Here is a 55,794-nt window from a genome sequence, read left to right as displayed (position 1 = left end):
ATCTCTGACGTCAAAAACTGCCATGTTGTCATGCTTGCTTGCCATATCTACTATGCGGTTAGCGATGATTGGATGTGCTTCAGTCGTATTTGAACCGAAAATTATCATAAACTCGCAGTTATAGATGTCATTGTATGGATTGGTTGCGGCGCCCTCACCGATGGTGGTACGCATCCCTTTTAGGCTTGGAGAGTGGCAGACTCTCGCGCAGTTGTCAACATGCGGGGAGTTTAGCGTGTGGCGTGTAAATTTTTGGAAGAGATAAGCACTCTCGCATGAGGTTCTAGCCCCTCCGATAGAAGCTATGCTTTTACGCCCATATTTAGCCTGAATCTCTTTAAGTTTCATGGCAGCCGCAGTAGTAGCGCCGTCCAAATCACTCTCGTGCCAGACGTTGTCAAACTCTCTTAGAGATGATGCTACAGCCTCTTTTATAAGAGGATTTTTCTCCAAAAAACTCTTCTTTATTCTTGGAGTTCTAAGTCGCTCTTTTGAGTCAAGAAAATCAAATCCGTACTTCCCTTTTATACAGAGTTTTCCCTGTGAGACGACGCCATCTTTGTGTGCAAAAATCTTCTGAATCTTGTTCTCTTTTACATGTGCCGCTATATCGCACCCCACGCCGCAATAAGTGCAGACGCTATCTATTGTTTGAGTATTTTCCATATATAACTTTCACATTTTATTTCTATGCAAAATTTTATCTATTTAATATTAATGAAAGAGGGTTTTAATAACTTTTTGTTTTAAAAACGGCGGAAGTGTTTTAAAGAAGCTAATCAAAAAGTAGAACCTTGTAGGAAACGCATAGAATTTTCTATCTCTGTCTATCGCTTTTTTGATGGCTCTAGCACCGCTTATGGTGTCTAGCAAAAAGGGCATATAAAACTCATTTTTATCCGTCAGTTCACTTTTGATAAAACCTGGAAGGATATTTATAACTTTTATGCCGTGCGGTCCATATTTATATCTTAGCCCCTCAGCATAGGCATTGAGAGCTCTTTTGGATGAGCTGTATACCTTTGAGCTGGGCATTGAGAAGAGAGATGCCAAAGAGGAGATAAAGACGATTCTACCGCTCTTTTTTTCTAAAAACCTAGGAAGAAGTATTTCAAGTATGGCATGGTTTGAGAGAACATTTACATCATAAAGTCTTTTGAACTCCGCAAACGGAGTGATTTCTAGTGAGTGTCCGAGCGAGATTCCGGCATTTAAGATAACCATATCTACATCTTGAAGCTCTCTCATCTTCTGCTGTAAAGTCTCAAAATCGGTTACGTCGCAGACTATAATATCTACTTTTTTTGTAAGCGAAGAGAGCTCTTTTTGGAGTTTTTGAAGTCTCTCTTGCCTTCTGGCAAGCAGATATAGTTCGTTATCTTGGGTAGCATATAGTTTTGCAAGAGCTTCGCCTATGCCGCTGCTGGCTCCAGTTATTAGGATTTTCAACTCTCTTGCCTTTTTTGAAACTTTTTAACCAAAATGCTGTACCCCAAAACTGTTATCATCGGAAAAACGGAAGCAAACGCAATAAGCCCAAAGCCGTCCATAAGAGGGTCTCTCCCCTCAATATTCATTGCCAAATAGAGCCCGAATGCCGTAACTATAGGCACGGTAATCTCGGAAGTTGTAACACCTCCCAAATCAAACGCAAAAGCTACGATCTCTTTAGGAGCAAAAAAAGCGAGCACAATTACTAACATGTACAAAATTGTAATAAATAGCCAGATATCATGACCGTTCACCATCTTGTATGAACCGGTTAGAATTCCAATACCGACACCAAGAGCAACCAACAGCCTGATAATTTTAACATTCATCTGCTTTTCCGACATTTTGTCAGCCTGCTTTATGACTGCCACCAAAGCAGGTTCAGCCATGGTTGTGCCAAAACCTATTAAAAATGCAAACAGATATATAAAAAACACATTGTTCATAATGACCAAATTTTTCGCGATTGATTCTCCTATTGGAAAAAGTCCGAGTTTAATTCCCACGATAAATCCGTAAAGACCTAAAACCAAAAATACAAACCCAAATACCACTCTGCCAATATTTGGCAACGGCTTTTTGATAACAAAATATTGAAAAAGAACAATAGTGGCGATGATTGGCAAAATATTTGTAAAAGTGTCAAATAGGTCGAAAAGAACCTTTGCTATGCTAAAACCGCCGATATAATGAGCCTTATCCTCTACTTCATTTGCAATATACTGGATTTGCGATGAGAAGCCATCATCAAGGGCAAATATTCCGTAAAGCTGGATGCTAATCATCGGCGTAATGGCTGCAAGCGCCACAAACCCAAAACCATCCCTTACAACACTTCTCTCTTTAATTGCCGAAGCTACTCCTATACCCAGCGCAACAATAAGAGGAACTGTCGCAACATTTGTTGCAACGCCGCCTGAATCATAGGCAAGTCCCACAATCTCGCGAGGAGTAAAGTATGTAATAAGCAGAACTATGACATAACCAATGATTATAATCTTTGAAATCGACCAACCGTAGATAGTTCTGATAATGCCAAAAGCGGTGATTGCACCGACACTTGTCGCAATTATAAGCCTAAGCGTCCAAGCGTTAAGAGCGCCATTAGTGATAGTCTCCGCCTGAGAAGCAACGGCAATAATTGCAGGTTCGGCGACAGAGGCGCTAAAACCTAAAGCAAAACCAAAGAGTGCAAACCAAAATAGCGATTTTTTCTCCAAAAATTCGCTAGAAAGACTATTTCCAAGAGGAAACACTCCAATCTCAAGCCCCATTAAAAAAAATGTCACCCCAATAGTAACTATAAAAAAGCCAAAAATTATGGAATCCAAACCATCCGGAACGCTCTGAAAAACAAAGATCTGAAATCCTGCAACAATAAGCAGAATCGGAATAAGATTTAAAAATGATTCTATAAAAGTTTTTTTGAACTCTTTTATCAATTCGGGCATTAATCTACCAAACTCATCAGATAATCAGTCAAATCTGTAATAGAGAGCACCCCTTTTAACTCATTATTATCTGTCACTACAACTCTTTTGATATTATGTTCTATCATCGTTTTTGCGGCATACTTTACATCTATTTTTGAAGAGACACTAAAGGCCGGTTTATTGTAGACATCATAAACATTCAATAGCTCTATATCGCCATCTTCCGCCAATATCGCCTTTAATATCTGCGTATTTGTAATTATCCCATAAGCATCACTTAGAGAGTTTTTATCGACTACCAGTGATTTCAACTTCTTCTCTTTCATAAGCGCAAGCGCCTCTTTTAGCGTTGCATATGGCATAATTGTCGTTACGCTTTTTTTCATTACATTCTCTACTATCATCCATCTCTCCTATTATTAAATCTCATATAATTTGAACAAAGTCCAAATTATACTCAGTCACTAAAGCTTTGTCTTGCGGCAAGAGGGAGCCATTTTGGCTCCTTAAAGATTATCTTCTTGTTTAATCGACTCTTCAAACTTTTTAATCAACTCCCTGTCCAAGCCTACAATATGTGAAATCGCAACAGTAAAAGCCATGCACTCAGCCTGAGTTTTTTCTACCTCCGCGTTTATAGACTTTAATACTGCCCTTGAGAGTTTTTCTTCTAATATATAAATTATCACGGATTGATTCCCCTCAAAAGTCAGGGCAAAAAAACTCTTTTTTTCTCCCAAACTGCTTCCTCTTCCTTGTAAAATTGTTCCGCCGTTCGCTCCTGCTTCTTTGGCGACATCTTTTAGCCTATCCTCATATTGCGCAGATGTTATAACTACTAAAGCAACAAATTTCATAGATGCGCTCCTTTGATTTTGATAAATTCTAACATATTTTTTTACAATAAAAAGATAAAATGTCTCTAATGCAAAAAGATGGAGAGAAGTTATGAAAAAATTCAAAACATTAGTCGCAATAGATTTCTCAGATGATAGTCTTGTAGTCTTGCAAAAAGCTATAGATTTTACAAAAAAACGAGATGGCATCGTTGATGTTGTTCATGTTGTCGAGAACTCATTTTTTTCACCAAAAAAAGATCTCTCCTACATCAGAGAACATAGTCTGAAAAAACTTAATGAAAAATTTCCTGATATAAACGATGAAAATTTCCACTGTTTAGGCGGAAAGATAAAAAACGATGTAGCAAAGACGGCGCAGATTTTAAACAGCGATTTGATTATTATGGGAAAAAGCGGGGAGACTTTCTTTTTGGGTGATGCCTATATGGGGTCACACACAAAAGATATTATACGCTCATCCGGTATTCCCGTTATAGTCGTAAAAAGTGAGCATGAACTAAAATACAAAAATATTTTGATGCTTAGCGATTTTTCAGCAGAGTCCAAAGAGGCAATAAAAAAAATGGTAAATCTGTTTCCGGATTCAAACATTAAACTCTTAAACTTTTATCTAATCCCTTTTGAAAACAGATTAAACAATTATGGATTTGATTCTGCCGACCTTCACGATTATCAACTCCATCTTATAGAGGAGTCCAAACAAAAACTAGACGCTTTTTTAAACTCTTTGGAGCTGCCAAAAGAGATAAATATCTCTGCAACGGCTCGTAAAAGTTCACTAAATCCAAAACTGTTTGAGAGCGAGGTTCAAGATATCAGTTTTGACCTTGTAGCAGTTCATACGACGGGAAATATAAGCTTTTATGCGCTTGATATCTTGGAAAACTCAAAAAAAGATGTAATTATCCTCAAACTGTAAAAAGAGAAGAACCCTTAAACTATCCTAATCATTACAGGTTTGAGGTTTACAAACTCAAGCTTCTCGATAGATGAGATAAGATTTTGTATGTCATGCTCGTAAGCCTTATGCGTAGAGATTAGAAGGTTTGCGCTGTCGTTGAGGGATTGTCTTTGAAGAATTGCCTCAATGGATATGTTGTTCTCTTCAAATATCTTGGTAATTTTTGCTAAAACGCCTATCTTGTCTGAGACATTGATGCGAAGATAGTACTTTGACTCTATGTTTCTGGCAGCCTTAAGGGTAAGTTTTCCCTCCATCGGTCTGTCAAAACCAAGCATCGGTTTGCTTTTTCCGCTTCTTGCAATATCTATGATGTTTGCAACTACTGCACTAGCCGTAGCATCTCCGCCGGCACCTGCTCCGTAGTAGAGAGTTTCGCCGACTTTATCGCCGACTACGCTGATACCGTTCATAACACCGTCAATCTTTGCTATCATCTCATTTTTATTGATTAAACTTGCATGAACTCTCAGTTCAACCTCGGTTTTATCTTTTTTAGCAATTCCCAGAAGTTTGATAACATACCCAAACTCTTTTGCGAAAGCGATATCGTCTTTGGAGATGTTTTCTATCCCCTCTATTAAAATATCTTCCGGTTTTGCATCAATTCCATAAGCGATGCTTGCAAGGATAAGGAGCTTATGAGCAGCGTCATATCCGCCGACGTCAAAAGTAGGATCAGCCTCTGCATAGCCAAGCTCCTGAGCCTCTTTAAGAATATCCTCATACGCGATACCCTCGTTTGTCATCTTAGTTAACATGTAGTTACATGTGCCGTTCATAATTCCCTTGATAGACTCTATATGATTTGCCGAGAGTCCATCACGAAGAGCATTTATGATAGGAATACCGCCGGCGACACTTGCTTCATACTCAAAAGCGATATCTTGCGCAATCTCCTGAAGTTCATAACGGTGATATGCCAAGAGCGCTTTATTGGCGGTAACAACTGCCTTAGAGTTTCTAAGAGCTTTTTTAACAACCTCAAACGGCTCTTCAACGCCTCCCATCAGCTCTACCACAATATCTATCTCTTTATCGTCTAGTATATCATCAACGTTGTCCGTTATTTTAATCCCTAAAGAACTTCTATCTTTTTTCAGATTTTTAACGACACCGCTTTTTACTACTATATCAACACCCGCGCGCGCTGAGATAACATCGGCGTTCTCTCTTAAGATATTTATAACACTCGTTCCAACGGTGCCTACGCCGATTATTCCTACTTTTATCATATTATTTTATTTTCATCTTGAAATTGTTTTAAAAACTCTTTTATATTACGCGCTGCTTGACGGATACGGTTATCGTTTTCAATAAGAGCTATACGAACATATTCATCGCCATATACACCAAAACCGATTCCCGGAGCAACTGCAACGCCTGCATCTTTAAGAAGTCTTTTTGAGAACTCTAACGAACCTAAGTGCAGACAGTAGTCAGGAATTTTTGCCCAAACGAACATACTTGCCTGATTCTTTTTGATGTGCCATCCCGCTCTGTCGAATGCGTCAAGCAGAACCTCTTGGCGGTGGTTATATTTTTCAGTTATATCTTTTACGCACTGCTGGTCACCGTTAAGAGCGATTGTAGCTGCAACTTGAATAGGCGTAAACATACCGTAATCCAACCAAGACTTTATCTTTTGAAGCGCTCCGATGAGCTTTTTGTTTCCAACAAAGAAACCTACACGCCAGCCTGCCATATTGTAGCTTTTAGAGAGAGTAAAGCTCTCAACGGCAACATCTTTTGCACCGGGAACACTCATAATCGAGGGCGTCACATAGCCGTCAAAAGTGATATCACCGTAAGCTATATCGCTGATAACATAAAATCTCTTCTCTTTTGCCATAGCAACAAGGCGGACATAAAAATCCTGTGTTACAGTTGCTGTTGTAGGATTGTGTGGGAAGTTAACCAAAACAAATTTTGGCTTTGGTGAACTCTCTTTAAAAACTCTATCCAAATCTTCAAAAAATTTATCTTCATTTAGTTTGTAATCTTCATCAAACTCAATTCCAAATTTCGCAACGTTTCCGCCTGCTAAAATAAAAGAGTACTCATGAATAGGATAAGTAGGGTCAGGAACGATAGCAACGTCACCAGGATTTATTACAGCATAAGTCAAATGCGCATAACCCTCTTTTGACCCCATCGTAGCGACGCACTCTGTTTCTGGGTCTAAGTCACACCCGTATCTTCTTTTGTACCAGTCCGAGATTGCCAAAAGAAGCTTTGGGATGCCTTTTGAGACTGAGTATCCGTGCGTTTTTGTCTTTTGTGCAGATTCGATAAGCTTTTGTCTGATATGTTCAGGAGTATCTCCATCAGGATTTCCCATAGAAAAATCAATAACGTCAACACCGACTCTGCGTTCAGCCATTTTAAGCTCATTCACCTCAGTAAAAACGTACTTCGGCAACCGTTTCATTCTATCAAACTGTATCTCATCAAACATAAATTTTCCTACTCAAATAGTTAACGATATTCTATCGAAAATTTTTGATAATTTAGTTTATGGCGTGCTTAATTTTTTTTTGGCTGTCGGTTTTAAAACCAAATCATCTTTAATATTTTTTAACGTATATATGTCAGAAATTTTAATATAGTGGGTATCTTCTTTCATATCAAGAAATATATTTGATTTTTTTGTATCTATCTTCATAACTCTTAGAAGTTTTAGAGTTTTATCGTAGAACGCAATATATGGGTACCAGTCGTTTCTAGCAGAACTGAGTATCTTGAGTGTCTGCACTTTTGAGACGTCAAGCCAGTAAGCGTACAAAGACCTCTTAAGCCTAAATTCCACTCCGCCCTCTAATTCGCTGACGCTTAGCTTGGCATTTTTCATATCTATGACATAGGTCCAATCCGTTTCGTTTTCTCTTGTAACATCTACAATCTCACAATTACTCTTTTCAAGCTCCTGTGCGAGTATTATCGGGTCTGCGGCATACTCTGAGGTAAGATTTATTTTCCACACAAACTCATCGCCATTAAAGTTTGACTCTTTTGTCACATATCTGTAATAACCTATATTTTGAAGAGAATCCCCCATGATTTTTATAAAAAAGAGAGGTTCTCCCTTAGTCTTAAAACTTATATCTATGTCACGGGGTTTTTTAAAAAAAAGATTTAAAATACCGTTGTCTTTAAGCGTTTTGATAACCTTTATGGCATCAACTCTTCCCTCTTTTGTGTAAAAATCTTTTCTTGGAGAGAAGATAACATCTATGTAGGCTCTGTCTTTGGCAAATGTCTTTGGATTTATAAGAGTTCTGATTTTTTCAATTACCAAATCCTGGGCATTTAAAAAAGATGCAAAAAAGATAGAGAGAAGGAGTGCTTTTACCATATATTACCGTTGTTTAAACTCTTAAACTCTTCAAAACTTATCTCTTTCAGCTCCGAGTTTTTATATGAAAATCTTATATTTCTTGGGGTTGCAAATTTTGTAGTCACTCCGTTAACCTCAATCATTATATCTCCATGACCAAAAGCAAGCAGCCACTCTTTTGTCGGGTCAAGCGAGAGTTCGTCTGAGAATGTCGTCTGATATCTTTTCTGTTCTGCTACATCGATGTAGCCAAGCCACACTTTTGTATTTGGCATAATTTTAAAAGAGAGAGATTTAGCCGAAGTGTCCGGCACTGTAGCCTCTGAAGGCGTTAGTCCTTCTTGCATTAAAGTAGTATTCTCATTTTCAACTCTCTCGTTTTGTTCAACATCAAGCATAGGAAGTGCACTCTTTGCACTCTCTATAGCGATATCATCAACCTTTGAAGCCTCATCTTGCGATGGGGTTGCCGTAAAAATGAAAAATAGAACAATCAGAGCAACGCCCAAAATCATATAGATGGTTGTCAATTTTTTCTTTTTTTTGTGCGCAAGAAAAACATTGGCAGATTTCTCTTTTTTTATAGATGAAGCATTATTTGCAAAATGCTCTTTAGCTTTCTCTCTTAAGTTGCCCAAATCAACCGAATACTCTCTCTCAAGTATAGATATAAATCCTGTGAGCTGAACACTGTTCATCTCTTCAAAATTTTCTTCTAGTATCGATTTCACATGTGCTCTTGCTATATGAGTTACCTCGTGAATTTTTTGAGCGCCGATACTTTTTAACTTATCAAAACCAATACTCATATTCTCATCCTATCCATCAAAATTGCTCCTGCTGCGCCGACATTTAAAGAATCAAACTCGTGTGACATTTTTATACTTACTATTTCATCGAGTTTTGAGCTGACTCTCGGAGTAAGTCCCTCACCCTCGCTGCCTAAAAACAGAGCTCTTTTTTGTTTCACCTTTACTTCGCGTATATCTTTTCCGCCCATGTCAGCGCCGTATGTCGTAAATCCAGACATCTTAAAGTCGTTCATTACATCGTGGATATTTGTCTCTATAGCAAAAGGCATATCAAAAAGAGCGCCGGTACTTGTTCTTGTGATAGCTTCAAGAGGAAGAGATTTGACTCCGCAGGCAATAACTCCATCAACTCCAAACGCATAGGCGGTTCTAATAATAGCGCCGATATTTCCTACATCCGTCAGACCTGAGAGCACAAGAACAAACTCATAATTTAAAAATGTTTTATAATCACTGAGGCTGTACTCTTCAACTTCTGCCAAAATCCCCTGATGAGAGGCATTTTTGCACATTTTTCCTGCTGCATCCGAGGGGATTCTTTTTATCTCAAAACCCATTTTCATAAGATGAGAGTACTCTTTTTTATCCATCTCTTTTGCAAGATAGAGAGTCCTTATCTTTTGCGGATAATTTTTAATAATATAATTGATTGGTTGTTTTGCATAAATTAACATTTGAGCATTTTATCCTAAAAAATTAAAAAGTAGTATATCTAGAGCTTTAGCAGTCTCTCATAACAGGCTTTTGTATTTTCGCCTGTTATTTTGGAGATAAGCTTTGCCTGAGTTTTTTTTGGCAAGTCAAGCTCTAAGATATCATTTTGGCTTATCGCAGAGCTGTTTTGCGCCTCGGATGCGCTAATAACCACAACCCACTCGCCCCTAATATTGGCATCTATTTTCTTCTTAATCTCATCGGCAGTTCCAAAATAGTAGTTTTGGTAGCGTTTGGTAAGCTCTTTTGCCAAAAATATTTTGCGTGATGGCTCTTCATGTATGAGTTCATCTAAAAGCTTATCAAGTCTGTGCGGAGATTCATACAAAATAGTCGTATATCCGCTCCCAAGAGCTCCTTGTAGCGAAGCTGCCCTATCTTTGCCTTTATGTGGCAAAAATCCCCAAAAAAGCATCTTTGTCTCAACAAATCCGCTTGCCACAAACGCGGTAAGAAGCGCATTTGCCCCCGGTAAGACGTCATACTTAATGCCATTATCCTGAGCATATCTAACAAGCGCTTGTCCAGGGTCGCTGATTCCAGGCATTCCGGCATCGCTTACATAGATAATATTTTGTTCGAAAAATGCAGGAGTTAGATTTTGGATAAACTCTTTTTCATTATGAGAATGAAGTGGGATGAAATTTTGTTCTGGCTTAAAAGCTGAATTGTAACGCTCTTTAAGTATCTGGATAAGTTTTTTTGTAACGCGGGTGTCTTCACAAAGAAGCGTATCGGCTTCGCTAAGAGCTTCAATAGCTCTTAGCGATATGTCGCCTATGTTCCCAATTGGAGTCGGGACAAGAGTAAGCAAAAAGTCTCTTGCCTATTTTTTAGCGTAACGTTTGTTGAATTTGTCAATTCTTCCTGCAGTATCTACCATTCTCTCAGAACCTGTGAAGAACGGATGGCACTCATTACAGATGTCGATTCTCATCTCATCTTTTTCGCTCTCTGTTACAAAGCTGTTTCCGCATGAACATGTTACTGTACAAGCTACTAATTTTGGGTGGATATCTTTTCTCATTTTTTTGCCTTTTGATACTCGGTAGTGTGCGAATATCTATATATTTTTTAAATCCGTATGGGGGCGGATTTTTTACGAAACGAATTTTACCAAAAATTATCTTAAAGAGACTACTTCACAATAGAGAATTTTGTTCAAGTTCGAGGCAAAATTTAGTTAAAGCAGTATTTTACTAGCTATGGCAAGCACGGCACTCTCTGAACGCAGCACCATCGGCGTACCCAGTCTAAATCTCTCTAAAGAAGAGAGCAACTCCCTCTCTTTTGGAGAGAAACCGCCCTCACAGCCGACTAAAATAGTCTCTACGCTTCCATAATCGCTCAAAGTTTCATCGCAAAAATCAAACACTTTGCTCTCTGGATTTCTCTCTATAAACTCTTTTATATTTTTACATGTATCAAATTCGATGTAGCTGCTTCTTCCGCACTGTTGCATTGAAGCTTCCATGATTCTCTCAAATCTCTTAAAATCGAGTTTAAAATTTTTCTGGCTTCGCTCACAAGAGATAAAAGATATCTTTTTCACGCCGACTTCGCAAAGTGACGGAAGCACCTTCTCTATGGAGTTTGCATCTACAATACACCAACCTACATGTAGATTTTTTTCACTCTTTACCTCCTCTGGCTTAGAGGATATCAAAGAGAGTTTAGCGCTTCTTGGCTCAACGACATCAACTCTATACCTATGCAGAATTTCTATATTTTTTCTTGCTCTAAAACTCAGTTCATCGCCCTTGCGATGGCGGCGTACTTTTATAAGATATTTGTGTAAATCACCTCTTGCATGTAAAGTTTGCGAGCCTGCTTCATCATCGAATATATATATCAAAACCACATCCAAAAAGAGATACTAAGTGTGACTAAAATCTCTAAAAAAAAGATTTTTAGCGCGTAAGATTTATAGCTCTCAAATGCGCCCTGCTCTTTTTTATTTAGTTTTTTCACTCCCAAAGAACGTTTGACTTCCAAATAGATAAATATTATCGCAAAGATTATCATGGCGATATTCTCTATGGTAAAATCAAGATGCTTTGCCGCCATCATAATTACGCCCGTAAATATAACCATGCCTATCGCGCTCGCCCCGATTGGGTTAAACAGCGTAACAGCCCTTGTGTATTTTGCCAAATTTTTTATCCAAAAAAGCATAAAAATATTTACAAATATCACGCCCAAAACCAACATAACACCCCAGCTGTGTGTTATAATACTCATATCATACATTTCATTCATGGTGGAATATTACTATAAATTTAACAAAAGAAGAAATATGTCTGTTACGGTAGAAGAAGCACTCAAATACATCTACGGAAATGCTGCACCAAAATCACTTAAAATAGTGCCTCTCGAGGAAGCTTTGGGGTATGTTATAGCAGAGGATATCGTAGCAACTCATAATCTGCCGCCCTTTGACAACTCTGCCATGGACGGATATGCAGTAAAGATGAAAGATGTGGGCAAAGAGGTAAGAGTTAAGCATACTATTTTTGCGGGAGACGACTCAAACGAAGAGTTAAAAAATGGATTTGCTATAAAAATAATGACCGGAGCAAGAGTGCCAAAAGGGTGCGAGTGCATCGTCCCCATTGAAGATGTTACGGCACGCCATGGGTGGGTAAAACTTCCACAAGATTTAAAACTATCCAAACATATCCGCCTTTGCGGAGAGGACATTAAAAGCGGCTCAGCATTGCTAAAAAAAGGACAAAGACTCGACGCTCACAAGATTACTCTTCTAGCTTCACAGGGAAGAAGCCATATTAAGGTTTATAAAAAACCTCGTGTTGCTATCTTTGCCTCAGGAGATGAGCTAAAGATGCACTTTGAGAGCGTAAGTGCGTATCAGCTATACAATACAAACAGCCCTACTTTTTATGCCAGAGCTAAAGAGCTTGGCTGCGAGGTCGATTTTATCGGAACTTCCGGAGATTCGCTTGAGGACATACAAAAGCATATAAAAAGCGCTCTCGAGAGTGATTTGATAATAACATCCGGCGGAGTAAGTGTCGGCGATGCAGACTTTACAAAAGAGGCGTTTGGAGCTTTTGGCTGTGAGATATTTTTTGACCATGTGGAGATTAAACCTGGAAAACCTACGACGTTTGGGCGCATAAAAGATACTTTAGTTCTAAATCTTCCGGGAAATCCGCTTGCCGCAGCACTTAACTTTGAACTTTTTGCCCAAAGTATCATTCTCTCTCTTAGCGGAAATGAGGCAAAGTATATAGCGCCGATAGAGACGAAAATGGCAAGTGAGTATGTTATAAAAGGTGGCAGAAGAGCGCTAATCCCAGGATTTTTTGACGGCATTTCATTCGCACCACACTCAAAATTTTCTCCCGGAATGATATCGCCGCTGGCTGTATCAAACTCCTACATTATAGTCGATGAGGGTTGCGAGGTGCTAAAAAAAGGGAGCAGCATTAAGATAATAGCAACAAGATTTAGTTTTAACTCAACAGAGCAAAAAGAGCTTTTAAACACTTCTGGGGTTTAAAAACTTCTCTCCTCTTTTCATCTTCTCAAACAAATCACTGTCAATCCAGCTCTTTTTTATCTCATCGCTGAAGATTATCTCATTAAGATTTATAACTCCCATATTACTGGAGTATGCATCCTCTTTAAAAGCTTGTGCATACCCTGTATCCGTCTCATGAACTATTATACTGTGAAGTTTTACCTCTTTTTCTCCGTTTATGGTTGTAGTCAGAGATAGAAGCTTGTCAATAAGGACAAAAAATATACGTGAAAACTGCTCTGCAGAGGGAGAAAGTGGAAGAAGCACCCATCTTGATGAGTGTTTTTTCATATCATCTATATACTCTTTCTCATCACCGCTCCAGATAGCAATAGCATGGTCAAAGCTGTCAATAAGAGCTTTCATATTCTGCTTCATTAACCCAAAATCATAGACCATCTGACCGTTATCCAAAAAATTGGACTCAAAAAGAAGCTCTACTTTATAAGAGTGTCCGTGCAGAGAACTTCTGCATCGCACAGTTGAGCATCCTCTTACAACATGTGCATTTTCAAATTTAAAAAGTTTTCTTATTACCATCAGACACCTCTGTTTTGATCCCATATTCGTATATGGAGTCTGTCACTGAAATTGTACCCTTTTGCTTTGCAAAACTCTATAAGCGGCTCAGTATTTGCCTCTATTTCCTCCTTTGTCCCGCCAAGAGGCATACAGTAAACCTTGGTTTTTGGCGCATATGAGATTATCTCTAAAATCTCATCTTCAAGCCCTGCCGTTATGGAATCAGCATCTATTGAGAACTTAAAAAAAGCCTCTTTTGCATTTAGTGCTATTGAGCTTATTATCTCACCCTTTACTCTCTTGCTAAAAGGCTCGTTTGAGTTTGAGAGCTTTACCGAGAGGGCAAAAATGCACTCTTTATATATAGGGTAGCGCTCAAAATCTACGCATAAAGAGCCGTTTGTCTCAAAAGTAATCCTATGTCCATCAGCGTGTAGTGCCTCTAAAAACTCTATAAAAACAGGCTCCGAAGCATATATAAGAGGTTCTCCGCCGGTAAGAACCATATCAACACCAAGGGGCAGGTCATAAAGATTTAAAACATTAAGAAGTTCTTGTGCACTTTTTATCGGTATCCAGTTTTGCAAAAAGTGCTCTCTGTTTACCGCATATACCGTATCGCATCCCAATACTTTTGTGCCATTTGGCGCACTCTCAAGGCAGCCAAAACCCTCGCACTTCATGTTGCAACCACCAAAGCGAAAAAATAGTGACGGCGTGCCGGCGTAACGCCCCTCACCCTGAATAGAGTAAAAATGTTCTACCAAATATACCATCAACCGCCCGTTTCATAAAAAGCGCGGGATGAAACTTCGCTATCTTCTCCGCCCCAGCGGTTTTTTTCAGGTTTATTTTTAACGACTTCTCTAAGCACTTCAGCAGCACCTGCAATATCGCCCTCTTTTATGGCCCTGCCTATACTTAGCGCCTCATCAAAGTAGAGACATGGAATAAGCTGTCCTTCAGCGGTTAGACGGATACGATTGCACTGCTTACAAAAGTCATCCCCGTAAGGCTCGATAATTCCAAATCTGTAACCGTCTCTCATTTTATAGTATCTTGACGGCGAAGCTCCGTCATACCCCTCGTCAATAAATTCGTAGTGCTCTCTCAGTATTGAGAGCAGTTCATCTGATTTTAGTCCGCTTATCTCTTTTGAGGCAAAACTGTTCTCCATGTACTCTATAAATCTTATCGACATGTCACGCTCTTTGCAGTACTCTAAAACATCTATTATCTCGTCAACGTTCATATTTTTCATAGGAACCATATTTACTTTTACTTTTAGTCCGACCGCTCTTGCTTCCTCGACACCCTCTAAAACATTTGCCAAAACATCTTTGCCTGCAATCTTTTGCGCTGCTTCCGGCTTTAAGGTGTCAATGCTTACATTTAGACGTTTAAGTCCTGCATCTTTAAGCTTTTGTGCGGTAGATTTTAGCAGATAAGCGTTTGTAGTCATAGCAAGGTCGATTTGCGGAGCATAATCATAAATCATCTTTATAAATTTATCAAGGTCTTCGCGCAGAAGCGGCTCTCCGCCTGTTATGCGAATCTTTTTTATCCCCTCGTCAATCGCCACCTTTACAAATAAATAGAGCTCCTCAAATGTTAAAAGATTCTCTTTTGGCACCCACGAGAATGGCTTTTCGGGCATGCAGTACTGACATCTGAAGTTGCAGCGCTCAGTCACCGAGATGCGAAGATAATCGACTACTCTATGGTATCTGTCTATGAGCATAATTGCTTTTCCTGACACTCCAATTAAGATTGGAATTCTAATAATATATATAAGTTTAGTTGTATTATATCTTTTGGAGGTAAAAAGCAGGTTAAATATTTTTGAGTCTATATGATAAAGAAGGCTTCAAGCCACAAAGAGCGGCTTGAGAGCTAGAAACTATTTGCTAGCAAATTTGTAAGTTAGCATTAACCAAAACTTATCTACATCAATTTGATACGCACTAGTACCTTTTTTAGCATCAAATGAAGCATATTTTACCATACCGCTAAGGTTGTTAACACCTGGGATTGCTCTGCTATAAACAGCATCAATCTCTGTGCCATAACTATCGTCTTCACCAGCTTGTGCTTCATCAGCTTGGAAATTATGATAAATTACTTGTAATTTACCGAAATCTTTTGAAGCATATCCAACATAAGCACTTATGTCTTCAATACCGCCAGCTAGTGTAGTCAAGAACATATCAGCCCATCCATTTTGTCCATGTAGCGTTGCTAAAGGAGTTTGGAACGGTGTGCTGTCAGCTGAACCATCTTTGCCGCTAAGCACTTCGTATCTAGCACCAACCAAGAAACCATTTACATTTGCGCCAAGCTCAAAGTTCATGTAATCAGCATCAGCTTTTACTTCTGCCCCGTTATAACCAGAATTTTCTAAAGACGGATCTGTCTGTGTTGCGTACTCTGCACGGTAGTTCAGTTTAACGCCATCAGAAACAGCTACATCACCGGTAAGTGCCAAACCGTAAGTATCATGACTTCCGCCAGCAGTACCTTCTCCAATCATATAAGCATATGCCGTAGCTTTTAGTTCAGGCATAACCTTATATGAAGCATTTAAAAGCAGGGTTCTAGTGTCTCTTTGACCAGAAGTTGTCTCTTGATCAAAAACTCTGTTGACTTGAGTTACATAAGAAGCAAATACGCTTAAATTCTCAATACTATTACAAGTCAATGTATAAGCATCGAAAGTCTGAAACATCTGTCTCCAGCCTACCGCACCTACAAATCTTTGATTGTCAAGATTGATCATTTGACGACCAACTCTCAAAGTCGGTTTACCAAGCTTAATATCTACATACGCCTGTGTGAGGCGAGTCTGCTCAGGATCTGCAACTACTGCATGTGTTGTTTGCCCGTTTGTTGTACTATTATAGTTTTCATTTAGTGCACGTACATCAGTCATCTCAGCATATGCTTTGAGCCAGTCTGTACCGAACAGATCAGCGCCTACACCGACAGTCAAACGGTTAGTAAATGCGTTTGCATTATCCTTTGCATCCTGTTCTACCATCTCGTAACGAGCTCTAATTTCCCCTTTTGTCTTAATGTTGCTTAAGATATCTGTCCCCTCAGCTTGTACAGAAACTGAACCTACCCCCATCATCATGACCGCAGCCAATGACATTTTTACCATTTTTCTCATTTTATTCTCCCTTTTTGCCTTTTGATCACATCCAACAAGTGATATATCACTTCTAGTTATGCAATTTATTAGGACTCGACATATTCTACATCCGCAATTTTTAAATTTAGTTTAAATCACCATTTTTATCTCTTATTTGTTTACTTTTTGTTATTAATTGTATAAATTAAGCAATATTTTATATTTTAGAGATTTTAAAATATTTTTTAAATCTGTTATAATGGCGCCATGAGATTTAGAAACATAAAAAAAAACACCAAACACTTTGAAGCGAAAGTTCGTCCAAAGTATATCTATGCAAACTATGCTCCAAGAGTAAAAGCTTTTATAACTGATATCTTTATGATATATGCTCCGATACTTTACGTCATCGCCTATGTTCTTATGAGCGGCAAAGATGATTTTCAATCCTCTCAAGCAGCTCCTCTTGCTGGCGTAATGCTTTATGGGCTTATTTATGCAATACTTTTAAGTAAGTTTGGACAAACCCCTGGGAAAAAAGCTTATGAGATTAAAGTTGTAGATGATAAAAGTGGTGAGCTTATTGGCTTTTTTAGAGCCTATCTTAGATTTTTTGCATTTTTATTTACTGCAACAACGCTTTTTGGGCTTTTTCTTCCATTTTACAGAAAAGATAAAAAGGGTTTACACGATTTAATATGCTCAACTCTAGTTGTGGCTGTTAAAAAGTAATAGCCTATTCTTAATATATCTCTTTCAATTAGCATACTTTTTATGCTTACCATTTAAACATCATCTATATACTTATGGATATCCAATTGTATATACAAATCTGCTGTTTGTCGAGTTGTTTGAGCTTAGCTTGAAATATAGATGAATCTATTTTAATGAATTTAGAATAATTGAGGATAGAGAAACCTGCCTCAAAAGAGGCAGATTGTATTGGAATGTTAGTGTAAATCTCTCCACACCTGTTTTTTCCACAGAAGAGCGAAGATAGCAAAAATAACAATATAAATCATTACCATTTTACCAACTGATTCTCTCTCAGCTCTTTTTGTGTCGCCTGCATCAGCCATATGTTCAATTACTTTATGAGCAGCATCAGCAGTAACACCTGTTCTTGGCATTGCAGTACCAGCTAACTGGCTTTGAGGATTCTCAATAAAAGTACTTAGGAAGTGCTCATTACGAGAACGGAAATACATACTTAAATCAGGAGGCAATTTACCCATGTATTTAGCAAGTGCTTCTTGATACTCTAGTACTTGAATATCGTATGCCAAAGACTCTTTTTCAAACTTAAACTCAGGCTTAGTTCCAAGCTGTGTCCAGTTCTCATACTTCATCGAGTGACATCTTCCGCAAGCCTCTTCAAACGCCATTTTAGGAGTAAGCTCGTCAGCTTTTACAGCTATTGACTGCAGGTATGCAACCATATCTGCAACTTCTTGCTCCATATCTCCGCCTGCTCCAAAGAAAGGAACCATTGGGTGCATTTGACCTTTAGCCGCATCAAATTTATGCTCAACCTTTAGCGCATGAGCAGGGTTTTTAATTAGTTCTGCTAAGAATTTAGCATCATAAACGGCACCGGCATTGCTTAAATCCGGCGGATTTACACCGTAGCTTTGTGCAGCCGATACAGCGTCCATTCCAGCAGCAACACCATCTTTTGTGATAGCGTGACAGCCCGTACAAGCTCCAGCACCCATTACTAATGCTTTACCGTTTGCAGCGTCACCTGTTTTTGTAACAGGCGCTAAGTCTGCATAGGCAAAGTTTTGGCTCTCTACATGTTTGTGCATGACTGAGTGCGCATATGGCTCAACTAACCAGTATGTTAGGAGAGTAAAAGCAACAACAACAACCAGAATCAAAGGTTCTTTATTTTTCATCCTATTCTCCTTATACTTTTTTTTCGTTCATAGTTATAAACGGAAGTGCTATCCACAAGATTATAAATCCAAGTGCAGCAACTAGACCGATTGTGCTAAATACACCCTCTGGAGGCAGTTTACCCATAGCAGTAAGGACAATCATATCAATCAAAAGCAACCAGTACCAAAATTTAAATGCTCCGCGGCGAGATGCAGGAACAGCATTTGGGCTTCTGTCTAGCCATGGCAGCAGCATAAAGATAACCTGTGCAAAACCGAATGCCATTAGACCGATATTAACAGAGAACGGACGAAGAATCTCATAAGACCACAAGAAATACCACTCAGGGTAGATGTGTGCAGGAGTTTTAAGTCCATCCGCAGGGTCAAAGTTTACAGGGTCAAGCGCAAAACCGTAGTTAAAGAATACAAGATAGAAGAAGAATACCAAATAGATACCTACTACCATTAAATCTTTAGACAAAAAGTCGTTACCGAAACGCATAACTTTTGAGCCTACTTTGTCGCCAGCTAAATATTTTTTGCTCTCTGCTTCAAAATCAATCTCTTCACCGTCTTGGTTGTTAACATGAGGAATACGAAGAGCCGCAAAGTGAAGCCCGATTAGTCCTAAAATTGCTAACGGCAGCAAGAGTATATGTAGCATAAAGAAACGAGTCAAGAATGCCTGCGCAGGAACATAATCCCCTCTAATCCACTCAACTAAACCATCAAAATGCAATCCGCCAAGACTGAAGATATTTGTAATAACCATACCAGCCCAGTAGCTCATTTGCCCCCATGGAAGCATATATCCGCTAAACGCTTCAGCAGAAAACGTAACAAACAGAAGCATGCCCGATATCCAAATCATCTCACGACCCTTTTTGTAAGAACCGTAGTAGATACCCGTAAACATGTGAATATAGATAATCAAGAAAACAACAGATGCAGCTACACCGTGAATATTTCTCCATAACCATCCAAAATCAACGTCTCTCATAATAGTGTAGTTTACGCTGTAAAATGCGTCCTTAACATCCGGTTGATAATACATCAACAAGAAGATTCCTGAAACTAATAGCAGTGCGAATGTGATTGCAAGAATCATACCCATCGCCCACAAGAAGTTAATGTTTTTCGGAATCCAATACTCAGATGCCATAACTTTTTCAACTTTTTCAACTGCTAAACGTTGGTTTAACCAATCTTTAACACTTGTTGCTTTTGTAAAATGTGCCATATTTTCCCCTCCTTAAAGCGTTATGCCGCTATCTTTCATAGCTGTGTATTCTGGACCTGCTTCGCCAAGAACGAGTTTAGTACCCTCAATTTTAAACGGAGGAATGTCAAATGCGCGTGGAGGCGGAACTTTTGTTACTTCGCCAGCCCAGTTGAACATACCGCCGTGACATGCACAAAGAAATGACTCTTCAGCAGCGTTATAGCTTGGGATACATCCTAGATGAGTACATAAACCGATAGCAAGCATAAAGTGAGAATCCCCAACGACAACATCTCTTGCTTTTTGACTCTCAGTCTGCTTTGCTATCATTGCCGCAGTTTTTTTCAAAACAAAAATCGGCTTTCCTCTCCACTTTTCTGTTATTAGCTCACCCTCTGGATATATTGTCATATCTAGAGTAGTAAAACCCGCAGCTTTAACACTAGGAAGCGGGTCCCAAGTCTTCTTCATTGCAACTAATGACCCAACCACACCGACACCTGCTACGGCACCAAATGCTTTGCCCATAAAACCTCTACGGCTACTGTTATGCATGTTTGCTCTCTTTCTTATAAAATTAAAGGTTGATTATATACTAAAAAATATTTAAGCTATCATAAAGTTAAGTTTTCTTTTATGAAATTTGCTATTTTTTTGACAGAGTGTTCCATTTCGGAATAGTTTCTATTATTTATTAAACTTATAATACCGACGAGACACTCTTTCTCATAATTTTTAATAACAGGTACTTTCAAGCTCTCAAAAAGCTCTAAAAAATCCTCTCTACAGCCATCTCTTTGCAGATATATAGGCTTTCCGCCTGATGCAAGATTTTCAAAAACTGTTTGAGGCGATGCTGTTATAAGAATTTGAGATTTTTTTATCACCTCATCATACTCTTCAAACTCATGATGATTTTCAAACTTATTTCTTAAGAAATCTTCGTAATCTAAAAAATAGTAAAAGCCAAGCAGTAAGTCAGGGTTCAACTCTTCAACAAAACCTAAATTTTTCTCCAAATCTTTTTCATAATCATCATCGCCGAAAAAGTATGCAAGCTTGATTGTTTTTTCCTCTTTGACAAAGTATTTATCATCCACTGCAACGGCGTTGCATATGCCCTCACCGCTAAGATAGGGTGAGATTAGAAACTCGCCCTCAGCTTTGGAGTCATTTTTGTCATCGCTTACACGTATAAAAGTTGAGAAAAAATTTCTCATGTCATCAAGCATTATCGGATTTGCCTCATCCGAATCAAAGATAAGCTTATCACCATGATTTGCGATTTTTGGGATATTTCTAACTACGTCTATGCCGACAGCCTTCTCGACTCCGAAGTTTTTTGCCTCGTTTGCGATACGAAAATCTGAACAAAGAAGCGTGATGTCAACATCTCCCAGAGCGCGGATTATCGTACATGCGCGTCGAAATCTGTCAAGTCCGACACGGTGTCCGGTGTGTACGTAATAGTATGTTTTCATAAGGCGCCTTAAAATTTATCTTTTTCTCTGGTCTATTTTTATATATATATGCAAAATCTCTATCGCGGCAGGTGTTATACCTGAAATCTGCGAAGCTGCTTGGAGCGTAGGGGGATTAAAGCTCTCCAGTTTTTCAACTATCTCTCTGCTTAGACCGCTTACTTTTCTAAAGTCAAAACTCTCAGGTATCTCGATTTTAAGATACTTTTTCATCTTCTGTATCTCTTCGCTCTGTTTTAAAACATAGCGTGCGTATTTCCCCTCTACCAAAATCTCTTCAAGTATATAAGGGTCATATTTGGCCAATTGGGGAACAATTTTTACCATCTTCTCCGCGTCAAAGCTTTTTCTTGCAACAAGTTGTTGAGCGGTTATAGTGTCGCTTATTTTATCTTCGCCGATAGACTCTAAAAATGCTATAAACTCTTTGTTTGGGGTAAAAATAGTCTCGTTTAAAAGCCTAGCCCCCTCTTGAATCTGCTCATCTTTTAGTTTTACACGCTCATACAACTCATCGCTAATAAGCCCTATTTCATGTCCGTAACGGCTAAGTCTAGTGTCGGCCGACTCTTCACGCAGAAGAAGTCTGTACTCTGCACGTGAAGTAAACATACGGTATGGCTCTTTAGTCCCTTTTGTAACCAAATCATCTATCAAAACACCGATGTAAGCCTCATCACGGCGAAGAACCAACGGCTCTCTGTTTTGAAAACTGAGTGTTGCGTTTATGCCTGCCATAAGCCCTTGCGCTGCTGCCTCTTCATAGCCGGTTGTTCCGTTAATCTGTCCTGCAAGGTAAAGACCTTTGATTTTTTTAGTCTCAAGCGAGTGTTTCAGCTCTCTTGGGTCCACAAAATCATACTCAATAGCATATCCGTAACGGACTATTTTCGCGTTTTCCATCCCTTTTACAGAGTGAATCATATCCTGCTGAACGTCAGGCGGCAGCGATGTACTCATGCCGTTTATGTAGTACTCTGTTGCCTCCATGGTTTGCGGCTCTAAAAAAAGATGATGTCTATCTTTGTCGCGAAAACGGTTTATCTTATCCTCTATGCTTGGGCAGTATCTCGGTCCCGTTCCCTCGATTTGTCCCGTAAAAAGCGGCGCACGGTAGAAGTTGCTCTCTATAATATCGTGAGTATTTTGGTTTGTGTATGCTATAAAACATGGAATCTGTTTTTTAGTTTCTCCAAACTCTTTACGCGCTGTTCTAAAGCTAAAAGGGCTTGGAGTCTTATCGCCGTTTTGTATCTCCATGACGGAAATATCAACAGAAGAGGCGTCTATCCTTGCACATGTTCCTGTCTTTAGCCTGCCCATCTCTAAGCCACACTCTCTGAGTGAGTGGCTAAGCCCCTCGCTACTCTGTTCGCCGAATCTTCCGCCGACTTGCTTTATCTCTCCCACATGCATAACGCCTCGCAAAAACGTACCACTTGTAATGACAACTTTTTTAGCTTTGTACTCATTCAGGAGGTTGGTTTTTACACCTTTCACCTCGCCATCTTCAACAATAATCGACTCTGCCATCTCTTGAACCAAATCAAGGTTTGGAGTAGTTAGAACTTTGTTTCTGGCAATAACGCGGTATCTGTCCATATCTATCTGCGCACGGCTTCCGCGCACGGCAGGACCTTTTGTCTCGTTTAGTATGCGAAACTGAATCCCTGCTTCATCCGTTATAAGAGCCATCTCTCCGCCGAGAGCGTCTATCTCGCGAACAAGATGCCCTTTTGCCAAACCGCCTATTGCAGGATTACAGCTGGTTGCTCCGACATTTTCGGCAAGCATAGATATAAGGAGGGTTTTAGCTCCCATTCTGGCACACGAGAGTGAGGCTTCAACTCCGGCATGTCCGCCGCCGACTACTATTACATCATATTTCATATATTTTCCATTATTTTCTTTAGCCGAATTTTATCATTTTTGAGTATCATTTGCATAATATATTTTAATACGGTTTAAGCAAATGATAAAAAAAGCGCACGAGGCATACAACAGCAAAGATTTTAAAACTGCACTTGAACTATATTCCAAGTTGGCTTCTGAGGGTGATGCAGATGCAATGACCTCCCTTGGTTTTATGTATCAAAATGGACAAGGATGCGAGAAAAACGAGGCAAAAGCGCTGAAACTTTATGAGAGGGCAGCAGAGCTTAAACAGCCATACGCACTCTTTAATCTAGCAATTTTATATATGAACGGGCTTAACGGTGCGGCTCACGACCAATTTAAGGCGCACGAACTTTTTATGGAAGCCGCTGTTAGAGAAGTTCCGCCCGCAATGTACGAAGCAGCTCTTATGCTTGAGCGCGGTTTAGGCTGTCTGCAAAACTACTCAGAGGCAGCATTTTGGTATGAAGAGGGTGCAAAGCGCGGGCATCTTGAATCTTTTAACAATCTAGGCGTTCTTTACAAAGATGGTCACGGCGTGAGCGTGGACGAGGCTAGATGTTTTATCTGTTTTTCTAAAGCAGCCGAGGGCGGGCTTGCCGAGGGACTTTACAACCTCGGGATGCTCTATGACCAAGGAGTTGGGTGCGAACAGAACCACGACAAAGCTCTTGAGTTGTGCAGAAAAGCAGCCTACAAAGGGCATGCCAAAGCAAAAGAGATTATAAAAGGTCTTCAAGAAGAAGGTAAGATTGTTTTTTAATTATTTTACGCCAATCGGAACAAGTCCCGCTTGGCTACGCTAGCCGCTAAGGCACTAAAGCTTGCCATAAAATGGTAGAGAAGGAGATGAGTTGTTCACAGGATTAATAAGAGAAATCGGACATGTTAAAAGTCTAGCAGGAAGCACACTGAGCATCCGAGCAAAACACAAAGCAAAGCTTGGCGACTCTATTGCAATAAACGGTGCCTGTCTTACGGTCATAAAAGTAGAGCATGACGGCTTTAGCGTCGAACTCTCTCCCGAGAGCCAAAGAGTTTTGGCGATGGATAACTTTAGGGGCGAAGTTCACATCGAGCCTGCCATGATGATGGGAGACAGATTTGAGGGACACATTGTTCAAGGACATGTAGATGCAATAGGCGAAATAAAAGAGATAAAAAACAGCGGTAACTCTTTTGATGTTTTTATAAAAGTCGAGAAAAAATTTATCCCATTTATCATACCAAAAGGCTCCATTACGGTTGATGGTGTGAGCTTGACTGTTAATGATGTATTTGATGATAGTTTCAGACTTACAATAATCCCGCACACCATGAAAGAGACACTTTTTAAAAACTATAAAAAAGGCTCACATGTCAATATTGAAACCGATATGTTTGCGAGATATGTCTCCCATATCATCTCGCACAAAAAAAAGAGCCTCTCTTGGGACGAGATAGACTCTATATCTGCAAGATACTAAGAGTTTGACAAGTTTAAGAGCTAATCCCTGAGCGCTCTTGCATCTGGGTTGCATAATATCTTGTGTTTCATATCTACATGTAGAAATTTATCAAGCTCTCCTAAAGATGCTACGGTGGCATCTCTAAAGCCCTCTCCGCTGTTTATGTAGATGTTAAAACCGTTCTCATAAAGTGCTAATCTCGTGGCAAGCGCTATTGAGTAGCTCGTCAAAACCCCATCCTCTTTTATAACGTTTTTCATCTCGCCAAAGTACTCTTTTGTCCATAACAAAGGATTTGAAGAGGGCGAGAAAGCATCTTGATATACTATGTCAAACTTTTTTGGCGCAAACCCTCTCACGTACTCTCTTGCATCTCCCAAAAATATCTCTACATGTAGATTTTCATCACTGTAAATTCCCTCTTCTGAGAGACTCATGATAATATGCCTAAACTCGTCAAACTCTTTTGGATAAGTGAAATTTTTCAACGATTTAACCAAAGATGAGTCAAGTTCCGGAGAGAAGATATTCAGCTTTGAAGCAAGGGCATTTTTTTTATGATAGTAAATCGTTGCCAAAGTGTTAAAACCAAGACCGAAACAGATATCTAAAACAGTTATCTCACTCTGATGCGCTTTTAGGGCAAATGCAGGCTCCACATGTTTGACAAGCGATTCAAAAAGCGCGCCGTCTCTTGTTGAGTGGTAGTGCTCGCCATACTCTTTTGAGTAGGCGGTATAACTTCCGTCTTCGCTTAAAACCATTGAGTGGAGGGAGTCGTTAAACACTAAAGTCCCGCGCCCCACATATGCATCTTTTTTGCCACAACCAAATCATACCCGTCTATGATATCTATCTCATTTGGGGCACGGAATTCATGCTCTTCTAACATGGCTTTTAGCGCCTCAATATCCACAACACCTTTTTTCTCAATGATTACTATATTTGCGCTATTTGCAAGCGTAGTGTATGCGAGCTTTAAAATCATTTTGGGGTTTTGGTGAGCATGGAGCGTATCTTTGATTACGACTATATCATGCTCTCTTGGAAGTGCGCGAAAAGGGTGATTAAAGTCTTGGATATGCTGTATGTTCGCGTTTGTTGGTTTTTCTACATGTAGAATATTTTTAGAGTATATCGCGAGGTTGAACTTACCTCCGACTGCCTGCATCATCTCATCAAGCAAGAACGATATCTCATCCACTTCGGTTGTTACATGCAGATAGTGGTTGCCTGGGAGCGGGTTGAAAAGTTTTCTAAGTTTTATCAATATGCCAAATCGTGAAGCTCTTTAAAGAGATACGCCTCTACGATATCCTCTATACTTCTTTGAGTATGCGCAACCAGAACCATCATGCTCTGCTCAATAAAAGGCCATACATATTCGTTGTCATCAATCACTATTGCTGCCTGAGAGTAGTTTTCAAACGCATCCTTGTCTACATTATGGTTTATCTCTATAACTTTGCCCTCTTCTATAAGCAACTGCGCCCATACTTTTACATCGTTTATCTTAACGAGTGACGCTTCCTCTGCGTCATCGCTATCCATCGGAATCAAAATGTACATGTTACTTTTCCAGTATTGACTCATCAAGTGCTAAGGCATCGTTATCCATTACGCCTATTCCGCGCTCTAAAACTGTTTTTGATATCTCTTTTGCATCACTAAGCGAGTGCATTTTATATGTTCCACACTGATAAACATTAAGCTCAGGAATATCTTTTTGCTCTTTAACTCCGAGAATATCCTCCATAGAAGCTCTCCACGCATCTGCAACACTTCTCTCATCGGGCGTGCCTATTAGACTCATGTAAAAACCTGTTCTACAACCCATCGGAGAGATGTCGATAATCTCTACATCTTTAGAATTCAAGTGATCTCTCATAAATCCTGCGAAAAGGTGCTCTAATGTGTGAATCCCCTCAGATGACAAAATCTCTTTGTTAGGCTGAACAAAACGCAAATCAAATACCGTAATATCATCACCCTTTGGCGTCTTCATACCTTTTGCGCGACGAACTGCAGGGGCCGGCATAATCGTGTGGTCAACTTTAAAACTGTCTAATAGTGGCATGTATAATTCCTCTTTTTAAAAATTGTTGCCATTCTAACATCTTTTATTTTACTAAAGGTAACAGGCAGGCAATTTCATGCGACAAATTATCATAAATTGTTATGTGTCAACGAAAACACAAATCCACCGTGTTAACATCCGTTTTTATATTAACAAAGGGGAAAGTAATGAACAAAATAAGCATAAAAGCTAGGCTGCTCTTTTTAACGACAATTCCATTGGTGGCAGTCTGTATACTCTCAATGATAATACTAACCAAGACATTTGACCAAAAGAGTTCCCTTGAAACAACACAAGAGAGAATCTTAGAGGTTGAGTCTTTAGCAAAAGCTATACACTACATGCAGATAGAGAGGGGGCTGAGCGTAGGGTATGCGGCAAGCGGAGGCAAAAATAACAGAGATGCAATTCCTCCTATAAGAGAGAAGGTTAACAGCGCGATTGCAGAGATTAAAGAGGTGTTTAAAAAAACGGGTGGAGACAGCTCTGTTTTAGAGAATATAAGCGATCTGAACCAAAAGAGAAGCTCTATTGATGCGCTAACTCTAAGCGCTCCCGAGATAGGAGCATACTTTTCAAAAAGCATTGTTGCTATAATCGACACTGCAACTACTATACCGTCTCACATGGATGTTATGGATGACAGAAACACTATTCAAGCATACACACATCTAACTTCAGCAAAAGAGCAGCTTGGACAAATCAGGGCAAACCTAAACGGTGCCTTTACAAAGAACAAGTTTTTGGGAAACACCTACTTCACATTTGGCGGCAATATAGGTGCATACAGAGTCAACCTGCGAAAATTTACGACACTTGCGCCCGATCATATAAGAAATTTTCACGAAGAGACATTTAAAGGCGCGATAGTAGAGGACACTATGGATTTAATGGAAGTTGCCATGTACAAAGGGATGGAAGGAGACTTCGGGGTTGAGCCGGAAATGTGGTTTAAATATTCTACCGCCTCTATCGAGCTGCTTAGAGATATCGAGCTTGAACTTTTTAAATATGTGCTTGCTTCAAATAATCAAAAAATTCACACTGCAAAAAATGAGATAATAGCAGAAGTGGCTTCCGTTGCAATTCTTATAATTTTCATTGTTGTATTTGCTCTCTACTTTATAAAAAATTCCATCTCAAGACCGGTGGACAGATTTAAAGAGACACTGCTTAACATCAGTGCAAATCGTGATTTGACTCTAAAATCAGATGAAGATTCACCTCTTGAACTTTCACTAATGGCAGCAAGTTTCAACTCGCTTATAACTACCCTAAAAGATTTGATAGATGTCTCCAAGCAATCTTCAAGCGAAAACGCTTCTATCTCACATGAGCTCTCAACAACAGCCATGGGAGTTGGAGAGAATGTTGAAAAATCGGTTCTTGTTATTGATGAAGCGACTAAAAAAGCAAACGGCATAAAAAATGAGATAGCTCAGGCAATCAGTGACGCACAGGAGAGTAAAAAAGAGATTATCAAAGCAAACGACAATCTTAATCTTGCACGCACAGAGATAGTAAATCTTACAAATAAGGTACAGAGTTCCGCTCAGCTTGAGATTGAACTCTCACAAAGAATGGAGACACTCTCTCATGAAGCAAACGAGGTTAAAAATGTTTTAGAGATTATCTCAGACATTGCGGACCAGACAAACCTTCTTGCACTTAATGCCGCTATTGAAGCTGCGCGTGCCGGTGAGCATGGAAGAGGATTTGCAGTTGTTGCGGATGAAGTAAGAAAACTTGCAGAACGTACTCAAAGAAGTCTGACTGAGATAAATGCTACTATCAATGTTATTGTTCAGTCTATTGTAGAGGTAAGCTCTCAAATGAGCAGCAACTCAGAAGATATTCAAAAGCTCTCAGAAAATGCAACTGATGTTGAGATTAAAATCAATGAGAGTGTATCTATAGTAAAAGATGCAGTAAGAGCAAGCGACAAAACCGTAAACGACTTTGAGAAGACGGGAAGAGATGTTGAGTTTATCGTCTCTCAGGTTACTCAGATAAACGAGATATCTTCTAAAAATGCAAGAAACGTTGAAGAGATTGCAGCGGCGGCAGAACATCTAAACTCTATGACTGACGATCTACACGCTAAACTTGAAACATTCCGCACTTAATAAAATTGTCCTAATAGGCGCCTCTACAGGAGGTCCTGGACAAATAGAAAAAATCATTAGATCACTTGGGCACCTGAGCGATACAACCGTAATAGTCGCTCAGCACATGTCAGTCGACTTTATCCCAAGTTTTGTAAAAAGACTTCAGGAGCAGAGTCTAAATCCACTCCTAATGGCAATGGATAACAGCACTATTGAAGCCGGCACGGTATACTTCTGTCATGGGATTGCAACAATCAAAAGGGAGGGTTATGAGCTAAGTTTTAAAGTCGAATCTTCCAAAGAGTACAAATACAATCCAGATATCAATTCGGTTTTTAGCTCATTTGTTCAATTTGCAAAAGAGATAGATATTTTGGCCGTTATACTTACGGGCATAGGCGATGACGGTGTTAAGGGATGCAAGCAACTAGCAATTGCCGGAGCTAGAACTATCACACAAAATGAAGAGAGCGCTATTGTTGATGGAATGCCAAGCAGAGCTAGAAAAGAGATTCCAAATATTGAAATCTCTAATATAGAGACAATAAGAGAGAAAATAGAGGGGTTTTGCAGCTAATGTTTAGTTTTTTAAAAAAGAGCAGCCCTGAGAAGGTAAGCGAAAAAAAAGAGATTGCAATGGAAGACTACAGAGATATATTGCCTATCGCGCAATACTTTAAAAACGAGACGGGTGTTACTTTTGACAAACAGACAACAATCTTAAATAGCAAAGTTACTACATTTTGCAGACAGATGTCCATCAGCTCTTTTAAAGAGCTCTTGAGTGCCATAAAAGATGACAAGAAGTTAAAACAATCCCTAGTTGACTACCTTACAACCAACGAGACATTTTTTTACAGGGAGTTTAAACAGATAGAGGAGCTTGTAGAGATTGTAAAAAATGAAGACAGAAGAGTTGAAATCTTGTGCGCGCCCTCTGCAACGGGCGAAGAGCCGTACAGCATCGTTATAGCCATGCTTGAAGCAGGCGTGATGCCAAGCAACTTCCACATAACCGGAATTGATATAAATTCAGACGCCATAAACAAGGCAAATATAGCAGTTTATAGGGAAAGAAACGTAAGAAATTTGCCACTACAAGTAATTGAGAGATATTTTATACAAGAGAGCGGCAACTATGTTTTAAAAGATGCTATAAAACAACATGCTACTTTTATTTTAATGAATCTTTTTGATCCTGCATTTAAAAATATCGGAAAATTTGACTTTGTTTTTTCAAGAAATATGCTCATTTATTTTGACCAAGAGACAAAAGTAAAAGCTAAAAAGATTTTGGAAAGTATGCGTAAAAATAGCAAACAAGATGTTTTCTTTGGACATGCGGATTTGTTTTAATAGAATGATTCAATAAGCCTCTTTCATAATCTCAGCTTGCTCACTAAGGCTTCACGGTGGGCACCCCGCAACCACTTCGTTTGTTGCGACCCTTCCGTTGCAGAGTCGTTTGCCAAGCATGAATTATGAAGAGCTTTAATAAATATAGAAAAAAGTTTTAAAAATAGTTTGCGGAAGTTTTAGATTTGGTGTGATTTGTGTTTTACTCAGACTAAGGCCATACTATCAAGTATACCGTGTCTGAGTTTGGCGCAAAGCGCGCCGAAGATAAAGCTTTTTAGTTTAAATCCTAGCTTCTTCGCGGCGTTGCAAGTGCGCCCACTTTTCATCTACGCGATCCTGCCACTCTTTGATTAAGTACTTATACTCATCTTTAAACAGGTGCTTGAAACGCCCTTGAGCAGCTAAATACTCCTCAACAGGGATAACATTTTTAGGTCTGTAGGTAATATTCAGCTCATGACCGTCAATTATCTCATATAGAGGAAATACGAGTGTGTCAGTTGCTAGATCTGCTAAATGCATAGTATCTTTAGGGTCGAACTTCCACTCCGTCGTACATGGAGATACGGCGTTGATAAATACAGGTCCCTCAACAGCAAAACCGTGCTGAATCTTCTTTACCATATCTCTCCACTTGTTCGGAGAAACTTGAGCAGCATATGGAATACCATGCGCAGCCATAATAGCCACCATATCTTTTTTATTCCTCTTCTCACCGTAACTAACACGACCTTGAGGGGACGTAGTTGCCGAGGAGCCTATAGGAGTAGATGATGATCTCTGTCCTCCGGTATTTGCATAAACCTCATTGTCAAGAACAATATGCATCATATTATGCCCTCTCTCCATACATCCAGAAATCCACTGAAAACCTATATCGTAAGATGCGCCGTCTCCCGCAAAAGATACGAATTTAGGATTGCGGTCAGGTTGCTTTAGGCGCCCTTTTTTCTTAAGAACTTTGTACATAGTTTCTGCACCTGCTACTGCTGTTGAGCCGTTTTCAAATCCGATATGAATCCAAGAAGCATCCCATGAAGTATATGGATAAACTGCCGTACAAACCTCTAAACAGCCAGTTGATGCCGACAGAATCAAGTCATCGTTTGTTGCATTTAACACTTCACGAACGATAATCGAGTGTGCACACCCTGGACATAAAAGACTAGCACCCTCAAAACGGTCAGCCGACGTCGAAAACTCTTTTAAATTTTTAATTTGTTTCATTTCGCTCACGGTTTTCCCCTTATAGATATGCCAGTTTCGGTCCACGAACACCGATAAACTGCTGTAATTTTGTAGTTACTTTGCCGGCATCAGCATTTGCCTGAAGCTCATTAAATAAATCTACTAAATGTTTTTTTGTTAAGTCACGACCGCCCAAACCATATATATAGCCTGATAAAAGAGCCTTTGTATCAGCGTTATAGAGCGCTCCTGCAATCTCATTAAATAGCATACCGGCCGCGCCGTTTGGAGATGAACGGTCAAGCACAGCGATTGATTTAACACCTCTGAGGGCTTCTGCTATCTCAAAGAATGGGAATGGGCGGATTACGCGCAAACCAACCACGCCTGCTTTAATGCCTTTGGCTCTCATCTCGAGAGCAACTTCGCGTGCAGTTTCAACAGAGGTACCCATACAAACAACACATACATCAGCATCGTCCATATCATACCTCTCTACTATGTTGTACTTACGTCCGCTTAACTTTTCAAAATCGTTAAAAGCAGCTTGAATTTTTGGTATAACTTTTGTCATTAAATCATTATGCTGGCGAGCTTTATGCTCAAAATGCCAATCCTCTTCAGTTTGAACACCGTGAGTTACAGGATGTTCAAAGTCAAGCATGTCATTCATCGGCTTGTACTCTCCAACAAAACCGTAAGCGGCGTCGTCACTCAAAGTATTTACGCCTTGTGCGGTGTGAGAAGTCATAAACCCATCTTGATGAACCATACAAGGAAGTCTTATCTCATGATCTTCACAAACTTTAAATGCTATAAGATTTAAATCATAAGCCTCTTGAGGAGAGAATGCGTCAAGCTGAATCCAGCCGCTGTCACGTCCCAGATACATATCCGAGTGGTCTCCGTTAACATTAAGAGGAGCAGCCAAAGCACGATTTACAACGTTTAATACTATCGGCAAACGCATACCTGAAGCTTGGTAGAGAGTCTCTACCATCAGAGCATACCCCTGAGAAGATGTAGCAGTTGCAACGCGTCCGCCTGCGGCAGCAGCACCGATACATGCACTCATAGCTGCATGTTCTGACTCAACCATAACAAATTCGCCCTCTACATACCCATCAGCAGTAAATTTTGCGTAACCTTCAACAATAGGAGTTGAGGGTGTAATAGGATAAGCTGCAACAACATCGACTTGAGCTTGTCTTAGAGCTTGAGCGGCAGCATAATTACCATCCCATACTTCCACATCTTTTAATTCCATTTTATCAAATGCCATTACGCTTCCTCCTCATCTTTTTTAGGCCAGTTTGCAATTACTGTCTCTTCTTCTGCCTGTTCTGGGAACATTAGAAGCGATTTAGGGTTTGTAGGACAAACCTCTACACAGATACCACAACCTTTACAGTGGTCCATATCTACACCAACAAGCTTTTTATCTCTTGAAATAATTGAAACATCTGGACAATATACCCAGCAAAATTGACAATCGATACAGTAGTCTTTATTAAATACGGGTTTAATAAGCCTCCAATCGGAAACACTTGCAGTATATGAACTGTTTTGTGAATATGCACGGTCCTCTTGTCTTGTACCTGCTATATCGTCTATCTTTCCGTCAAACGTGCGAAGCATAGCTCCGATTTCAAACTCATCCCATCCTTTTTTTGCCATGACCCGTTCCTTACTTTACTTCATCATATGCGCGCTGGATTGCAAACATATTCGCATCGATAATTTTTTGTGGTAATTTTCCAAGAACTCTCTTCATGCTCTCTTTAAAAAACTCTATGTCATACATTCCGGAAATTTTCATAAATGCGCCAAGCATAGGAGTATTTGGGATTGGACGCCCTATTGTCTCGTTCGCAATCGTGATACAATCAACTGTATAGATTTCTTTGCCAACTAACTTAGGCTGAACCTTGACAAGCTCATCAGTGCTCATGTGGGTAGTTATAATATACTTGGTATTCTCTTTGTGATTAACCGTAACATCACTTGTAAAAACAAGCGCAGGGTCAATTACAAAAACATAATCAGGTTCCATATATTTTTCATGATTCATAATTACTTTATCATCTACGCGGTTATACGCCGTCATGGCAGCTCCACGCTTTGCAGAGCCGTAAAATGCAAATGCTTGCACCTGCTTACCGGTTGTAGAAATAACATCTGCCAGACCTTTAGCGCCGGTTACCGCACCTTGTCCAGCACGACTATGCCATCTTATCTCTAGCATAAATTCTCCCTTTTAATTAATATTAAACATACAAGAACCACTAAGGACACTTCTAAAATCTATTAAGAGTTTTTAGATGTACCCTTACTCCTATTTAACACCTTATTCTAGACAAGTTGCTCTTAAATATAGCTTGATAATTTGCGCTTTTTTAAGAACTAAGAAAAGTGTGTTGTTTTTTCCTATCATGCAGATACGCTGCTGCTTCAAGCGCATCATTTAATATAACATTTGTAAACTTTTTTAATGTCTCCAAATTATCATATCCGCTAAGTACAGCAATGGAATTTATATTTGCATTTTTTGCAGAAATTAAATCTAATTTAGTATCTCCAATCATCCATATCTCTCTATTTTGTATGTCCATTTTTTTCAGAGCTTTTAGTATTGGCTCCTCATGTGGTTTTGGGTTATCTACGTCCTCTCTGCCAATTAGCACGTCAAAATACTCCATCAGTCCGAAATGCTCCATCAATATCCTTGAGTAAATCCCTGTTTTCGTGGTAACAATTCCAAGAGTTGCAAACTCTTTTGCAAGCAAAACAGCCTCTCTTGCATTTCTTAAAAGCTCTGTTTTTTGCGTTGAAATGTCGCGGTAATGTTTCTTATAAGTTGCTACAAAATCAGATATAAGCTCTTTATTAACCCCTAAATTTTCATACATAATATCAAGCGGATAACCGATAAGCGCTTTGATATCCTCATCCTTTTTTCGATTATGTTTATGCACATCAAAGGAGTGGTGAAACGACTCTAAAATTGCATCCGTAGAGTCTATCAGCGTTCCATCCAAATCAAACAAAATTATCAAACTATTTCTCCCATAATATGTAGTTGTGCCAGATTCCAATAGGAGCTGGCTCAATATTTTTTATATTCTTGCCGACCGTCGCAATTGAGTTTGGAATGTATAAAAAAAGATATGGGTTTTCATCCGTTATTATCTTAAACATCTCTCTCCAAATGTCAGAGAGCTTCTCACTATCTATCATGCTCTGAGACTCCTCAATCATTCTGTTTATCTCAGGGTTGTGATAACCTACCAGATTAAACCCGCCCTGCTTGTCGTTGTCGCTGTGCCAAAACATGTATGGATCGGGTGTTGGGGAGAGTCCCCATCCAAGCAAAACGGTGTCAAACTTATGAGGAAAAACAACCATATTTAAAAACGCCTGCCACTCCATTACCCTAAGAGTTACAATAACGCCGGCTTTTTTTAGCTGATGCTGAAGTATCTGAGCGGCGTAAGGTCTTATTTCGCTTGAGTTTGATGTTGCAATCTCAAATGTAAAAGGATTTTTTGCATCATATCCGGCTTCTGCTAAGAGCTCTTTTGCTCTTTTTAGATTTTGGCTTGGTGCCTTGACGCTCTCATTAAAAGCTTTTGTCCCAGGCAAAAATGGTCCCGTGCATACTTTTGCATGGTCAAAAAAGAGGATTTTAACAAGCTCTTCTCTCTCTATTGCCAAAGAGAGAGCCTCTCTTATTTTTGGGTTTTTAAACTTCTCAAGACGCAGATTAAATCCCAGATATGTGTATGACTGCGAGATATTTTCATAGATGTTAAATTTTTCAAAAAAATCGCTCTTTAACTGCCGCTCATACTGCATAGGTTCTATGCTTCCAACATCAAGTGCGCCAGACTTTAGCATCATAAAACGGGTCATGGGGTCTGCTATGACATGAAAAGAGATTGTGTCAATCTTTGCACGTCCCTCAAAATAGTCATCAAAGGCGCTAAGTATAATATTTTTTGAGTGCTCTAACTGATGAAGCTTATATGCTCCCGTGCCTATTGGATTGGTATTAAAAGATGAGTTCATCAAATTTTGCTCATTCTTTAAAATATGTTCAGGCAAAATCCCCATCATCCACGTCTCTAAAGCTTTAAAGTATGGCTCTTTATATATGACTTTTAGAGTAAATTCATCAACAGCCTCTACACTTTTTACAAACCTGAAATTAGCACTGTATGGCGAGCTTATTTTTGAAGAGACAAGAACCCCGTAGGTAAAGACAACATCCTTTGCGCTGAAACTCTCCCCGTCATGCCACTTGACATTTTTATGGAGTTTAAAAATAAGTGTTTTCTCATCCTCAAAATAGAACTCCTGCGCCAAATCTCCAATGATTGTGGATAAATCCTTATCGTACTTCACAAGTCCGTTAAAAAGAAAACCGGTAATCTCGGATGAGCTTGAGTCAGTAGCCAAAACAGGATTCAATCTTGAAGGATTTGCAGACGTTGCTAAATGAAGCGTAGAGGAGAAAAGATTTAATGATAAAAACAGAAACAGAATATAGCGCAAAATTACTCTTTTTTTGAGCGATTATACCAAAGTTACATGTAGCTAATTGTTAATGAAGCAGTTGTGGGGAGTTTTTTTAACAGTGCAAAAAGCACTGAAAAAAAGTTCTTGCGGCGATTAACGCTTTTTCCGAAGAAAAATAGATTAACGCTTAGAAAACTGGCGAGAACGACGAGCTTTGCGCTTGCCTGGCTTTTTACGTTCAACAACACGTGAATCACGAGTCATCATACCCTCAGGTTTTAGTATAGCTTTTAACTCTGGGTTAAATTTTACTAAAGCACGAGAGATACCGTGGCGAAGAGCGTCTGCTTGACCACCGAAACCACCACCTAAAGTAGTAGCTACGATATCAACCGATGTATCTTGTTTTGTTAAAGCAAGTGGCTGTTTAACACGAAGCTTTTTAGCTTCCAATCCACCTAACCATGCGTCTAATGAAAGACCGTTTATAGTAATACTGCCCGTTCCTGGAGCTAACCACACTTTTGCTATTGATGCTTTACGACGACCTGTTGCGTATATTTTTGCCATATGTCAATCCTTACTTAGCAAGTTGTGCAGAGTGAGGATGTTCAGCACCTGCATAAATTTTTAATTTTTTAATCATTTTAGCACCAAGCTTAGTTTTAGGAAGCATACCGCGAGTAGCTAATTTGTAAAGCTTCTCAGGATTTTTCTCTAAAAGTTCAGTCATTTTAGTACTTTTTACACTACCGAAGTAGCCAGAGTATGAAAAATACTCTTTGTTAGCAATTTTGCCAAGACCGTTGAATTTTGCTTTTGAAGCATTAACAATTACAACATAGTCTCCACAGTCAATGTTTGGAGTAAAACATGGTTTGTTTTTACCGCGAAGTATTGTTGCAACTTCAGTGATAATACGACCAAAAGTTTTACCTTCAGCATCAATCAAAACCCATTTTTGATTGATTTGTTCAGGAGTTGCAATTTTTGTAAATTTCATTCTTGAACCTTTCAAGTAATTTTCTTAACATCACATTTTAAATGCTTGTTTAATTGGCGAAAGTATATCTTCTTTTACTTATAAATAACTTAATTTTTGGTTTCTTTAAGGTTTATCTGTATGTGTACTTCCCCAAATCAAAAAAACACTAAAGAAATATTTTTTAATTATCAATCAATCTCAACTTTTTAAAATCTTATATATGGACAATTTTTACGCTGTCTTTCAGGAGATAACAGATGTATCCGCTGACCTCATCGCCGGTTATCTCTTTTATGGCATTAACATAAAATCCAACCTGAGCCAAATGCTCTGCGGAGTGTGAGAGCGCGCTTTTGTAGTCAATTACTCTCCAAGCGTTCTCGCCCTTTACCAAAAGGTCGATGTACTTAAGATTTTTTTTGTATCTTAGCGCTTTTTCTCTATAGCACTCACCGCTAACCAAAGAGATAAACTCCCCGTTTTGTAAAAGCAATTTTACCCTATTTTCTATATCTTCTATCTCAACCTCTTCTAGAGCATGTCCATATTTGTTTATCATCATATCTTTTGCGCTTTTTACACGTTGCTCTGTAAACTCGCCTAAGATTTCTAACATGTAGTGCATTGCAATGCCGAAGTTTATGGATTTGATATCCTCTTCTTTGGCTTTTTCAACCGCCAAAATATCGCTCTGCGTTCCATAATAAAGCTCTTTATACTCAAAAACATGAAAATCCGTTTTATCGCTGATTTTATTAGAGTTTGTCTTACATGTTAGTTTTCCGTATACTTCTGGCGCCAAATCCAAAATATCAAATATTGAGTCTTTTGACTTAAGAACAATTATAAGATTCTCTCTTGCTCTTGTAAATGCAACATATAGGGCGTTTAGGCTGTCTTCTCTTACCAGAGCTTTCTCTTTTAGGAGCGCCTTTGCGTAGTGCGCGTCAACCGAGTCTCTCCCTTTTATGCGGAGGTAGATATTTTTGAGTGCGATACCGTCATACTCATAGATAATAGCATCACGAGACGGCGGAGCTTTTTTGAGCCTGTCCATAACGATGACATGTTCATACTCAAGCCCTTTTGATTTGTGAACGGTAAGCACTCTAACACCGTTAAGCTCGGAAGCCGCCGCGCTCACATCCATTCTCTCATACTCAAAAAGCAGAGCTTCGATGTCGCTGTACCCTGCTATTGCGTTTAAAAATCTGATAATATTAAAATCAGCGCCAAAGAGCTTAAACTCCTCCACCGCCTCTTTTACTACATCCAATATCTCTATTTTGTTAAAATCAACCCTCTTTATAGGCCGTATATCCTGTGAAATAAGGGAGAAAAAATTGTACATGTAGAAATCTTGCCCGAAGTATTGATACTTCAGATACTCCAGTAGCGCTTTTATACTATTTTGGTTTATAAGCTTTGTCGTCGTCTCTGTCACAACCTCTATATTTTGTACGTGCAGAGCCCCCTCTACCTCTATGCCGTCGCTGTTTGTTGCACAGAGAACGGCTATCTCGTTAATATCTGCTCCCGTATCAAGAAGCCTCTTAACCTGAGTTACTATCTCTTGGAGAAGCTCATCGTTTTTAATAACCTCAACGTAGCCGCCGTTAGCCTCACTCCTAGAGAGCTGAGGGGTGTAGTTTTTTATCTTATCTTTAAAGGTGTTGTTTACAAACTCTATGACCTCTTTTTGTGAGCGATAGTTTGTTAAAAGCTTCTCTACATGCGTGGAGTTTTCTTCTCTTACCGTATCAAAAAGAGCGCTCACCCCGCCGCGAAATCTATAAATAGACTGCTTAACATCCCCGACAAAAAAGAAACTTCCGTTGTCAAAAATGCCATTTCCGGAGGTTATCTCATTTATCAGCGGTTTTAGTATCTCATACTGCAAAATACTGGTGTCCTGAAATTCGTCAAGCAGCATATGCTCTATCTGAGAATCCAGCCTGAAGTACAAAAACTCGCTGTCGTCAAGCAGGTTTAAAATCTCATATACAAGATATGTTACATCGCTAAAACTTAGCTCGTTGTCATCCATATAGAGCGCTTTTTTGCTCTTTGCATAGATATCCACAAGCTCTTTGATGGCAAAAAAGAAGTTCTGCTCTTTGGCACGGTTTTGATTTTTTACCGCCTCTTTTATCTTAAAGAGCAGATCATCCATCTCAGGGGTAAAACACTTTGAAAACGTTCTATAATTAAAGCTCTCCCTCTCCAACCACGCCTTTTCACAAAGCTTCTCAAAACTCTCTGCGCTAACACCATTTATAGCGGAGGCTGAAGCCTCTTTGCAGGAAGTTACGATTTTTTTGAGCTCCGACATGTAGGATAGCGCCTCCTGCTCAAACTGCACAGTGTTTTGCTTTTTAAAGCCGATATGCTTTAACTCTTGGAACTTTATATAAAACTCATCCAACAGCTCAAATATATCGGTAAGCCTTTTGTTTGACTGCAAAGAGAGTGTAATGAGCGTCTCTTTTTTGCCCGCCACACTTACCTCTTTTAAAAATCGCGAGAGAAGTTTTAGCTCATGCTGTGAGCTGAATGTTGAGAAGTCTGGCATCAAAGAGGCATAGAGTGAGAACTTTCTAAGAATCTTTGTAAAAAAGCTGTCAATCGTCATTATCTTCGTATGCGAATTTAAAAACTCATCTAAAACTCTTTTACGGTTAGAAAGCAGATACTCTCTTGAGAGCTCAGTAACCTTAGCTATCTCATCAAGCTCGCCTCTGAGTTCCAGCTCCTCTAAAGTTTGAACTATCCTCTCCTGCATCTCATTTGCGGCTTTGTTGGTAAATGTAAGAGCAAGTATCTTTGATGGCTCCGCACCCTTAAAAAGCAGACTGAGATAGCGCACGACAAGCATAAATGTCTTTCCGCTTCCGGCACTCGCCTCGTAGGCTAGGTTATTTATGAACACAATATCTCCATTTTATTATCTGATGTTACGCATTAAAACGAACTTGTCCGTTTTAATGGCAGGGACTAAAGTCCCTTGCAACCCCCTAAAGCTACTAAAAATAAATTTTTCGAGATTTACAATCTATTTTACGAACTTTTTTTGCACTCTCTGATATAGAGCTCTTCAACTTTTGTTCTTGCCCAGGGTGTTTTTCTGAGAAACTTCAAACATGAACTTATGGTCGGGTTTATCAAAAAACATCTGATGTCTATTTTATTCCCCAGCTCTTTAAACCCGTAACGCTCAACTAAAGTCTCCAAAATATGCTGCAGATTTACACCGTGCAACGGATTGTTCTTGTTTTTTTCTTCTTCACTCATTTTTTTCCTTTAGTTCTATTTTTAACTTAGATAGCTTTACTATCATATGCGTAACTCTTAATAATATGCGTTTTAATTTCATAAACCAAATCATTCACAAATATAACTTTTCAAGCTTTCAATATAAAAATTATTGTCTTTAAAAATCACAGCACTTAACTTATTGCCATAAGCACAGCCAGTATCAATACCAATCGCATGTTCATTGATTTTTGCTTCTTGAAACCACTGATGCCCATAGATAGTGAACCCTTGATTTCCATCATACAAATCTGCCCAAAAAATAGAATCTTTATCTTCTTTCCCAAAAGTTATAAAATTTTGATTTTGATCAAGGTATCTCATTCTGAGTATTTTTGACTTTTCATTTTTAGTTAAATTGTCTAAATCATAACTATTTTTTAAACCGCCATGTAAGATAGTTATATTTTCATACTTCACAAATAATGGCAAACTCATCAAAAAATCAATATCTTTTAAGTTTAAATTATTCACTATGTTTTGCTCATCCTCATCAAGTATTATTGGATTTTCACTTGCTTGTTTTTCATATTGAAGGTATCTGATTATTTTATCTTCGTGGTTTCCAAGAACTGATTTAATATTATGCTCTTGAATGTATCGCAATGTTTTGATAGAGTCTTTCCCTTTTGTGATAATATCTCCAACACATACTTCTACATCATCTTTTTGAGGATTTATTTTTTTACGCAGAGATATTAATTCGTCGTAACAGCCGTGAATATCTCCGTAGATAATGAGTTTATTCATCAAATTTTTGCTGAAGAGTTTTTAGATTCTCTTTATGTTTTCTAATATTTGTTCGAATGGTTTTACATAATGCCTCATCAAATGTCATTCCATCTTCACCATGTTTAAAATATTTTCTTATCACTTTTCCTGCTTCATCTTTTTCTTCTTCTAATTTTGCATGCGCAAACTTATTCCTAACCTTAATGATTTCATCTTGATACTCTTGTGAAAAATCTGTTTCTGACAAGTCATTTAGAATCCAACTGAGTGTTTTAATTTTATAATCAGCACTAAATACAAAAGAATCTTTCATTAATTTTTTCAAGCCATTGTCTTTTGTTTTCCAATCCCCGTCAACATATTTCAACTTATCAGAAAAACTTGTGTTAATTTGATTCAAAATATCTAGTTTTAAATCTTTTGTTTTTTCAGAATCTGAATTATTAATATATTTTTTAATCATTTCAAGCTTTTGATTATCCATATCACTTGTTTCATTCATTATCATTCCACGCATAACAACAATATCATGAAATTTTTGTATTGTTAAACTGATTAAATCCTTAACTTTATCAACAACCTGTTTATGATGATTTTTTGTAGTTTGTAAAAATAATATTCTATCTAGCTTATCCGTATTAGTTAAATCAGCTTGAGCTGTATAAAATAAAATTTCTGTAAAAATATGCCCTTCTTTTCTAATTTTTTTTACAACTTCATCACCATTCATTTCTTTCATATGAAAATCTGTAAGTATTAAATCAAAGCTATTATCTAATTTCTCAAAAAAATCACTTATTATTTGTACTGGTACTATTTGGGCTTCAAAACCTTCTTCTTCTAAGAATTTTTCTATTCTTTGAATATGTCTATCTGCTATAAACTCTTCAATATGGTCATCAAGCCAAAGAATTTTATACTCTAAGTTCATTATTTATCCTTATTAAAAAAGTAGAAAAGCTAGAACCATTTGATTCTATAAAAATAGAACCATTCATATTCTCTATTGTAGATTTAACATTATACAATCCAATTCCAGAACCTTCAGTTGTTGTAAATCCAAAATCAAATATTTTATCAATGATATGTGAACTTATACCTTTTCCATCGTCCTGAATTTTTATTAATAATTCTTCATCATTTTTTAAAAATTCAAAAAAAATATTTTTTGCTTTTGCATTCTCAGCATTTGTAATAAAGTTATCAATTATTGTTGTAATTTCTAAAGGTATATATTTACATTTATATTCAATATCATTCGTAAAGACTCTTATTTCATCAAAATCTGTATCAATGATTTTTGATTCATTAATATAAATTTCATTAATATAATGATTTATAAAATTGACTATATCCTCTTCATCTTCTTTCGCTTGTAAGTTATAATTTGCTTTTGTAATAAAGTTAGCAATAGATAAAATTTTAGAAGATTCCATTGAAATAACTTTCAAAAAAGATTTTTCATCATTGTTTAAATTATCAACGCCTTTCTCTTCTAAAAACAATTGTAAGTTATTAATTATTCTACTTGTTGAATGTTTAATTTGATGTTGAAGTCCCATAATATACTTTTTTTCTGTACCTAATATAGAACCTTGAAAAGCATTATGTTTCTTTTTTTGTTCTAAGTCTAAGTTTATTTTTTTTATTTCTTTCTTTAAATTTTTGTTTTTTTCTTCACTATGTTCTAGTTCTTTTATTAAATTTTCTTGTTCACTTTCTAAAATTTTTATTTTTTTATCTAATTGTTTATAAGATTCCTCTTTATCAAAAAGTGCATCAATTTTATTCAATTTATAATTTAGAACAAAATCAACTTTTTTCAATAAAGTTTCATCCCCAATATTTTCAATTGCTTTTTTTACAAATTGTTTAGTTTTTTCATTGACAGCATAATTTGGAACTTTGCTAAAATCTTTTAAAAATTGTGTGATATTTTTTTGGGTTTTTAAAGTGTCTTTTTCAATCAAGTGTGATAAAACTTCATCATTTATATCTAAATCTACTATGTCAGTAGAATCAATATTCATTATTTGAAAAATTTTCTTACTAATATTATTTAGTTTTTCTTCTCTGTTTATAAGATAGACTTCTTTATCCACATTCCAGTTTTTTTGTTTTATCATCTCTTCTATTGTAGCTTCTGTCATCGTTCTTGGGGCACTATCCCATTTGAGTCCTTCCACTACATATTTTTCAAGTCTTTTGAGTGTCTTGTAAAAAAAACCATTATTTTTAATTTGAGATTTTGTAGATTTTGTAGACTGATGAATTAACTGACGAAAAGATTCATTCTGAACAATCCCCTCTCTGCTTGAAATTATCGGGTACTGTTCAATTCTATCCTCTATTTCTATTCTTCCGATAATTTCTCGATTGCCTATATTACGACGAACGCCTTGACTTTTCCTTACTTCCAAACCAAAAGAATCATTATTTATATCTCCATAAGGTGGTATTCTGAATCCATTTATAAAGAGATATATAGAACCAAAATCGACACTCCTGATACCCATTTGTTTTTTAAAATAGACCTTCCCATATGGATTAAGATACGTTAAAATTATTTTCACACCCTTCAAATCTGGAAATTCAATATTCTTTTCAATGGTTTTAAAAATAACTTTGTCTCTATCTTTTAGTTTTGTAATTATGTATTTACCATCTTCACTAATTGCAGAATGGATATATGTTGTATCAAAATCTAACTTTTCAAAAAACTTATTCTCTATCTCTCCATTTATTTTTTTATTATAAGAATCTTCTTCCATATCATCTATCTCTTGTACTTTAAGAAAAATTTTAAAGTTATCGCTCTCAACCTGACTTTTATTTATTAATTTTTCTAAAGCTGATTTTAGTGAAACAAATTTTTGATAGTTCAAAACTTCGTTAAATAGACTATCTTCCTTAAATTTTACCCATTTCGTTCTCAAGTAAGACATTTGTATTATTGTCCCATTTTTACCAATTTTATAAGCTGTATCTTGATATACCTCATCATCAGACACTTCTTTTAACTTCATAGGAATTTGATTAATTTGTACATTATAATCTTCTACATTCTCAAAATCTTCCCAATCTATTCTTAAATGATAAGCCTTATTATCTTTTTTTGTATAAATATCTAATTTTTTGCCCAATCTATCACAGGAAAACCTACCAATACCTTTGTTTCCAGCTTGAAGTCTATTGTTTTGTGCATTTTGCACTCTTTTTATGGAGTAAGCAAGATTTAGCCACTTATGCAATATGTCTTCTTTAGACATACCAATGCCATCATCTGCAATTATGATTTCATGAATTTTTCTATCTTGATTTTTTAAGTTTTTAAATTCAACAGTTACTTCTTTGGCACCAGCATCATACGAATTTTTCACAAGTTCCATCACTGCTACATTATCATTATTGATAAGCTCTTTACCTATAATGTTTTTAATATTTACATGTGATAAAAAATATACATTTTCCCATTCATTATTCATCTAAATCATACCCTTCAAAACAATTCCCGCCTGTTCAGCAAACAAAGGCGGAATCGCATTACCAATTTGCGTATATCTAGGAACATCGACTTTTCTTCGCTCACCACCTGTTGTGTAACCACCTTTAAATTCGTAACTGTCTGGGAAAGATTGTATTCTTGCGTATTCTCTTACTGTCAAAATTCGTGGTTCGCAGTAGTGGATGTAATCGTCTGGCAAGGTTGTAAGTGTCGGTGTGGCTGAAATTTTACAGAGTGGAACAACTGTTCTTTTTTTCATGTTGTATTTCTCTTTTATGTCATCAGATATATTTTTATTTGCTATGCCATTATCTAAAATATATTGAAATTTTTCTACAGTTTCTACTTTGTGTTTTGCGAACCTGTGACTATCTGCAACCTGATTTGTTAAAGGTCTATTTTGTCTCATCAGCTTTTGATAAGAGCTTGTAGCTTTGGCATAGACACCTGCTTGAAAATTTTTCGTATCTTGTGATTCTTGTGTTCCGTTTGATTGGAGTAAATCTGATATAGCATCATTTAAGGATGTCGTATCTTTTTCTAAATTTTTTGATTTAAAAAACTTTGCTCTATTTTGAGTTATAGCTTCAAAAAACTTTTTAGATTCTCCATTTTTCATACCAACTAAAATATATCTTTGTCTTTTTTGTGGCACTCCGTATTCAGAAAAATCAACAATCTTTCCATATACATTGTAACCTAGCTCTTGTAATTTCTTCACGACATAAACAGAATAGGCTTGACCTCTTTCGTTGCCTTTTTTAAAACCAATAGTAAAACCTTTTACATTTTCAAAAAACAAAATTTGTGGTTGCACAAGCTCTATAAATTTTATATACGAATCTATAAGCTTATTTCTATCATCTTTTTCTCTTCTTCTTCCTGCCATTGAGAAGCCTTGACAAGGTGGTCCACCAGCTACAAGGGAGATTTTTCCTCTTAATGATTTTAATTTTTCTTCATGCTCTTCAATAATATTGTTAATGTCATGGTTTTGTTTTGGTAGCCAATCTGGCCAATCAAAATTTGAGTTATTATCAATGAGGTTATGTTTTAAAGTTGAGAACGCATCTTTACTTTTTTCAACAGCAAACAAACCCTTCCAACCAGCATTATGTAAGCCTAATGCCAAACCGCCACAACCTGAGAATAAATCTATGTAACAATTTTTTTGGTTCAAGATATACTTCTCCATTTAATTTATGAAATTGAATATTCGTTTATTATACCATCTTAATATTTAAGCCAAAAAAATCTCCGTCACTCTCTACCACACATTATTTTATATTCGCAAAAAAGGCAGTTCTTAGCCTCTTCACATCTGCTGAAGTTTACATCTTCAATGTTTAGCAAATCTTTTACATGTGCGCCTAATAGTGCCAGCTTCTCTTGCAAAAACGGCTCATCCACTATTTTTGACTCTTTGAGGTCATAGTAACCGCACCCCGCAACATTGCCGAATTTTTGCGCCAGAAGATAGTAAAACTCCAGCTGAAAGTCCGTTGCCTCTGTGAAATTTTTCTCAGTGTAGAGCGGATATGAGCCGGTTTTATAGTCAAGCACATATATCTCGCTTCCTTTTTTGTCCATCCTGTCTATCTGTCCGCTTAGCGTCATTCCAGCGAACTCAGTCTGCACGCTCGTTTCGCAATGCTCCACTCTCCATCCCTCGGCAAATCTCTTCACCTCGTTTTGGCAAAAAGCTTCCATGCGTCTAGCTTGCATCGCCATAAGATACTCTTCAAGCTCGCTCTCTCCGCAGGCATTTTTAAGCTCTGCATCCAAATCACGCTTAAGCTCCCCTGCGCTCTCATAAAAGCTTCTCTGGGCATAGAGCTCTTTGAGCGCACTATGCACAGCAGAGCCAATCTCATGCTCTTTTGGCATATCTTTTGGAATCTCGTGGTTTTCGATATATTTGACATATTTGTAGTAATATTTTCTCTTACATGTTAAAAAAGTTTTCAGCTTTGTAGCAGAGAGCGTTTTATCCCTAAAGCTGTACTCCAAAACGATATCAGCCTCTTCTATTTTTGCGCAAATAGTTCGATCAAAAAGCACTCCTGCGTAATCCGCCTCATCGTGTCTGTTTTGCTCTTTTATGGCCAGCTGTTTTAAAAACCTAGACCCGCTGCTCTCTTTGGATTTTACAAACGATATTGCAACTTCTTTGCTTTTGTTTATCAGCATCTCATAATAATACTTTTGAAGATTTTCCCTGTCACTCATAGTCGGTAGGTTTGCCATCTCTCTTACATGCGTGTTTAAAAACATATCCTTATCGCTCTTTTTGGGAACGTTTGAGTCGCTAAAATCAACAATCACCACCGCGTCAAACTCTACCGAACGAGTTTCCAAAACACCCATAACGGTTATCTTTCCGCCTCTTACGTCATCAAGAGTTCTTGATGAGAGCCTTTGGAGAAAAACAGACAAAAGTGACTTCACGCTCATATCTCTCATATACGGGAGGATATTTTTAAAGCCATAAAGCTCCTCCTCAAAAATCTTTAGCTCTTTTTTGGAAGCAAAACCCTCTTTGTATCTGTTTAAAAACTCCAAGATATCTACATTCTGGCTCTTCTTGCCGTATATTGAACAAAGCTCCTTGTAAAGCTCGTCACCGACACGCTTAAGCCTTGCCTCATTCTCTTTGGAATCCTGCTCGATAAACTTACATGTAGCATTTAGTTTCTCGTAGAGTCTTGTTGCGCTAAAGGGCTCGCCCATCGCAAAGTTAAAGTTTGATTTAGTATCAAAACTCTTTAATATATTTGCAAAATTCTCATCTGGCAGAATGACCGCAATATTTTGTGGCTCATACCCTTTTTTGATAAAGTCATATATCTTTTTTTTGACAAATGCCACCTGCAAAACAGATTCGCTAAAAGATTCACATGTTACTTTTTTGTTCTCAATGATTCTCTCTTTTTGAAGTATTGTTTTTGTATTTAATGAGATTTTATATCTGTATCCAACTTCGAGTTCAATTCCCAACTCCAAGAGCTTTTTTTGCATTTTGGTGTTAAATCTGCTTGCACTAAAGATAATATCAACACTGCAAAATTCGCAGCATCTCTCTAATAGGAAGAGTTCAAAATTTGTAAGATGTCCCTCTGCATGCAGCTCTATATTTTTATGGCTTTTTGCGTACTCTTCGTTAAAAGTGTAGAGTTTTGGCAGAAATATCTTATCAAGCACTTTTTTCTCACTGCAGAGCTGCTCATATCTCACATATAACTCTTGAAGTATTGCTATATGCTCCTCATACTCTCCGTAGATATCCGAAGTGTCGAGTGCTCTTATGTCATACATCTCCGCACTTAGCTCTTCGAAAAATCTAAATATATATGATGAGTTTTTTGTAAATGTGAAAAAATTTCGCTGGATTTGGAGGTTTTTAAAATTTTTAAAATCGCTCGCTTCAAGGAGAAGCAAAACTCTGCTGTCTTCATCGAGCGTTTTAAAATCTTTTACTATGCACAGCTTTGAGACAAAATCGCTCATAGTTGTAAAGTTTGGCAAAAACAGAGTGACACCCTCTACTTTTAGTTGCTCATGACGCACTGCACGAGCCGATGGCAAGACGATTATGGAGTTATTCATAGGCTTATTATAGCCTAATATTCAACTACATTCATCTCCCGCGTGTCTCTTTTTATGTTGTAAAATCTATGTAGTTCACCTACATTTATCTTCGCCATAATATCCCATCTTCCCTCCACAGCAAGGGTAATTGAGTCAAAGGTATAGACGCCATCTTCAACCTTTGGACTGCTCAACTCTTGGTCAAACTTGTGGTTATTAGGTCTAGTTATTACTATTTTTATCTCTGCGTTATTTACAGGATTTGAGTTTAAGTCGCTCACTCTGTATTTAACAACACCCTCTTGCGATTTTAGCTCAGATAAAATATATTCTACTTTATACTTTTTATTAAACTCAATCGTTGCCTCTAGAACATCGTTTACTTTCGCATTAGCATCATGATAATCCATCATATAGGTGTCGCTCTTCTCGACAGGCAGTGTGTTTGCTACAATTATTGTCGCAACGCATGCACCAAATATAAAGATGATTGAAGCGCCAATTGCATATGGCCAGATTCTGCCGTTACTTAGATTCATTTTTCTCTCTTCTTAAATATATTTTTCTTTTAATATAAAGAAATATACCATAAAGAATAAAACCGTAGAACAACACTTTTACAAGTAAAATACTGTTCTGATTTGCATTTCCCACAGCATTTTCAAGCACTATGCCCTTACTATCGGCAATCTGCTCGGCAATGTCAGCATAGCCGTTAAACATTGAACCTGAGTATTTTCCTAAAACCTCACCCTCTTTCGCCTTTTGTGCCAAGAGAGGAATAATCGTACCACCATAACTGCTTGCTATCTCTTTAAAGGAGTCGAAACCCTCATTATAAAAGAGCGCCATTGTAAATGCTTGAACCGGTGAAGCAACAGGACTTAATATCTGTTTTTTATCAAAATATTCATATAAAGAGGCAGGATGAGCCAGTATATCTACCTTAGAGTCCATCTCAGAAAATGTAAGCAGGATTGTAGGAGAGTCAAAATCCTTCATCAGCTCATTCTCATACTCTACAATATTCATGCCATTTGGCAGCTCTTTAACCATTACAAGTCTTAAAGCTATTCCTGTTTTTTGATGTAGCTCCAACCCTAATTTTTCAACTTCTGCATTAAATGCTGGATTGAAAATGAGTTCATCTTTATATAAATATTGTGCCGATAGTGAAGCATTAAAAAATAGTGTGAGGATGAGGGCCAAAAGCCCTCTTGAAAACTTCAATGAAATTCCCTAACCGATATAAAGATGATTTGGCGTTAAAACCGCGTAAAGTGTATAAAGAGCCATAATAACAAGACCCCATGCAATGATTTTTTCCATTCTATACTCCTTACTTAACATCTACCAAATGTTTAGCGTTATCAACGCTTCTCATTTGTATAAGGTGCTCATCTTTAATATCGTAAAAGTTTGTTGCGCTCGTGTTTTGAACATTAATGTTCCAAATTGTCAATCCAGCCAAAATTGCAAGCAGCAACACGGTTGCAATTAACATGCCAGTTATTCCATCAAGAGAAAATATGCTTCTGTTCTCATTCATACCTGACTCCTTATTTGCTTATGCTGGTGATATATGCACCAACAGCTTCTTTTTGTTTGTCGTTAAGTCTATCAAACTTAGGCATAACACCTATAGAGCCTTTTTTCCCATGTGTAAGAACAGTGCTAACAAGGGCAGGTGTAAATGTTGCAATATTTGGTGCAACAAACTCCATACCCATACCGTCCGCTCCGTGACACATTGAACATGCACCGGCAAAAATATCAGCACCGTCTCCGCTCATACCGTTTGCTACATATGCAGAAATAACATCTATCTCAGCATCCGTAATCAAAGCACCCGAATTTGTGTTAAAAAGGCCGTTTCTATCAGGCATCGGCATTTCCATACCGATAAGCTTGTTGTTTGAACCTTTTTCAAGTACATGCTTAACTGAAGCAGCATCTATTCTTCTGTTTAGATTAGCTGCCTTTCCGTCAATACCGTCTGCATTGATACCGTGACAAACTTTACACTCTGCCAAGAAAACAGACTCTCCCATCTCTACAAGTCTATCACCTGTAATCTCTTTATATTGCGCTTTAAATTTAGTGTTATGCGCCGCAACATCTTCATTGTACTCACCAATTTGTGAATATGCGTTTACCGGATAACCGATTGTAAAATACCACATACCCCATACCATTGTTAGCAAAAACATAACAGCCCAGCCTGTAGGAACGCTGTTTTTATATTCACCTATTCCATCCCAGTTCTCATCTGCAAGTTCACCGCTTGCGCTATCTACCTGCATTTGACGAACATACTTAATTACAACGAAAACAGTAATAATAACTAATGCCACTGCCCCAGTAATTGCAAGTGTATTGACGATATCATCATTCAAACCGCCCTTTGAACCACCGACAGATAAATATGTCAGTAATAGCATCAAAGCGGTAAAGATAATTCCCCCAAGATAAAGCTTATTCATATATCTCTCCTATTTCTCTTTGTCATCAGACCTAGGTAACACCGGAGTATCCCCTAGATCATCTTTAAGTGCCATATCGCTATAACTCTCGTAGTCAACCCCATCTGCGTCCTTTTTTGTGCTGTACAAATGGTATATATAACCATAAAGCGCAATCACTAGAAGGATAGTTAATGTAAAGTATCCATAAGCCTGAAGTTGTGCAATATCCACCATAAACCTCTACTTAAGACTATTTAAGTATGCAATAAGTGCAACTATCTCAGGAATCTCACCGCGCGCAACTGCATCTTTTACATCTTGGTCTTTCATGTCAGCTGCAACTGCTTTTGCTTCTTCTAGAGCTAGAGCTTTTGCATCTGATACGCTACCACCCATCTTTACAACTGCACTAGAGCCATCTCTCATAGGTACTGGCTGGTTGTAAGGAACCGAGAAGAACTGTGCTATCGTCAATTGCTCTGCAAAAGCAGTTTCAATATCAGCACTGTTTGCAAACATCCATCTGTAAGCAGGCATAATCGAACCCGGAACAACAGAAGCAGGATCTTTCATGTGGTTTTCATGCCAGTCAGTAGTTCTATAGTTACCAACACGCATCAAGTCAGGTCCGGTTCTTTTTGAACCCCATAAAAATGGTCTATCATATGCGTACTCACCACTTAAGCTGTAATGACCGTAACGGTCAGTCTCTGACTTAAATGGGCGCACTAACTGTGAATGGCAAGCATTACAGCTGTTCTTGATGTAAACGTGACGACCTGCAAGCTCTAAAGTAGAGTATGGAGCCGTACCGATTACCGGACGAGATTGTTGAGCAAAGTTTGGAAGAATTTCTATCAAACCTGCAAAAGCAATTGTTACGAATACACCTACCGCAAAAAAGAACGGATGTTTTTCTAACCAATGAAACATATTAAATCCTTTCTATTAAGCGCCCATAGGCGATGAATTTTGTAGCTCACGCTCTTCAACAGGGCGAGCAGACATAGTTTTATAAATGTTATACGCAAACATTAAGAAACCTACTAAATAGAGTAAACCACCGACACCACGAATAGTGTAGTAAGGATGTAAAACTGTAACCGTATCAATAAATGAGTATGCTAAATTACCAAACTCATCATGTGCACGCCACATCATACCCTGCGTAATACCTGCAATCCACATAGATGTGAAGTATAGAACAACACCCAATGTTTGAATCCAGAATTGTGCAGCCATTAAAGATTTAGAGTAAATCTCTCTTTTAAACACACGAGGAGCCATATGATAAAGCGCAGCCATAATCATAAAGCCAACCCAACCAAGAACACCGTCATGTACGTGACCAACAATCCAGTCAGTGAAGTGTGCTATCGCGTTAACTGATTTTATTGCTTGAATCGGACCTTCTAGTGTTGAGAACATATAGAAAGTAGAACCTAATACCATAAACTTAATAAGCGGAGAAGCAGCAACTTGTTGCCATTCACCCTTCATTGTAAGAAGCATATTGATAGCAGAACCCCAAGATGGAAGAATCAATATTATGGAAAATATTGAGCCCATTGTCTGCATCCAATCAGGAACAGTAGAGTAGAGTAAGTGGTGTCCGCCTGCCCATAGATAAACAAACATTAATCCCCAAAAAGAGAGCAAAGAGAGCTTGTATGAGTAGATTGCCTGACCAGACTCTTTTGGTAAAAAGTAGTAAATCATCGCAACAATAGGAACAGTAAAACCAAATGCAACCGCATTGTGACCGTACCACCACTGAACAAGGGCGTCATTTGTACCTGCATACATAGAAACAGAATGATACCATGCGCCTATACCTGATTCACCTGCGGCAGATGTTCCCAACATTGTAGGAATAGCCATGTTATTGAAAAGATAAAGCATAGCTATACCTAAGAATGTAGCAATATAGTACCAGATAGATATATACAACGACTTCTCGCGGCGAATACCGATAAGACCAAAAATGCTCATACCAAATGTTACCCATACCACTACTACAGCGATATCGATTGGCCACTCAAATTCTGCATACTCTTTTGATGAAGTAACTCCTGCAAGCAGTGAAACAACAACAACGGCAACAACTACTAAATAGAGCCAGAAGTGTATCTTGCCTAAAGCCATCAAAAACTTTGACTCCGCCATAGACACTTTTAATACACGTTGACCAACATAATACCAAGTAGCAAAAATACCACTCAATGTAAAACCAAAAATAACTGCATCAGTATGCAGCGGACGAAGACGACTAAAGTTAGTATATTCAGCCAAGCTCTCACCAAGAATTAAATTAACTCCTGGAAATGCAAGTTGAAATGCCAAAATTACGCCAATGAGCATGCCGACAATCCCTAAAATGATTGTTGTGAACATGAACATTTTTGCAACACTATAGTCGTACTCTAATGGACGATTTTCCATATATAGCCTCCTTAAAGATTCAAAGCAATTATGTCTAATTAAATTTAGCTAAATTTATTAAACTAATTAACATTGATATACTAACAGTATAAATGTTTAAGAATTCTTAATCAATGACAAAATTTTGACAAATTTAACTATTGAGTTAATTATTTGTTTACTTTTAACACTATATTAACAAAAAATAGTTATATGAAAGGCGTAAAATTGGGGGGGGAGAGCCCTTATCTTTTTATTAAAGAGAAGAACTCATTAAATATATATCTGCTCTCTTTTGGTCCTGGGCTAGACTCAGGATGGTGTTGAACTGAGAAAATCGGGGAGTTGTTATATCTTAATCCCTCAATTGTGTTGTCAAATAGATTTACATGCGTAACTTCTGCAATCTCTACAATATTCTCAGGAACATTGTAGTTATGGTTTTGAGCCGTAATCTCAACCAGCCCTGTCTTTATATTTTTTACAGGCTGATTTCCGCCATGGTGACCGAATTTAAGTTTAAATGTATCATATCCGTGAGCTATTGAGAGAAGCTGGTGACCCAAGCAGATTCCAAACATAGGAATTTTTGCAGCAATTAGTTTTTTAATTTCACGCTGCTCATCCTTAAGAACAAGAGGATCGCCAGGTCCATTTGACAAAAATACGCCGTCAATCTCTTTGTTGTTATATCTATTTATAAGATCATCGGCGCTAAAGTTATTAGGAATAACCTCAACACTCATTTTTGCGCCAACAAGCTCGTTTAATATGTTGGTCTTTACACCAAAATCTAAAACTACTATATTTGCTTCGGACTTTGGCGCTGTGTTATATTCAAACGCTCTTTCATTATATACAGATTGAATGTGTCTGTAAGGAGTTTTTGTGCTAACCTGCTCTATATAGTTGACATCTTCTATTCTTGGGCTGTTTTCTAAAATCTTTTTTAACTCAGCTTTATCGCTAATCTCTGTAGAAGCTATCATCATCATAGCGCCTTCGCATCTAAGCATCTTAGTTAAATATCTTGTATCGATATCGCAAATTCCCATTACGTTTTGCTCTTTTAAAAAGTCTGCAAGTGAGCCCTCTGCTCTAAAGTTAGAGTATCTCTTCTGGTATTTTCTAACTATCATACCTTTTGCATGAGCCGCTTTGCTCTCCATATCCTGAGAGTTGACGCCTACATTTCCTATCTCGGGCGCTGTAAACGTTACAAACTGTCCTGCATATGAGGGGTCAGACATAATCTCCTGATATCCGCTCATGGAGACGTTAAAAACTATCTCTCCCACTACAGTATCCTCCGCACCAAAGCTGTTAGCTTCTAAAAAAGTTCCGTTTTCAAGATAAATCCAAGCTTTCTTAACTACTTTCATACTCATCTACTCCATGCCTCTTTTTATCATCTCTTCTTTATAAAGTTTTTCATACAAAATATCAAATTCATCAGTTCCTGGGATATATCTTTTTTTGTACGTTCTGATTTTATCCGTAATTGAGTTATCAAGCTCTGACGCTTCTGCTATAAAAGATGTAATCGAATTATATATAATATTTTTTATGCGGTTCTCAGTTACATCGAAGTGAATCAAATCCTCTTCGTAAAGCTCATCCAATATCTTATGAGAAATATCTGAGTAGCGCTCTTCATAATTCAAAATTACGCCAAACTCAGGAGCCAATTTTTTCTTAATCATAAAAAAGAGTTGTCTCTCATCTACAAGATTAAACTCTATCTGTTCTTCATTTTCTTCACATATCTCATGAGTCTTCTCTTCAAGCTCCATCTCTTGCTTTGCATCATGCATCAATATCTTCTCGGCTTCTTGTGCGATAGGCTCAAGACCCTTTGTCATCGTAACAACACCACTCTTATTTAAATCAATTGCAATCTTATTGGCTATATGAGGTATAGTTTTAAGTGATATTTTCATCGATGAACCTTATATGTATTAAATAAATTTGGATATTTTACAATAAGTAAGGTTAGTTTACGATTAGAAAAAAGTTATTTTGGCGCAAATCTTATATTTTATTTTTCTATTTTCTGCGCTACATCTCCCAGCTGTTCATCGTACCGTCTAGCAAGAACTTCACACCATGTAACTTCACTGTTTATACTCATCTGCGGCTGGTACCTTAGTGTTATCTCTCCGTCTCTTTCCTTCGATTTTACCTCATACATGGCGATATCCGCCTCTTTTATATTGGTAAGATAATCGTGATATACCTGAAACTGGTTTCTTAGCAGATAGTTATATATGTTTCATGAGCCGTACAGAGGTACCTAGCCAAGAACAATGGTTAAAATTGCTATAACATAAGCATAGAATTTATCAATAAGTAGAAGATAGATTATTATCGGCGGGATAGATAAACTATAAATATTATTGTCCATGCAGAGAAGCATAAGAGTATGAAGTAGCGCAGTTTGCATTGCTTAACATTTAAAAAACTCTTTAGTACTTAATTGTCAGAGAGGAAGATTCTAACCAATAATTCTTAAGGTAGATTATTTTGCCAATATTAATGTCAGTTCAGAGGCTTTTTGTGCATCCATTTTGCTTAAAATAGTTCCTATAGTAGCAGGTTTTAGGGACGACAGTATGGATGCCGCTTCTTCTATATCCATTTCTGAGAGCACGTTAGCAGCGCTTGCGGCTTTCATCTTTGCAAATGTCTGAGCCATCTTATCCATCTTTATCTCTTTTATCTCTTTTAGAATCTCTTCATTTTTTTTGAGCAACTTTTTTGTAGATTTTTCTTTGGCGCTGATTTCGCCAAGTTTTCTCTCAA

At 37.9% G+C, this 55,794-nt stretch carries 61 protein-coding genes and 1 pseudogene; 8 read left to right on the top strand and 54 right to left on the bottom strand.

Going from position 1 to position 55,794, the window contains the following annotated elements; genetic code table 11:
• From K0A91_RS05650 to K0A91_RS05630, 5 genes are all read right to left on the bottom strand, one after another.
• A partial coding sequence (locus tag K0A91_RS05650) for a molybdopterin-dependent oxidoreductase (RefSeq protein ID WP_295008859.1) occupies positions 1-666 on the bottom strand: 666 nt, incomplete at its 3' end.
• A gap of 48 nt (positions 667-714) precedes the next feature.
• On the bottom strand, positions 715-1,449 hold the full coding sequence (locus tag K0A91_RS05645; RefSeq protein ID WP_295008857.1) for an SDR family NAD(P)-dependent oxidoreductase: 735 nt from the start codon (positions 1,447-1,449) through the stop codon (positions 715-717).
• Positions 1,446-2,942, bottom strand: a complete 1,497-nt coding sequence (locus tag K0A91_RS05640) for a DUF1538 domain-containing protein (protein ID WP_295008855.1) — start codon at positions 2,940-2,942, stop codon at positions 1,446-1,448. The genes K0A91_RS05645 and K0A91_RS05640 overlap by 4 nt, the downstream gene beginning before the upstream one ends.
• Positions 2,942-3,328, bottom strand: a complete 387-nt coding sequence (locus tag K0A91_RS05635; protein ID WP_295008853.1) for a CBS domain-containing protein — start codon at positions 3,326-3,328, stop codon at positions 2,942-2,944. The genes K0A91_RS05640 and K0A91_RS05635 overlap by 1 nt, the downstream gene beginning before the upstream one ends.
• A gap of 102 nt (positions 3,329-3,430) precedes the next feature.
• Positions 3,431-3,781 (bottom strand): hypothetical protein, encoded by a 351-nt coding sequence (locus K0A91_RS05630; RefSeq protein WP_295008851.1) that lies wholly within the window; start codon positions 3,779-3,781, stop codon positions 3,431-3,433.
• A 91-nt stretch (positions 3,782-3,872) separates the two neighbouring features.
• Between K0A91_RS05630 and K0A91_RS05625 the strand changes: the two genes are divergently transcribed.
• Positions 3,873-4,703, top strand: coding sequence for a universal stress protein (locus K0A91_RS05625; protein ID WP_295008849.1), 831 nt, complete (start codon positions 3,873-3,875; stop codon positions 4,701-4,703).
• 14 nt (positions 4,704-4,717) lie between these two features.
• Here the strand turns inward: K0A91_RS05625 and K0A91_RS05620 are convergent, their stop codons facing one another.
• The 9 genes from K0A91_RS05620 to K0A91_RS05580 form a co-directional block, all read right to left on the bottom strand.
• Complete coding sequence (locus K0A91_RS05620; protein ID WP_295008847.1) at positions 4,718-5,980, bottom strand: homoserine dehydrogenase; 1,263 nt, start codon at positions 5,978-5,980, stop codon at positions 4,718-4,720.
• Complete coding sequence (locus K0A91_RS05615) at positions 5,977-7,203, bottom strand: LL-diaminopimelate aminotransferase (RefSeq protein WP_295008845.1); 1,227 nt, start codon at positions 7,201-7,203, stop codon at positions 5,977-5,979. The genes K0A91_RS05620 and K0A91_RS05615 overlap by 4 nt, the downstream gene beginning before the upstream one ends.
• A gap of 57 nt (positions 7,204-7,260) precedes the next feature.
• Positions 7,261-8,100, bottom strand: a complete 840-nt coding sequence (locus K0A91_RS05610) for a hypothetical protein (RefSeq protein ID WP_295008843.1) — start codon at positions 8,098-8,100, stop codon at positions 7,261-7,263.
• Positions 8,094-8,891, bottom strand: a complete 798-nt coding sequence (locus K0A91_RS05605; protein WP_295008841.1) for a hypothetical protein — start codon at positions 8,889-8,891, stop codon at positions 8,094-8,096. The genes K0A91_RS05610 and K0A91_RS05605 overlap by 7 nt, the downstream gene beginning before the upstream one ends.
• A complete protein-coding gene (rlmB, locus tag K0A91_RS05600) occupies positions 8,888-9,568 on the bottom strand; it encodes a 23S rRNA (guanosine(2251)-2'-O)-methyltransferase RlmB (RefSeq protein ID WP_295008839.1) in 681 nt (226 codons plus the stop codon). Before rlmB ends, K0A91_RS05605 begins: the two co-directional genes overlap by 4 nt.
• A gap of 38 nt (positions 9,569-9,606) precedes the next feature.
• Entirely contained in the window at positions 9,607-10,422 is an 816-nt protein-coding gene (rsmI, locus tag K0A91_RS05595) for a 16S rRNA (cytidine(1402)-2'-O)-methyltransferase (RefSeq protein ID WP_295008837.1), read from the bottom strand.
• Positions 10,423-10,434: 12 nt separating this feature from the next.
• The gene (rpmE, locus tag K0A91_RS05590; RefSeq protein WP_295008835.1) at positions 10,435-10,635 is read right to left on the bottom strand and encodes a 50S ribosomal protein L31; all 201 of its coding nucleotides are present in this window, start codon (positions 10,633-10,635) and stop codon (positions 10,435-10,437) included.
• Positions 10,636-10,791: 156 nt separating this feature from the next.
• Positions 10,792-11,469 carry a 16S rRNA (uracil(1498)-N(3))-methyltransferase gene (locus K0A91_RS05585; RefSeq protein WP_295008863.1) on the bottom strand — a complete coding sequence of 226 codons (678 nt, stop codon included), beginning with the start codon at positions 11,467-11,469 and terminating at the stop codon, positions 10,792-10,794.
• A complete protein-coding gene (locus K0A91_RS05580) occupies positions 11,460-11,867 on the bottom strand; it encodes a hypothetical protein (protein WP_295008833.1) in 408 nt (135 codons plus the stop codon). The genes K0A91_RS05585 and K0A91_RS05580 overlap by 10 nt, the downstream gene beginning before the upstream one ends.
• A gap of 37 nt (positions 11,868-11,904) precedes the next feature.
• On the opposite strand from K0A91_RS05580, the gene glp reads away from it, so the two are divergent.
• Complete coding sequence (gene glp, locus K0A91_RS05575) at positions 11,905-13,131, top strand: gephyrin-like molybdotransferase Glp (protein WP_295008832.1); 1,227 nt, start codon at positions 11,905-11,907, stop codon at positions 13,129-13,131.
• On the opposite strand, the gene K0A91_RS05570 is transcribed toward glp, so the two are convergent.
• The 4 genes from K0A91_RS05570 to K0A91_RS05555 all read right to left on the bottom strand — a co-directional run bounded on the left by K0A91_RS05570 (position 13,111) and on the right by K0A91_RS05555 (position 16,843).
• Entirely contained in the window at positions 13,111-13,692 is a 582-nt protein-coding gene (locus K0A91_RS05570; protein ID WP_295008812.1) for a 6-carboxytetrahydropterin synthase, read from the bottom strand. The genes glp and K0A91_RS05570 overlap by 21 nt on opposite strands.
• Positions 13,692-14,450, bottom strand: coding sequence for a 7-carboxy-7-deazaguanine synthase QueE (locus K0A91_RS05565; RefSeq protein WP_295008810.1), 759 nt, complete (start codon positions 14,448-14,450; stop codon positions 13,692-13,694). The genes K0A91_RS05570 and K0A91_RS05565 overlap by 1 nt, the downstream gene beginning before the upstream one ends.
• The gene (moaA, locus tag K0A91_RS05560) at positions 14,450-15,415 is read right to left on the bottom strand and encodes a GTP 3',8-cyclase MoaA (protein WP_295008808.1); all 966 of its coding nucleotides are present in this window, start codon (positions 15,413-15,415) and stop codon (positions 14,450-14,452) included. The genes K0A91_RS05565 and moaA overlap by 1 nt, the downstream gene beginning before the upstream one ends.
• A 159-nt stretch (positions 15,416-15,574) precedes the next feature.
• Positions 15,575-16,843, bottom strand: coding sequence for an alginate export family protein (locus K0A91_RS05555; protein ID WP_295008806.1), 1,269 nt, complete (start codon positions 16,841-16,843; stop codon positions 15,575-15,577).
• A gap of 228 nt (positions 16,844-17,071) precedes the next feature.
• On the opposite strand from K0A91_RS05555, the gene K0A91_RS05550 reads away from it, so the two are divergent.
• Positions 17,072-17,536, top strand: a complete 465-nt coding sequence (locus tag K0A91_RS05550; protein WP_295008804.1) for an RDD family protein — start codon at positions 17,072-17,074, stop codon at positions 17,534-17,536.
• Between the two features lie 218 nt (positions 17,537-17,754).
• Here K0A91_RS05550 and K0A91_RS05545 read toward each other — a convergent pair whose 3' ends face one another.
• Genes K0A91_RS05545 through mnmG form a run of 5 tightly spaced genes read right to left on the bottom strand, consistent with a single transcriptional unit; the run spans position 17,755 to position 23,280 of the window.
• Positions 17,755-18,702, bottom strand: a complete 948-nt coding sequence (locus K0A91_RS05545; RefSeq protein WP_295008802.1) for a c-type cytochrome — start codon at positions 18,700-18,702, stop codon at positions 17,755-17,757.
• Positions 18,703-18,712: 10 nt separating this feature from the next.
• On the bottom strand, positions 18,713-19,927 hold the full coding sequence (locus K0A91_RS05540) for a cytochrome bc complex cytochrome b subunit (protein ID WP_295008800.1): 1,215 nt from the start codon (positions 19,925-19,927) through the stop codon (positions 18,713-18,715).
• A gap of 12 nt (positions 19,928-19,939) precedes the next feature.
• Positions 19,940-20,464, bottom strand: coding sequence for a ubiquinol-cytochrome c reductase iron-sulfur subunit (gene petA / locus K0A91_RS05535; RefSeq protein ID WP_295008798.1), 525 nt, complete (start codon positions 20,462-20,464; stop codon positions 19,940-19,942).
• A gap of 59 nt (positions 20,465-20,523) precedes the next feature.
• Positions 20,524-21,390 carry a hypothetical protein gene (locus K0A91_RS05530; protein WP_295008796.1) on the bottom strand — a complete coding sequence of 289 codons (867 nt, stop codon included), beginning with the start codon at positions 21,388-21,390 and terminating at the stop codon, positions 20,524-20,526.
• Positions 21,391-21,405: 15 nt separating this feature from the next.
• Entirely contained in the window at positions 21,406-23,280 is a 1,875-nt protein-coding gene (mnmG, locus tag K0A91_RS05525; protein WP_295008794.1) for a tRNA uridine-5-carboxymethylaminomethyl(34) synthesis enzyme MnmG, read from the bottom strand.
• Between the two features lie 82 nt (positions 23,281-23,362).
• Here mnmG and K0A91_RS05520 point away from each other — a divergent pair, with 82 nt between their 5' ends.
• Both K0A91_RS05520 and K0A91_RS05515 read left to right on the top strand, forming a co-directional pair.
• Positions 23,363-24,049, top strand: coding sequence for a tetratricopeptide repeat protein (locus tag K0A91_RS05520; RefSeq protein WP_295008792.1), 687 nt, complete (start codon positions 23,363-23,365; stop codon positions 24,047-24,049).
• A gap of 91 nt (positions 24,050-24,140) precedes the next feature.
• Positions 24,141-24,752 carry a riboflavin synthase gene (locus K0A91_RS05515; RefSeq protein WP_295008790.1) on the top strand — a complete coding sequence of 204 codons (612 nt, stop codon included), beginning with the start codon at positions 24,141-24,143 and terminating at the stop codon, positions 24,750-24,752.
• Between the two features lie 20 nt (positions 24,753-24,772).
• Here K0A91_RS05515 and K0A91_RS05510 read toward each other — a convergent pair whose 3' ends face one another.
• The 4 genes from K0A91_RS05510 to luxS are packed head-to-tail and all read right to left on the bottom strand — an operon-like array spanning position 24,773 to position 26,811.
• Positions 24,773-25,540 carry an MnmC family methyltransferase gene (locus K0A91_RS05510; RefSeq protein WP_366511624.1) on the bottom strand — a complete coding sequence of 256 codons (768 nt, stop codon included), beginning with the start codon at positions 25,538-25,540 and terminating at the stop codon, positions 24,773-24,775.
• Entirely contained in the window at positions 25,522-26,004 is a 483-nt protein-coding gene (locus K0A91_RS05505; RefSeq protein ID WP_295008788.1) for a hypothetical protein, read from the bottom strand. Before K0A91_RS05505 ends, K0A91_RS05510 begins: the two co-directional genes overlap by 19 nt.
• Complete coding sequence (locus K0A91_RS05500; RefSeq protein ID WP_295008787.1) at positions 26,001-26,303, bottom strand: hypothetical protein; 303 nt, start codon at positions 26,301-26,303, stop codon at positions 26,001-26,003. The genes K0A91_RS05505 and K0A91_RS05500 overlap by 4 nt, the downstream gene beginning before the upstream one ends.
• Position 26,304: 1 nt before the next feature.
• Positions 26,305-26,811, bottom strand: coding sequence for an S-ribosylhomocysteine lyase (luxS, locus tag K0A91_RS05495; RefSeq protein WP_295008785.1), 507 nt, complete (start codon positions 26,809-26,811; stop codon positions 26,305-26,307).
• A gap of 167 nt (positions 26,812-26,978) precedes the next feature.
• Between luxS and K0A91_RS05490 the strand changes: the two genes are divergently transcribed.
• Genes K0A91_RS05490 through K0A91_RS05480 form a run of 3 tightly spaced genes read left to right on the top strand, consistent with a single transcriptional unit; the run spans position 26,979 to position 30,275 of the window.
• On the top strand, positions 26,979-28,937 hold the full coding sequence (locus K0A91_RS05490) for a methyl-accepting chemotaxis protein (protein ID WP_295008784.1): 1,959 nt from the start codon (positions 26,979-26,981) through the stop codon (positions 28,935-28,937).
• Complete coding sequence (locus K0A91_RS05485) at positions 28,918-29,496, top strand: CheB methylesterase domain-containing protein (protein ID WP_295008782.1); 579 nt, start codon at positions 28,918-28,920, stop codon at positions 29,494-29,496. Before K0A91_RS05490 ends, K0A91_RS05485 begins: the two co-directional genes overlap by 20 nt.
• Positions 29,496-30,275, top strand: coding sequence for a CheR family methyltransferase (locus K0A91_RS05480; RefSeq protein ID WP_295008781.1), 780 nt, complete (start codon positions 29,496-29,498; stop codon positions 30,273-30,275). The genes K0A91_RS05485 and K0A91_RS05480 overlap by 1 nt, the downstream gene beginning before the upstream one ends.
• A gap of 282 nt (positions 30,276-30,557) precedes the next feature.
• Here K0A91_RS05480 and K0A91_RS05475 read toward each other — a convergent pair whose 3' ends face one another.
• From K0A91_RS05475 to K0A91_RS05345, 27 genes and pseudogenes are all read right to left on the bottom strand, one after another.
• Entirely contained in the window at positions 30,558-31,514 is a 957-nt protein-coding gene (locus K0A91_RS05475; RefSeq protein WP_295008779.1) for a thiamine pyrophosphate-dependent enzyme, read from the bottom strand.
• Between the two features lie 10 nt (positions 31,515-31,524).
• A complete protein-coding gene (locus K0A91_RS05470; protein WP_295008778.1) occupies positions 31,525-32,748 on the bottom strand; it encodes a 2-oxoacid:ferredoxin oxidoreductase subunit alpha in 1,224 nt (407 codons plus the stop codon).
• Positions 32,748-33,143, bottom strand: a complete 396-nt coding sequence (locus tag K0A91_RS05465) for a 4Fe-4S dicluster-binding protein (RefSeq protein ID WP_295008776.1) — start codon at positions 33,141-33,143, stop codon at positions 32,748-32,750. Before K0A91_RS05465 ends, K0A91_RS05470 begins: the two co-directional genes overlap by 1 nt.
• Positions 33,144-33,153: 10 nt before the next feature.
• A complete protein-coding gene (locus K0A91_RS05460; protein WP_295008774.1) occupies positions 33,154-33,711 on the bottom strand; it encodes a pyruvate flavodoxin oxidoreductase subunit gamma in 558 nt (185 codons plus the stop codon).
• A 151-nt stretch (positions 33,712-33,862) separates the two neighbouring features.
• Positions 33,863-34,522: an HAD family hydrolase gene (locus tag K0A91_RS05455; protein WP_295008773.1), complete on the bottom strand. Its 660-nt coding sequence runs from the start codon at positions 34,520-34,522 to the stop codon at positions 33,863-33,865.
• Between the two features lies 1 nt (position 34,523).
• Positions 34,524-36,020 carry a peptide-binding protein gene (locus tag K0A91_RS05450; RefSeq protein WP_295008772.1) on the bottom strand — a complete coding sequence of 499 codons (1,497 nt, stop codon included), beginning with the start codon at positions 36,018-36,020 and terminating at the stop codon, positions 34,524-34,526.
• Between the two features lie 144 nt (positions 36,021-36,164).
• Entirely contained in the window at positions 36,165-36,554 is a 390-nt protein-coding gene (gene rpsI / locus K0A91_RS05445) for a 30S ribosomal protein S9 (RefSeq protein ID WP_295008771.1), read from the bottom strand.
• 10 nt (positions 36,555-36,564) lie between these two features.
• A complete protein-coding gene (gene rplM / locus K0A91_RS05440; RefSeq protein WP_295008770.1) occupies positions 36,565-36,987 on the bottom strand; it encodes a 50S ribosomal protein L13 in 423 nt (140 codons plus the stop codon).
• A 196-nt stretch (positions 36,988-37,183) separates the two neighbouring features.
• Positions 37,184-39,898, bottom strand: coding sequence for a RecB-like helicase (locus K0A91_RS05435; protein ID WP_295008767.1), 2,715 nt, complete (start codon positions 39,896-39,898; stop codon positions 37,184-37,186).
• Between the two features lie 128 nt (positions 39,899-40,026).
• Positions 40,027-40,260 carry a VF530 family protein gene (locus tag K0A91_RS05430; protein ID WP_295008766.1) on the bottom strand — a complete coding sequence of 78 codons (234 nt, stop codon included), beginning with the start codon at positions 40,258-40,260 and terminating at the stop codon, positions 40,027-40,029.
• A gap of 90 nt (positions 40,261-40,350) precedes the next feature.
• Positions 40,351-41,031, bottom strand: coding sequence for a metallophosphoesterase (locus K0A91_RS05425; protein ID WP_295008765.1), 681 nt, complete (start codon positions 41,029-41,031; stop codon positions 40,351-40,353).
• Positions 41,024-41,944 carry a response regulator gene (locus K0A91_RS05420; RefSeq protein ID WP_295008763.1) on the bottom strand — a complete coding sequence of 307 codons (921 nt, stop codon included), beginning with the start codon at positions 41,942-41,944 and terminating at the stop codon, positions 41,024-41,026. The genes K0A91_RS05425 and K0A91_RS05420 overlap by 8 nt, the downstream gene beginning before the upstream one ends.
• Complete coding sequence (locus K0A91_RS05415) at positions 41,928-44,498, bottom strand: sensor histidine kinase (RefSeq protein WP_295008761.1); 2,571 nt, start codon at positions 44,496-44,498, stop codon at positions 41,928-41,930. The genes K0A91_RS05420 and K0A91_RS05415 overlap by 17 nt, the downstream gene beginning before the upstream one ends.
• Positions 44,499-45,698: a DNA cytosine methyltransferase gene (locus K0A91_RS05410; RefSeq protein WP_295008759.1), complete on the bottom strand. Its 1,200-nt coding sequence runs from the start codon at positions 45,696-45,698 to the stop codon at positions 44,499-44,501. It lies immediately after the preceding gene.
• 80 nt (positions 45,699-45,778) lie between these two features.
• Positions 45,779-48,124: a PD-(D/E)XK nuclease family protein gene (locus K0A91_RS05405; protein WP_295008757.1), complete on the bottom strand. Its 2,346-nt coding sequence runs from the start codon at positions 48,122-48,124 to the stop codon at positions 45,779-45,781.
• A gap of 14 nt (positions 48,125-48,138) precedes the next feature.
• A complete protein-coding gene (locus K0A91_RS05400) occupies positions 48,139-48,645 on the bottom strand; it encodes a FixH family protein (RefSeq protein WP_295008756.1) in 507 nt (168 codons plus the stop codon).
• A complete protein-coding gene (locus tag K0A91_RS05395) occupies positions 48,632-49,336 on the bottom strand; it encodes a 3-dehydroquinate dehydratase (protein ID WP_295008755.1) in 705 nt (234 codons plus the stop codon). The genes K0A91_RS05400 and K0A91_RS05395 overlap by 14 nt, the downstream gene beginning before the upstream one ends.
• Before the next feature lie 109 nt (positions 49,337-49,445).
• Complete coding sequence (locus K0A91_RS05390; protein ID WP_295008754.1) at positions 49,446-49,655, bottom strand: DUF4006 family protein; 210 nt, start codon at positions 49,653-49,655, stop codon at positions 49,446-49,448.
• Positions 49,656-49,665: 10 nt separating this feature from the next.
• A complete protein-coding gene (locus K0A91_RS05385; protein WP_295008752.1) occupies positions 49,666-50,589 on the bottom strand; it encodes a cbb3-type cytochrome c oxidase N-terminal domain-containing protein in 924 nt (307 codons plus the stop codon).
• A 9-nt stretch (positions 50,590-50,598) separates the two neighbouring features.
• The gene (locus K0A91_RS05380; protein WP_295008749.1) at positions 50,599-50,802 is read right to left on the bottom strand and encodes a cytochrome c oxidase, cbb3-type, CcoQ subunit; all 204 of its coding nucleotides are present in this window, start codon (positions 50,800-50,802) and stop codon (positions 50,599-50,601) included.
• A 9-nt stretch (positions 50,803-50,811) separates the two neighbouring features.
• Entirely contained in the window at positions 50,812-51,504 is a 693-nt protein-coding gene (gene ccoO, locus K0A91_RS05375; protein WP_295008747.1) for a cytochrome-c oxidase, cbb3-type subunit II, read from the bottom strand.
• A 15-nt stretch (positions 51,505-51,519) separates the two neighbouring features.
• Positions 51,520-53,013, bottom strand: a complete 1,494-nt coding sequence (ccoN, locus tag K0A91_RS05370) for a cytochrome-c oxidase, cbb3-type subunit I (protein WP_295008745.1) — start codon at positions 53,011-53,013, stop codon at positions 51,520-51,522.
• A gap of 224 nt (positions 53,014-53,237) precedes the next feature.
• Positions 53,238-54,380 (bottom strand): glutamine-hydrolyzing carbamoyl-phosphate synthase small subunit, encoded by a 1,143-nt coding sequence (gene carA, locus K0A91_RS05365; RefSeq protein ID WP_295008744.1) that lies wholly within the window; start codon positions 54,378-54,380, stop codon positions 53,238-53,240.
• Positions 54,381-54,932 carry a DUF507 family protein gene (locus tag K0A91_RS05360; protein WP_295008743.1) on the bottom strand — a complete coding sequence of 184 codons (552 nt, stop codon included), beginning with the start codon at positions 54,930-54,932 and terminating at the stop codon, positions 54,381-54,383. It abuts the gene before it with no gap.
• 98 nt (positions 54,933-55,030) lie between these two features.
• Complete coding sequence (locus K0A91_RS05355; protein WP_295008742.1) at positions 55,031-55,183, bottom strand: hypothetical protein; 153 nt, start codon at positions 55,181-55,183, stop codon at positions 55,031-55,033.
• A gap of 102 nt (positions 55,184-55,285) precedes the next feature.
• Positions 55,286-55,435, bottom strand: coding sequence for a hypothetical protein (locus tag K0A91_RS05350; RefSeq protein WP_295008741.1), 150 nt, complete (start codon positions 55,433-55,435; stop codon positions 55,286-55,288).
• Positions 55,436-55,510: 75 nt separating this feature from the next.
• Positions 55,511-55,794 (bottom strand): annotated as a pseudogene (locus K0A91_RS05345) (PDP protein); the annotation flags it as partial.

It is taken from the genome of Sulfurimonas sp., assembly GCF_019429335.1.
Lineage (GTDB): Bacteria > Campylobacterota > Campylobacteria > Campylobacterales > Sulfurimonadaceae > Sulfurimonas.
The sequence above is the reverse complement of the archived record's forward strand: the minus strand, read 5'-3'. Positions and strand labels throughout refer to the sequence as shown.

What these genes read in the sequence shown, in the direction of transcription:
- K0A91_RS05640 (WP_295008855.1), bottom strand. Translation starts at nt 2,942, where the DNA reads ATGCCCGAATTGATAAAAGAGTTCAAAAAAACTTTTATAGAATCATTT.
- K0A91_RS05635 (WP_295008853.1), bottom strand. Translation starts at nt 3,328, where the DNA reads ATGATAGTAGAGAATGTAATGAAAAAAAGCGTAACGACAATTATGCCA.
- K0A91_RS05630 (WP_295008851.1), bottom strand. Translation starts at nt 3,781, where the DNA reads ATGAAATTTGTTGCTTTAGTAGTTATAACATCTGCGCAATATGAGGAT.
- K0A91_RS05625 (WP_295008849.1), top strand. Translation starts at nt 3,873, where the DNA reads ATGAAAAAATTCAAAACATTAGTCGCAATAGATTTCTCAGATGATAGT.
- K0A91_RS05620 (WP_295008847.1), bottom strand. Translation starts at nt 5,980, where the DNA reads ATGATAAAAGTAGGAATAATCGGCGTAGGCACCGTTGGAACGAGTGTT.
- K0A91_RS05615 (WP_295008845.1), bottom strand. Translation starts at nt 7,203, where the DNA reads ATGTTTGATGAGATACAGTTTGATAGAATGAAACGGTTGCCGAAGTAC.
- K0A91_RS05610 (WP_295008843.1), bottom strand. Translation starts at nt 8,100, where the DNA reads ATGGTAAAAGCACTCCTTCTCTCTATCTTTTTTGCATCTTTTTTAAAT.
- K0A91_RS05605 (WP_295008841.1), bottom strand. Translation starts at nt 8,891, where the DNA reads ATGAGTATTGGTTTTGATAAGTTAAAAAGTATCGGCGCTCAAAAAATT.
- rlmB (WP_295008839.1), bottom strand. Translation starts at nt 9,568, where the DNA reads ATGTTAATTTATGCAAAACAACCAATCAATTATATTATTAAAAATTAT.
- rpmE (WP_295008835.1), bottom strand. Translation starts at nt 10,635, where the DNA reads ATGAGAAAAGATATCCACCCAAAATTAGTAGCTTGTACAGTAACATGT.
- K0A91_RS05580 (WP_295008833.1), bottom strand. Translation starts at nt 11,867, where the DNA reads ATGAATGAAATGTATGATATGAGTATTATAACACACAGCTGGGGTGTT.
- glp (WP_295008832.1), top strand. Translation starts at nt 11,905, where the DNA reads ATGTCTGTTACGGTAGAAGAAGCACTCAAATACATCTACGGAAATGCT.
- K0A91_RS05570 (WP_295008812.1), bottom strand. Translation starts at nt 13,692, where the DNA reads ATGGTAATAAGAAAACTTTTTAAATTTGAAAATGCACATGTTGTAAGA.
- K0A91_RS05565 (WP_295008810.1), bottom strand. Translation starts at nt 14,450, where the DNA reads ATGGTATATTTGGTAGAACATTTTTACTCTATTCAGGGTGAGGGGCGT.
- moaA (WP_295008808.1), bottom strand. Translation starts at nt 15,415, where the DNA reads ATGCTCATAGACAGATACCATAGAGTAGTCGATTATCTTCGCATCTCG.
- K0A91_RS05555 (WP_295008806.1), bottom strand. Translation starts at nt 16,843, where the DNA reads ATGAGAAAAATGGTAAAAATGTCATTGGCTGCGGTCATGATGATGGGG.
- K0A91_RS05550 (WP_295008804.1), top strand. Translation starts at nt 17,072, where the DNA reads ATGAGATTTAGAAACATAAAAAAAAACACCAAACACTTTGAAGCGAAA.
- K0A91_RS05545 (WP_295008802.1), bottom strand. Translation starts at nt 18,702, where the DNA reads ATGAAAAATAAAGAACCTTTGATTCTGGTTGTTGTTGTTGCTTTTACT.
- K0A91_RS05540 (WP_295008800.1), bottom strand. Translation starts at nt 19,927, where the DNA reads ATGGCACATTTTACAAAAGCAACAAGTGTTAAAGATTGGTTAAACCAA.
- petA (WP_295008798.1), bottom strand. Translation starts at nt 20,464, where the DNA reads ATGCATAACAGTAGCCGTAGAGGTTTTATGGGCAAAGCATTTGGTGCC.
- K0A91_RS05530 (WP_295008796.1), bottom strand. Translation starts at nt 21,390, where the DNA reads ATGAAAACATACTATTACGTACACACCGGACACCGTGTCGGACTTGAC.
- mnmG (WP_295008794.1), bottom strand. Translation starts at nt 23,280, where the DNA reads ATGAAATATGATGTAATAGTAGTCGGCGGCGGACATGCCGGAGTTGAA.
- K0A91_RS05520 (WP_295008792.1), top strand. Translation starts at nt 23,363, where the DNA reads ATGATAAAAAAAGCGCACGAGGCATACAACAGCAAAGATTTTAAAACT.
- K0A91_RS05500 (WP_295008787.1), bottom strand. Translation starts at nt 26,303, where the DNA reads ATGTACATTTTGATTCCGATGGATAGCGATGACGCAGAGGAAGCGTCA.
- luxS (WP_295008785.1), bottom strand. Translation starts at nt 26,811, where the DNA reads ATGCCACTATTAGACAGTTTTAAAGTTGACCACACGATTATGCCGGCC.
- K0A91_RS05490 (WP_295008784.1), top strand. Translation starts at nt 26,979, where the DNA reads ATGAACAAAATAAGCATAAAAGCTAGGCTGCTCTTTTTAACGACAATT.
- K0A91_RS05480 (WP_295008781.1), top strand. Translation starts at nt 29,496, where the DNA reads ATGTTTAGTTTTTTAAAAAAGAGCAGCCCTGAGAAGGTAAGCGAAAAA.
- K0A91_RS05470 (WP_295008778.1), bottom strand. Translation starts at nt 32,748, where the DNA reads ATGGCATTTGATAAAATGGAATTAAAAGATGTGGAAGTATGGGATGGT.
- K0A91_RS05465 (WP_295008776.1), bottom strand. Translation starts at nt 33,143, where the DNA reads ATGGCAAAAAAAGGATGGGATGAGTTTGAAATCGGAGCTATGCTTCGC.
- K0A91_RS05460 (WP_295008774.1), bottom strand. Translation starts at nt 33,711, where the DNA reads ATGCTAGAGATAAGATGGCATAGTCGTGCTGGACAAGGTGCGGTAACC.
- rpsI (WP_295008771.1), bottom strand. Translation starts at nt 36,554, where the DNA reads ATGGCAAAAATATACGCAACAGGTCGTCGTAAAGCATCAATAGCAAAA.
- rplM (WP_295008770.1), bottom strand. Translation starts at nt 36,987, where the DNA reads ATGAAATTTACAAAAATTGCAACTCCTGAACAAATCAATCAAAAATGG.
- K0A91_RS05430 (WP_295008766.1), bottom strand. Translation starts at nt 40,260, where the DNA reads ATGAGTGAAGAAGAAAAAAACAAGAACAATCCGTTGCACGGTGTAAAT.
- K0A91_RS05425 (WP_295008765.1), bottom strand. Translation starts at nt 41,031, where the DNA reads ATGAATAAACTCATTATCTACGGAGATATTCACGGCTGTTACGACGAA.
- K0A91_RS05420 (WP_295008763.1), bottom strand. Translation starts at nt 41,944, where the DNA reads ATGAACTTAGAGTATAAAATTCTTTGGCTTGATGACCATATTGAAGAG.
- K0A91_RS05415 (WP_295008761.1), bottom strand. Translation starts at nt 44,498, where the DNA reads ATGAATAATGAATGGGAAAATGTATATTTTTTATCACATGTAAATATT.
- K0A91_RS05405 (WP_295008757.1), bottom strand. Translation starts at nt 48,124, where the DNA reads ATGAATAACTCCATAATCGTCTTGCCATCGGCTCGTGCAGTGCGTCAT.
- K0A91_RS05400 (WP_295008756.1), bottom strand. Translation starts at nt 48,645, where the DNA reads ATGAATCTAAGTAACGGCAGAATCTGGCCATATGCAATTGGCGCTTCA.
- K0A91_RS05390 (WP_295008754.1), bottom strand. Translation starts at nt 49,655, where the DNA reads ATGAATGAGAACAGAAGCATATTTTCTCTTGATGGAATAACTGGCATG.
- K0A91_RS05385 (WP_295008752.1), bottom strand. Translation starts at nt 50,589, where the DNA reads ATGAATAAGCTTTATCTTGGGGGAATTATCTTTACCGCTTTGATGCTA.
- ccoO (WP_295008747.1), bottom strand. Translation starts at nt 51,504, where the DNA reads ATGTTTCATTGGTTAGAAAAACATCCGTTCTTTTTTGCGGTAGGTGTA.
- ccoN (WP_295008745.1), bottom strand. Translation starts at nt 53,013, where the DNA reads ATGGAAAATCGTCCATTAGAGTACGACTATAGTGTTGCAAAAATGTTC.
- carA (WP_295008744.1), bottom strand. Translation starts at nt 54,380, where the DNA reads ATGAGTATGAAAGTAGTTAAGAAAGCTTGGATTTATCTTGAAAACGGA.
- K0A91_RS05360 (WP_295008743.1), bottom strand. Translation starts at nt 54,932, where the DNA reads ATGAAAATATCACTTAAAACTATACCTCATATAGCCAATAAGATTGCA.
- K0A91_RS05355 (WP_295008742.1), bottom strand. Translation starts at nt 55,183, where the DNA reads ATGTATGAGGTAAAATCGAAGGAAAGAGACGGAGAGATAACACTAAGG.
- K0A91_RS05350 (WP_295008741.1), bottom strand. Translation starts at nt 55,435, where the DNA reads ATGCAAACTGCGCTACTTCATACTCTTATGCTTCTCTGCATGGACAAT.